The organism is Promicromonospora sp. AC04, from assembly GCF_003058225.1.
In the GTDB taxonomy this organism is placed as follows: Bacteria; Actinomycetota; Actinomycetes; order Actinomycetales; family Cellulomonadaceae; genus Promicromonospora.
The window spans coordinates 1-57671 of record NZ_QBUG01000010.1; the positions used below are offsets into that span (position 1 = coordinate 1).

Genomic DNA, 57671 nt, shown 5'->3' on the forward strand with positions numbered 1-57671 from the left:
ACCCCCGGACCATCGGCCCCCTCGCCCGCGCCGCCCTCGTCCTGATCCACCACACCACCGGACGCCAGGTCTAACCCACTACCGGGAAAGGCTCATTGTCTACGTGGAGCAACGCACCTCACCCGGATGTGCTGTGTGCCCGGCCGTTCCGGGCGGCAGGAGCTGGTCCCGCTCGACCTGCTCGGCCGGGTCAACAGCGTCTACCGCTTGCTCGGCTGGAGGCTCATCCCCCTCGGCACGCTCGCCGGAGGCCTCATCGCCCACGAGATCGACGTCCGAGCGGGTTATCCCGTCGCCGGTGCGCTCAGGGCGGCCGCGTTGGTGGTCAGCCTGCCGATCCTGATCCGGGTGCACCGCCAGGGGCCGCCGTCGGGCGGGGATTGATCCGCCGTTCGGCATTTTGCCGGCCTCTTGCGCCCGAAGTCGGCACCTTGCTGGGCCCTTCCGCTGAGGTCGGCACTTGGCATCGAGATCGGTCCAGGGCTGGACCGATCTTGATGCCAAGTGTCGATCTGGGCGAACGAGGTTCAGCAAGCTGCTGACCGTGCTCGTCAGCGCCCCTGCTTCTCCAGGGCCTTGCGGATCTGCTGGATCAGCGCGAACACCAGGAGCGCGGCGAAAGCGATCGAGGCGACGTTGTCGGGCAGCACCACCGACAGGCTGGCGCCGCCGAACGAGAAGACGGACGCCACCAGGCCGATGATTGCCGCCGTCTTGAGGTGGACCAGGCGGTTGCGGGCGTTGACCCAGGTCCCCGAGATGGCGGTGGGGATCATCGCGACCAGGGACGTGCCCTTGGCGAGCGCGGGCGCGAAGTCGAACAGGGCGGACAGGCCCGGCACGGCGATCTGGCCGCCGCCGATACCGAGCAGACCCGACGCGATCCCCATGACGAGGCCGAGCCCGACCATCCCCGCACCGTCGAGCAGGCTGGGGATGCCTTCGGCGGTGTCGACCGATGGCGGCTCGCCGAACCCGTCCAGCAGCGACCGCACGATGCCCGCGACGAGCACCCCGACGAACAGCCAGCGCAGCAGGGCCTCCGGGACGCGGGCGAGCAGCCGCGCGCCGTACGCCGCGCCGACCACCGAGCCCACAACCAGCAGCGCGGCGGAGATCAGGTCGACGGCGTCGTGGGTCAGGTACGGGATGGACCCGACGATCGCGGCCGGGAGGATCGCGGCGAGCGAGTAGGCGCTGGCGCGGCGCTGGGTGAGGCCGCCGAGGGAGGTCAGGAGCGGCACCATCACGATTCCGCCGCCGAGGCCGAACAGTCCGGAGAACGACCCGCCGACGATCCCGACGAGGACGGCGCGGGGAGGAGTCAGGGAGTCGTCAGTCTGCTCGGTCACCCCGTGATGATCTCAGGTGTGTGGCGATGGTCCGCGCACAGTCCATCGACGAGGTGTTCGTGGTGTCGACCTCCAGGTCGTAGGCGACGCCCTCGTGGACGACGTCGGCCTGCTTCGCGGCCATGCCCGCCACGCGGTCGCCGCGGGCGGCCTCACGCTCCTCGGCGACCGCGGCGTCGCAGCGCACGCCGACCCAGAGCGTCGGCACGTCGCCCAGTGCGTCGAGCCAGCGCCGCTGCGACCCGGCGCCCCCGAGAAACACGTCGTCGACCACTATGTGCGCGCCCGCGCGCGCCATCGCGACGAGCCCGGTGATCCAGGCGTCCTGCAGCACCATGAACTCGTGCCCGACGTCGACGCCGCCGTCGTCCGCGAAGCCGATCCCGTCGCCGCCGGACGTCAGGCGGGCGGGCATCGCGTCGACGAGCGTGTCGATGCTCAGCGAGAGCCAGGCGTCGGGGAGGGCGGACTGCAGGTCGCGCGCGATCCTGGACTTGCCGGAGCTGGACCCGCCGTTGAGAACGATGACCTGGGTGTTCATGCGGCAACGGTACGAGTGTCGGTGACGCGCGCTACAGTGGAATTCCAAGTTGAGCGGAGTAGACTCAACTTTGAGCTCGTTTCATCTTGTGCAACCTTCAGGACCCTTGGGAGGCCTCATGGACACCAAGTTCACGACCATGTCGCAGCAGGCGATCGGCGACGCGATCCAGTCGGCGTCGGCAGCAGGCAACCCGCAGCTCGAGCCCGTCCATCTGCTCGCGTCGCTGCTCCAGCAGGAGCGCGGCGTCGCCGTCGGGCTGCTCGACGCGGTCGGGGCGAACGCGCAGGCCATCGGCCGGCAGGTGCGCGCGGCCCTCGTTGCGCTGCCTCAGACCAGCGGGGCGAGCACGGCCCAGCCGAGCGCGAGCCGTGCGACGGCGACGGTCCTGGACCTGGCGTCGAAGGAGGCGCAGGGCCTGGGTGACGAGTACGTCTCCACGGAGCACCTGCTCGTCGCCATCGCGGCCGGCCAGTCGCCCGCGGCCCAGATCCTCAGCGACGCCGGGGCGACCGCCGACGCGCTGCGCGCCGCCCTGCCCGCCGTCCGGGGATCCGGCCGGGTCACCAGCCCCAACCCGGAGGGCACCTACAAGGCGCTCGAGCAGTACGGCACCGACCTGACGCAGCGCGCCCGGGACGGCAAGCTGGACCCGGTGATCGGCCGCGACGCGGAGATCCGCCGTGTGATCCAGGTCCTGAGCCGCCGCACCAAGAACAACCCGGTGCTCATCGGCGAGCCCGGTGTCGGCAAGACCGCCGTCGTCGAAGGGCTGGCCCAGCGGGTCGTCGCGGGTGACGTGCCCGAGTCGCTCAAGGGCAAGCGGCTGGTCGCTCTCGACCTGGCCTCGATGGTCGCCGGTGCGAAGTACCGCGGCGAGTTCGAGGAGCGCCTCAAGGCGGTGCTGGAAGAGATCACGGCGTCCGACGGCGAGGTGGTCACCTTCATCGACGAGCTGCACACAGTGGTCGGTGCGGGTGCCGGCGGTGACGGCGCGATGGACGCAGGCAACATGCTCAAGCCCATGCTCGCCCGCGGCGAGCTGCGCATGGTCGGCGCCACCACGCTCGACGAGTACCGCGAGCACATCGAGAAGGACCCCGCCCTGGAGCGCCGGTTCCAGCAGGTCTTCGTGGGCGAGCCTTCGGTCGAGGACACGGTGGCGATCCTGCGCGGGCTCAAGGAGCGTTACGAGGCGCACCACAAGGTGACGATCGCCGACTCCGCGCTCGTGGCGGCCGCGTCGCTCTCGGACCGGTACATCTCCGGCCGGCAGCTCCCCGACAAGGCGATCGACCTGGTCGACGAGGCCGCGTCCCGGCTGCGCATGGAGCTCGACTCCTCCCCGATCGAGATCGACGAGCTGCAACGCGCCGTCACGCGCCTCGAGATGGAAGAGGTGGTGCTGTCCGAGTCCGAGGACGCCGCGTCCAAGGACCGGCTGGAGCGCCTCCGGGCCGACCTGGCGGACCGCCGCGAGGCACTGGCGGCGCTCACCGCACGCTGGGAGTCCGAGAAGGCCGGGCACAATCGCGTCGGTGATCTCCGCGCTCACCTCGACGAGCTGCGCACCGACGCCGAGCGCAAGCTGCGCGAGGGCGACCTCGAGGGTGCCGCGCGCATCCAGTACGGCGAGATCCCGGTGGTCGAGAAGGAGCTCGTGGCGGCGGAGGAGGAAGAGGCCGGATCGGAGGACGAGCCGGACGGCCTCGGCCCCGAGAACACCGAGCCGCCGATGATCGCCGACAAGGTCGGCGCCGACGAGATCGCCGAGGTGGTCGCCGCATGGACCGGCATCCCGGCCGGGCGGCTGCTGCAGGGCGAGTCCGAGAAGCTCCTGCACATGGAGGAGGTCATCGGGGCCCGCCTCATCGGGCAGCAGACCGCCGTCGCCGCGGTGTCGGACGCCGTACGGCGCACCCGGGCCGGCGTCTCCGACCCCGACCGGCCCACCGGCTCGTTCCTGTTCCTCGGCCCCACGGGCGTGGGCAAGACCGAGCTCGCCAAGGCGCTGGCGGACTTCCTGTTCGACGATGAGCGCGCGATGGTGCGCATCGACATGTCCGAGTACGGGGAGAAGCACTCCGTGGCGCGGCTCGTCGGCGCGCCCCCGGGGTACGTCGGGTACGAGGAGGGTGGCCAGCTCACGGAGGCCGTCCGGCGTCGGCCCTATTCGGTGGTGCTGCTGGACGAGGTGGAGAAGGCGCACCCCGAGGTCTTCGACATCCTGCTCCAGGTGCTCGACGACGGCCGCCTCACCGACGGCCAGGGCCGCACCGTCGACTTCCGCAACACGATCCTGGTGCTGACCTCGAACCTCGGATCGCAGTTCCTCATGGAGCCGATGCTGTCGGACGAGGAGCGGCGCGAGTCGGTGATGACGGCCGTGCGGGCCGCGTTCAAGCCGGAGTTCCTGAACCGGCTCGACGACGTGGTGGTCTTCGACGCGCTGACGCTGGCAGAGCTCGGCAGCATCGTGGAGCTGCAGGTCGGGGCCTTCGCGAAGCGGCTCGAGGACCGTCGCATCACGCTCGACGTCACCGAGGCGGCGCGCGAGTGGCTCGCTCTGGAGGGATTCGACCCGGCGTACGGTGCCCGGCCGCTGCGCCGCCTGGTGCAGCGCGAGATCGGCGACCGCCTGGCGCGGCTCCTGCTCACGGGCGAGGTGACCGACGGCGACACGGTGCTGGTGGACCGCGCCGACGACGGGGAGGGCCTCACGCTGAAGCCGGCGATCCTGGCGGGCTGAACCGCTGGTCCCGGTGGCCCCCGCGCGCGGGCGGGCCACCGGGACCGGGCGAGGGCTGGTCAGCCCCTGCGCCAGAGCTGGGCGCCGGTGCCGTTGCACGCGTACATCGACAGGCGCGCGCCGTTGGCGGCGTTCCACTCGTAGTTGTCGAGGCACAGCCCCGAGGTCCGGTTCCGGAGCGAGAACCAGCCGTTCCCTCGGTCCTGGACCGACCAGTCCTGGTTGCTGCCGCCGTTGCAGGTCCACAGACCCACGTCGGAGTTGTTGGCCGTGGCACCGCCAAGGTTGTCGAGGCACTTGCCGGCGTAGAGGTTCTTGATCCGGTAGTAGCCGTTGACGTAGGTGAACTCCCACTTCTGAACGGAGTTCGAGCTGCACGTGTAGAGGCGCACGAGGGCGCCATCGGCCCTGTTCCACTCGTAGTCGTCGACACACTTGTCGCTGTACTGGCCGCGGATGCCCGGCTGGCGCGTGCCGTTCGCGATGGGCTGGCCGAAGAACGGGTCACCCGTGTCCGACCAGTAGAGCTGCTGGGCCCGCGTGTGCCGGTTGGGGTCCGTGAGAGCGTCCGGCGTCGGGGTGGCGTAGTCGCGCGCGTGAAAGATCAGCATGTCGGTCACGCCGTCCTCGGCGACGGTGAAGCTGCCGTGGCCCGGACCGTAGACGCCGTTGGCGGTCTGGAAGACGGGCGTCGACTTCTTGGTCCAGGAGGCGGGGTCCAGCAGGTTCGCCGACGCGGACGCCGAGAGGAGGCCCAGCTTGTACCGGGAGTCGGTCGCCGAAGCGGAGTACGCGATGAACACCTTCCCGTTCCTGACCAGCGGCGACGGGCCCTCGACCACGCCGGCGACGCCCTCCATCTCCCACGAGTACGTCGGCCGGGCGATCTCGATCGCCGACGCTGTGTCGATCGTCGTCGGCGACGTCATCCGCGCCAGGTACATGTGGCTGTTGTAGCTGGTGCTCGGGCTGTCCTGCGCCCACGTGAAGTACCGGGTGCCGTTCACCGTGAACGACGCCGGGTCGAGCTGGAACGACTCCCAGCCGGTCGTCACCCGCGCGGGTGCGGTCCACGTGCCGGTGGTGGGGTCCGCCGACGTGTTCCTCATCCAGTAGAGGCGCTGCGCGAACTGTGAGGTGCTCGGTGACGCCGAGAAGTAGAGGTACCACGCGCCGTCGACGTACTGGATGTCGGGCGCCCAGATCCAGCCGCTGAGGTTGCCGGTGGACGGCGCGGTCAACGCGGTGACGGGCGTCGCGGTGGCGAGGCCCTCAAGGGTCTGGGAACGGCGCACCTCGACCCGCTTGTAGTCGGGCACGGAGGCGGTCATGTAGTAGTAGCCGTCGGTGTGCTTGTAGATCGCCGTGTCGGCGCGCTGCTGCACCAGCGGGTTCGGTACGTCGATGAACTGGGCGGCCGCGGGCGCTGCGACCAGCGCGAGGACCGACGCGGCGACGGCGAGGGCGGCGACGGTACGCCGTCGGATACGGGCGAGGATGCTCAAGGCGACTCCTTTGTCATGTGAGCGCTAACATGGCGTACGGTGCCGCACCAGGATGCTCCGGTCAAGGCTGGGCGTGCAGCCCGGTGTCCGCCGACCGACGGACTGCCCGTTACGCCGATCGGCCGACGCGGCGCCCCGCCCGGGTCTGCGATCCTCGGGGGGTCGACCGACGACGTAGCGGTCGGGCGTCCGAGCCGACCGACGCCAGTATGTGATGGTGTTGTGCAGGTGGCTGCCCGCTCGTTCATAACCGGAAATCCCGTACGTCCCTCTGTGTGCGGGTGAATCTGTGTGCGGGCATGCCGTGCACAGGCTCAGCACGGTAAGGGCGCGCGGGGGGCGAGCCGATGGGAGCCATTGGGAGAGGCAGACGGTCAGGGAGGGCCCGGTGCTGCGGTTCCACTTCACTTCGGATGATCTTGCCCGGGTTCGGATCGCGCCGGGCCCGGACCCCATGTGGGAGACGCTGCTCAGCGCCCACGTGGTGAACCAGCGTTCGGGCTCGATCCTGTTCGGGCCCTGGCGCGGGCGAGTGTTGTCCGGCCTGCCGCCGGCGGCACGGATGCTGCTGCGCCTGACGCCGCCGCAGGGCTACTCGCCGGACTTCCTCACGCCCCTGACCGGCGCCGAAGACTTCGAGGTCGGGCTCGACGCGGTGTTGTCCACACCGCCGGCCCGGCTCCGCCACGACATCTCGCGGCTCGCGCGGGGCAAGAAGCCGCATCTCTGGATGCGTGACCTCGCCGACGGGTCCGCGCCGGCCCTGCGCGGGCTGGGCGTTGCTATGCGCACCTACTACGAGCAGGCGGTCGGGCCGTACTGGAGCGGGATCCGTGCGGCCGTCGACCTCGACCGGGCCGCGCGTACCCGCGCCTGGGTGGAGGGCGGCACCGAGCACGCGCTCCGGACCCTGCACCCCTCGATCCGGTGGGAGCATCCCGTGCTGTCGGTCTCGACGGCCGCGGAGCGGGACGTCCACCTGGCCGGTCGCGGCCTGCTGATCATCCCGTCGTACTTCTGCCATCGTGCCCCGATCTCGCTGGCCGACCCCGAGCTTCAGCCGCTGCTGCTCTACCCGATCGCCCACGAGCAGGTCTGGACGGACCGGAACTTCGAGAAACGGGCCGACGGCGGCCGTCAGCTCACCGCACTCCTCGGGCGCACGCGGGCCGCGGTGCTGCGCGCGCTCGACACCGGGGCGACGACCAGCGAGCTGGCGCAGCGGCTCGCGATCTCGCCGGCGTCGGCCTCGGAGCACGCCACGGTGCTGCGCAATGCCGGGCTCATCGCCAGCGAGCGTGAGCGCAACACCGTGATCCACGCGCTGACCCCGTTGGGCCGGACCTTGCTGGACGGCGGCGGGCGAGTCCCGACGCCGCTGACGGCTACTGCAGCAGATCCTCTGTGATCGGTTCCGCCGTGGTCGCCAGGCACAGGCCGACGCGGTCGCCGTCGCCCCACGACTCCTCGCTGGGCCCCCAGACCACGTAGCTCACCGAGTTCGTGACCGGGCTCGTGCGCGCCGTCGGACCGAGCTGCTTGGTGCCGCACACCTGCGCGATGCGCTTGTCGACCTCGTCCCGGCCCGGCCAGACGGCGGCGTCGGCGAAGTCGGTGCGGCCCACCACCTGCGCGGTGTGCGAGGCATCGCAGGGAACCGCGAGCACCTCGGAGATCTCCCCGTCCGCGGGAACGGTCTCCACGCACGAGCCGAGCACCAGCTGCAGCGGGTGAACCTCCTGGGGCTCCGCGATCATCGCGTCGATCGGCTCCCACTGCTGCCTGCTGACCACGTTCGCGATGATGGCGATCACCGCTACGACGGCCACCACGGCCAGCACCGCTCCGCCGATCAGCGCGAACCGACGCCGCTTCGCGGTCTCGTCGGCCGGCGTGGGCGGGCGCCAGCCGGCGTACGAGGCCTCGGGCGCGTAGTCGTGCACGGCCGGGAACGAGTGCGCCGAACCGCCGCGCGAAACGGGGAACGGCGACGGCGGCGTGGCGGAAGGCTGCGCCTGCGTCGGCGCGACCGGCTGATGCTGCGGCGGGGCGGTCTGCGTCGGGAACGGGCTCGGTGGCGCAGGCTCTGGCGGGGTGCGCGTCGCGGGCGGCGCGAAGAGTTCCGGCGTCTCGGCCGGAACTTTCTCCCCGGCGGACGGTTCCTCCGGGGGAGCTTCCTTGGCGGGAACTTCTTTGGTGGGGGCCTCGTCCGCGGGCGCGGCGGGGGGCCCATCCGCGGGCGCGCCTGCAGGAGAGGCCTCGTCCTCGGCCTTCTGCTCGTCGGCCTTCTGCCCCTCGGGCTTCTCGACCTCACTTGCGACGGTGCGCGGCCCCAGCGCCTTCTTGTGCGCTGCGGCGATCGCCGCGAAGGAGAGGGCCTTGAAGTCGAACGTCTCGTCGACGTCCGGGGCCGCCTCACTGCTCGACGGCGACTTGGCGCCGGCCTCGCCCTGATCGACGGCGGCGGGCGCGGCGGGTTTGCTGTCGGCGGCGCCGTTCGCCCGCAGCTCCACTGCTTCCCTCCGCTCCGTCGCGGGTTCGGGGCTCGGCGCCGCTGCTTCCGCGGGTTCGGGCGTCGACCGCGCGGTCGGCGGAACGACGGCGATCTCCTCGGTGGGCGCCTGGTTAGGCTGCGGACGGCTCGGGGATCTCGGCGCGGGCTTGGTCGGCGTGGCGGGCTCAGCAGGTTCGGCGGGCGCGGCGGGTTCCGCGGCCTGCGGTTCGGGCGTGGGCTCCGCCTCTGCGGCGGGCTCGGCCAGGGTCGGCTCGGCCTCCGGGGCGAGCTTCGCTTCACCCTTGGCTGCCGCCTCCACACTCTCTGCCTCAGGCTCCGACGCGGACGACGCCTCCGCCGTCGGCGCGGGCGAGGAATCCTCGTCGGTCTCCGAAGTCGTGGTCTCCGAAGTCGTGGTCTCCGAAGTCGTGGTTTCTGGAGCCGTGGTTTCTGGAGCCGCATTCTCGGCGGCCGCCGTCTTGGCGCCCGCGATCTTGGCGACCGGGGTCTCCACGGCCGCCGACTCTGCGGTCTCGTCGCCCTTGGTCGGCACCTCCGCGGTCGGCACCTCCGCGGTTGGCACCTCCGCGGTCGGCGCCGACTCAATGATCTTGTCCGCAGGCTCGGACGCCTCGCCATCGGCAGCCTCGGGAGCGTCGCCGGCCTGCCCTGACGTCTCCGCGCCGCTCGCGCCGTCGTCCTTGCCGGTGAGGGTGTCGGGCGCGGGATCGGGCTCCGACCCGACCGCGGACGCCTTCGCTACGGGATCCTTTGCAGCAACCTCGGCGACTTCGGTGGCGGCCGGGGACTGGTCGGGCTTCGACGTCATGCAGGTTAACTTACCGACATTCGGCAACGACCTTGCTACCAGGAGGGCACCCACTTTCGGTGCGCTCCATTTATGGACAACTTCACCCGCTGATTTCCCCATCGCGAGTGGAACCTGGGCGCATCGCGCCCGGAACTCGTGACAGATCAGTCCATAAGGTCGACGATCACGGGGACATGGTCGGAGGCGCCCTTGCCCTTGCGCTCGTCCCGGTCGATCACGGCACCCGACGCGCGGCCCGCGAGCGCGGGCGACGCCCAGCAGAAGTCGATCCGCAGCCCCTTGTTCCGCGGGAAGGCGAGCTGCTGGTAGTCCCAGTAGGTGTAGGTGTGCTCCTCCGGGAGGAACTTCCGCGTCAGCTCCGTGTAGCCGGCCCCGCCGAACGCCTCGAACGCCGCCCGTTCCGGCGGGGACACGTGTGTCTTGCCCGCGAAGTCCGCGGCGTTGTACACGTCGGTGTCCAGCGGGATCACGTTCCAGTCACCCGTGAGCGCGACGGCGTCACCGGCGTCGGCCCAGGTCCGTGCCGAGGCCCGCAGGGCCTCCAGCCAGGCCAGCTTGTAGGTGTAGTGCGGGTCGTCGAGCGCGCGGCCGTGCGGCACGTACAGACTCCACACACGGACGCCGCCGCAGGTCGCGCCGATCGCCCGAGCCTCGACCGGCGGTGCGACGTCGAGCAGCGCATCGGGGCCGTCGTCGAGCACCTTGGCGAAACCGGGCTGGCCCGGGAACTGGGTGGCGACGTCGTCCAGGCCGACGCGGGACGCGATCGCCACGCCGTTCCACTGCGACAGCCCGAAGTGCGCCACCTGGTACCCGGCGGCCTCGAAGGCCGCCGTCGGGAACTGGTCGTCCCGGCACTTGGTCTCCTGGATCGCCAGGACGTCGGTCTGCGACCGGTCGAGGAAGGCGAGCGCGCGGTCGAGACGCGTGCGGATGGAGTTGACGTTCCAGGTGACGAGGCGCACGTGGGCCAGCGTACTTGCGGTACTCCGATGGCTCCTCGACCCGACCGGCAAGTACGCCTACCGGCGTCAGGACGGCGTCGCTGTGATTCCCGCCGCACTTCTGGGACCCTGACAACCGAGCGGTTTCACCCCGACTACCCTGGTTTCGTGCAGATCCTCACCAGGCGTATCGCCGTCGGCGCCGCCGTCGCTCTCACCACCGCGGTGCTCGGGGCGTGCTCTGCCGGAAGCTCGTCCGGCGAGGCCTCGGGAGAGGGGCGCACGGACGTCGTCGTCGGGCTGACCGGGGAGCCGACCAACCTCGACTTCACGACCACGTCGGGCTCGGCCATCCCGCAGCTGCTGATGAACAACGTGTACGAGGGCCTGGTGACGATCGACCAGGAGGGCGAGGTACAGCCGCAGCTCGCCGAGTCGTGGGAGATCAACGGGGACCGCACCGTCTACACGTTCAAGCTGCACGAGGGCGTGACGTTCTCCGACGGCTCGCCCTTCACGGCGGACGACGTCGTCGCGTCGATCGACCGGGTCCAGGACGACTGGACGCTGAGCCTCAAGTCCAAGATGGACGTGGTGGAGAAGGCCGAGGCGATCAGCGACACCGAGGTCGCCGTGACCCTGCAGCACCCGAGCAACTCGTGGCTGTTCGACATGGGGACGTCCGTCGGCGCCATGTTCCCGGACGACCTGTCCGCAGACCTCGCGACCGAGGCGGTCGGCACCGGTCCCTACACGGTCGAGGACGTCGCCACCGGCGAGCACGTCACGCTCGCCGCCCGCGACGACTACTGGGGCGAGGCGCCCGCGATCACCGACGTCACCGTCCGCTACTTCGCCGACGCCAACGCCCAGGCCAACGCGGTCCGCGCCGGCGACATCGACATGGCGTACAACATGCAGGCCCCGGACCTGCTGTCCAGCCTCCAGCAGGACGAGAACCTGCAGGTCATCGACGGCACCTCGACGGGAGAGGTCCTGCTCGCGCTGAACAACGCCGCGCCGCCCTTCGACGACCTCAGGGTGCGCCAGGCGATCATGTACGCGATCGACCGGCAGGCGGTCCTCGACACCGCATGGGCCGGGCACGGGGAGCTCATCGGGTCGATGGTCCCGCCCACCGACCCGTACTACCAGGACCTGACGGACGCATACCCCTACGACCCGGACAAGGCGCGGGAGCTGCTCGCCGAGGCCGGCGCCGAGGACCTGAGCATCACGTTCGACGTCCCGACTCGCCCGTACGCCGAGGCGGTCGCCCAGGTAGTGGTGTCGCAGCTCAAGGACGTCGGGATCGACGCGAAGATCGTCCCGGCCGAGTTCCCCGCCGTCTGGCTGGACAAGGTGTTCACCGAGCACGACTACCAGATGTCAGTGATCCTCCACACCGAGGCCCGGGACATACTGACGATCTTCGGCGACCCCGACTACTACATCGGCTACGACAACCCGCAGCTCAGCCAGGTAGCCGAGGAGGCCGACGAGGGCAGCCCCGACCAGTACGTAGCGGGCATGCAGGAGGTCGCCCGGATGATCGTCGACGACGCCGCGAGCGACCCGCTGTTCCTCTTCCCCAACACCGTGGTGGCCGACGCCGGCCTGACGGGCATCGCCGCGAACGCGACGACGGAGTCGATGGACCTGACCGGCCTGCGCTGGTCCGACAGCTGACCCGGCCCGACGCCGGACAACCATCCGTGGTCAGACACCTCGCCTCGCATGTCGCGCAGCTCGCCGCCACGCTCCTCGTAGCGACGGCGGCGATCTTCGTGCTGCTGCGCGTGCTGCCCGGCGACCCCGCGATCGTCGCCCTCGGGATTGAGGCCTCCCCGGAGGCGCTCGCGGGCTGGCGCGCCGAGCACGGCACCGACGGACCGTTGCTCGCCCAATACCTGCAATGGGTGGGCGGGCTGCTCACGGGGGACCTCGGCACCAGCTACGTGACGTCGCAGGACCTGACGCCGCTGGTCGCGGACCGGGTGCAGGTGACGGGCATCCTCGTGCTGCTCGGCATGCTGATCGCCCTGGTGGTGGCGGTGCCGCTGGGCACGCTGGCCGCCGTCTGGCACCGGAACGCGGGTGGCGTGACCCTGTCCGCCGTGAGCCAGGTGGGCGTGGCCGTGCCGAACTTCCTGGTGGGCGTGCTGCTCATCTCGCTGTTCGCGGTGCGCCTGGGCTGGCTGCCGTCGGGCGGCTGGACCGTGCCCGTCGACGGGCTCACGGAGTTCTGGCGGCACGTGCTGTTGCCGGCGCTCGCGCTGGGCTCCGTACAGGCGGCGATCATCACACGGTACGTGCGCAGCGCCGTGCTGGAGATCATGCGCGAGGACTTTCTGCGCACGGCCCGCGCCAAGGGGCTCACCTTCACGGGCGCGCTCGTGAAGCACGGGCTGCGCAACGCCGGCGTGCCGATCGTGACGGTGGTGGGCGTGCAGATCGCGTCCATGCTGATCGGCGCCGTCGTGATCGAGCGGGTCTTCGCCGTGCCCGGCCTCGGCAGCCTCCTGCTGGACTCGGTGGGCAACCGCGACCTGCTCGCCGTGCAGTCGATAGTGGCGGTGCTCGTCGTGCTGGTGGTGCTGCTGAACTTCCTGGTCGACCTCGCGTACACGCTGCTGGACCCCCGGCTGAGGAGGGCGTCATGACCGGCCCGGCCACGGTCACCACCGGGTCCGCCGACGGCGCCGCGCAGCCGCTGCCCGACCTCGGGCCGGCCGGCGGAACCCGCCGACGCCCGGGCCCGCACCCCCAGCTTGTCATCGGTGCGGGGCTGGTGGGGCTGGTCGTGGTCACGGCCCTGGTGTCGCTCGTCTGGACCCCGTACGACCCGGAGCACGCCGGTGCCGAGCGCCTCCTGCCGCCGGGCGCCGAGCACTGGTTCGGCACCGACCGGTTCGGCCGCGACGTGTTCTCGCAGGTCATGGCCGGTGCGCAGATCACGTTGCTGGTGGGGCTGGTGGCGGTAGGGATAGCCGCGGTCGCGGGCGTGCCGCTCGGCGTGCTCGCGGGGATGCGCGGCGGCCGGCTCGGCGCGCTCCTCATGCGGGGCAGCGACATTCTGCTGGCGTTCCCCGGCCTGCTGCTGGCGATCGTGCTGGGCGCGGTCTACGGCGCGGGGACGGTGACGGCGATGGTTGCGCTCGGCATCGGCTCGATCCCGGCCTTCGCACGCGTGGCGCGAAGCGGGACCCTGCAGGTGATGCGGTCCGACTACGTGCTCGCCGCCCGCGCGGCGAACCGCGGGGAGCTTGCGATCGCGGCGCGGCACGTGCTGCCCAACATCGCCGGCACCGTGCTGGTGCAGTGCTCGGTGAACTTCGCGATCGCCGTGCTCGCCGAGGCCGGGCTGTCCTTCCTCGGCCTGGGCACGCCCCCGCCGACGCCGTCGTGGGGCCGCATGCTGCAGGAGTCGCAGCAGTTCCTCGGCACCGCCGACCACCTCGCGATCGTGCCGGGCGTCGCGGTCGCGGTGGCGGTGCTCGGGTTCAACCTGCTGGGCGACGGGTTGCGGGACGTCTTCGACCCGCGGCTCGCCGGCATCGGCCCGACGGCGGAGGCCGGGACGTCCCACTCCCTGTCGGTCGAGCCGTCCCCCTCGGTCGAGCCCGTCGACACCCCGGCCCTCGACCTGCGGGACCTCACCGTCCGCACCGCAGGCGGCCGCACCCTCCTGGACGACGTCTCCCTGAGCATCGCCGCGGGCGAGCGGGTGGGCCTGATCGGCGAGTCCGGCTCGGGCAAGACCATGACCGCCCTCGTCGCGCTCGGCCTGCTGCCCGACGGCGTCGCGGCCACCGGGCACGTCGGCCTCGCCGGGGCGGAGGGGAACCTCCTGGACCGGGGCGAGCGGGCCCTGGCCCGGCTGCGTGGCCGGGAGATCTCGATGGTGTTCCAGGAGCCGATGACGGCCCTGAACCCGCTGCTGCGCGTCGGCCGCCAGGTCGCGGAGACCATGACGGTGCACGGGGCCACACGCCGGGCGGCGACGCAGCGGGCCGCGGACCTGCTGGCCGAGGTCGGCCTGCCGGACGGCGCCGCCCGCCGGTACCCGCACGAGCTCTCGGGCGGGCAGCGGCAGCGGGTGGTGCTGGCGATGGCGCTGGCCAACGACCCGGCGGTGCTGGTGGCGGACGAGCCGACCACCGCCCTCGACGTCACCGTGCAGCGGCAGGTGCTGGACCTCATGGTGCGGCTGGTCCGCGATCGGGGCGCCGGCCTGCTGTTCATCACGCACGACCTCGCCGTGGTGTCCCAGGTCTGTGAGCGGGTCGTGGTGCTGCTCGACGGCGTGGTGGTCGAGGAGGGCCCGGTCGCCGACGTCTTCGCGAACCCGCGGCACGACTACACGAAGCGGCTGCTTGCTGCGTCGACCCTCGAACCCTTGGCGGGGCGCGCGGAGGCGACGGCGCAGCCCATGTTTGACCATGCGGTTGCTACGGGATCTGACGCCGGATCCCGTAGCAACCGCATGGTCAAACCTGTCATCCAGGTTGAGGATATGAGCCGCAGCTATCGCGGGCGGGGGTCGACGGTGCAGGCGCTGCGGGGGGTCTCACTGGAGGTTCAGGAGGGGCAGCGGTTCGGGATCGTCGGGGAGTCCGGGTCCGGCAAGTCGACGCTGCTGCGGATCGTGGCTGGGCTGGATCGCGCGACGTCGGGCCGGGTCACGAGTGCGGGCGTGGACCTGAGCGCGGCGTTCAGCGGCCCGCCGTCCGGCGCACGCGGTGCGGGCGGCGCACGAATTGCACGCGGCCCACGCCGTGCGGGCGGCGCACGCGGTGCGGGCGGCGCACGAGGCGCGAGTAGCGCGCGCGGTGCGGGCGGGCCGACGGCGTCGCCCGGGCTGGGCGACCTGCGCGCCGCCCTGCAGCTCGTGTTCCAGGACCCGTACGGCTCGCTCGATCCGAGGATGACCGTCGGCGACATCGTCGCGGAGCCGCTCCTGAACCCGGCGAACGTCCGTGACGGCGGCCCCCGGACGGCGTCCGCCCGGCGCGACGCGGTGCGCGAGATGCTGGACGCCGTCGGGCTGCCGCTCGACGCGACCGAGCGGTACCCGCACCAGTTCTCGGGCGGGCAGCGGCAGCGCATAGCGATCGCGCGGGCCCTGGTGTGCCGGCCGCGCATCCTCGTGGCGGACGAGCCGGTCAGCGCGCTCGACGTCTCCGTGCGGCGGCAGGTGCTGGACCTGCTCGCGCGGCTCGCGGACGAGCACGCCCTGACGCTGCTGCTCGTGTCGCACGACCTGGGCGTGGTGCGGCACGTCTGCGACCACGTCGCGGTGATGCGCGACGGCCTGATCGTGGAGCAGGGCCCGACCGCTCAGGTCTACGACGACCCGCAGCACGAGTACACGCGCCGTCTCCGCGAGGCGACCCCGCAGCTCGCGCGCTGACCTGGTCGGAGACCCAGACCCGCAGGTCACCCGGGTGACCTGCGGGTCCGACGCTTCCGCGCGCTGCCCAACCCCCTGCCCTCTTCGTTCGTCTGCCCTGCTGCGGGCGGCACACGCCGCCCATACCTCGCGAAGGAGACAGCAGATGCGTGCCAGAACAGGTGCAGCGGCGGTGCTCGCCGCGGTCTTGGTGGGCGGTGGGACGGCGGCCTCGGTCGCGGTCCCGGCGAGCCCGCCGGGGCTCTCGGCGTCCGCCGGGACTTCACAGTCCGCCGCGACCTCGGCGTCCGCCACGATGGGAGCTGGTCCCGCGACAGTCACGCTGATCACGGGCGACCGGGTGACGCTCACGCGGACCGCGGACGGCCACCCCCTGCTGACCGGCATCGAGCCCGGGGAGGGCCGCGAGGGGGTCGGCTTCCTCCAGCTGGTCGAGAACGATCGCCTGTACGTGATCCCCACGGACGTGGCCGACCTGGTCCCCGATCGCCTCGATCGGGCGCTGTTCGACGTCGCGGGCCTGGCCGAGGCCGGCTACGAGGAGTCCCATCAGGGCACCGTCCCCGTCATCGTCCAGACGATCACCGCCTCCGGCGCGAAGGCGCCGGCCAGGCGGGCGGCGTCGGCCGAGCCCGACTGGGCAGGCCTGGGTATCGAGCCGGAACGCAAGCTGGAGTCCGTCGACGCCGTGGCGGCGGACCTCGACCGCGACGCGGCGGCCGACCTGCTGGCGGCCCTCCACGAGCCGCGCGCTGACGCCCGGACGACGGCGGACACGCCGCCCGACCTCAAGGTCTGGCTGGACGCTCCGGTCCGGGCGCTCGACGCGGACTCGACGCCTCAGATCGGCGCGCCGGAGGCGTGGGCCGCCGGGTACACGGGTGAGGGCGTCACAGTGGCGGTCCTCGACACCGGCGTGGACACGACGCATCCGGACCTGGACGACGTGATGGTCGGGTCGCAGGACTTCACCGGTTCGGGGAGCACGTCGGACCGCGTCGGGCACGGCACGCACGTCGCCTCCATCGCGCTCGGCTCGGGCGACGCGTCCGACGGCGTGAACCGCGGGGTGGCTCCGGGCGCCGATCTTCTGGTCGGCAAGGTCCTGGACGACGACGGCTACGGCGAGACGTCCTGGGTGATCGACGGGATGGAGTGGGCCGCCGGCCAGGGGGCCGACATCGTCAACCTCAGCCTCGGCGAACGCGGGAACTACAGCGACGGTACGGACCCCGGATCGCTGGCCGTGAACGCGCTGAGCGCGGAGCACGGCACGCTGTTCGTCATCTCCGCGGGCAACGACGGGGAGTACGGGACGGTAAGTGCCCCCGGGGCCGCCGACGCGGCGCTGACCGTCGGTGCGGTGGATGACGCCGACGACGTCACCTGGTTCTCGAGCCGTGGCCCGCGCGGCGGGGACTACGCCCTCAAGCCGGACGTGACCGCCCCTGGTGACGAGATCGTCGCTGCCCGCGGGGCCGGGACGGAGCTGGGCACGGTCGTGGACGACTACCACGTCGCCGTTTCTGGCACCTCGATGGCGGCGCCGCACGTTGCGGGTGCCGCGGCCGTGCTCAAGCAGGCCCGGCCGGAGCTCACTGGCCAGGAGCTCAAGTCGATCCTCATGGGCTCGGCCCAGCACACCTCCGGGACGGTCTGGGACGAGGGCGCCGGGCGCATCTACCTGCCGGCCGCGCTGGACCAGCAGGTCGCGGCCTCGCCGTCGTCGCTCTCTTTCGGCGTGCTCGCGTACCCGCAGACGGGCTCCGAGACGCGCACCCTCACCTACGAGAACCCGACAGACGCTGATGTCACGCTCGACCTCGCGGTCGACGCCACCGACCCGGACGGCGAACCGCTGCCGGCCGATGCGGCCGCGCTCTCGGCGGCGACCGTGACCGTGCCCGCGCACGGCACTGCCGCCGTGGACGTCACGGTGGACACCACATCGGGCACTCCGGGACGCGCCTCCGGCGCCGTGATCGCGACCACCGCCGACGGCGGCGTGGTCCGCACGACCCTCGGCTGGTACAAGGAGTCGGAGCGCTACGACCTGACGGTCGAGGGCATCGGGCGGGACGGCGCGCGGCATGACGGCGGAGCCCTGGTGAACGTGACGAACGTCGACGACGGCACGCTGTTCAGCGAGTTCGGCGAGCTCGAGAACGGGACGTGGACCGGACGCGTCCCGGCAGGCACCTACTCGGTGACGGGCAAGCTGTGGGACGGGGACGCCGAGGGCGCGATCACCGAGCTTACGGAGGTGATGGAGCCGCAGATCGAGGTCACGAGCGACACCACGGTGGTTCTCGACGCGACCGCGGGCGAGCCGGTCTCGGTGACCACCGAGCGGCCGGCGGACCGGGATCAGGTCTATCTCGACGTCTTTCGGCAGGACGAGCCCCAGACGTGGATCAGCGGATTCGGCGCCACCATCCCCGGCGACGCCGACGTGTACGCGACGCCGACCGAGCCGGTCACCGAGGGCAGCTTCGGCTTCGGCGCGGCGTTCGCGCTGGCGGCGCCCACCGCCGCCGACGAGGCGCCCGCGTACACGTACGACCTCATGCACTTCCAGGAGGAGGCCGTGGAGACGCTCGCGTTCGCGGCGACGTCCGAGAACACGACGGCGGTCACCGTCGGCTACGCCGACCTTGGTCCCGGTGTCGACATGTCGAGTGCCCGGTTCGGCGTGCTGGCCGACAAGGAGTGGATCTTCTGGCCCGGGTACTCGCGGCCGGTCGAACCCGGTGCTACCCGCACCGAATACGTCACCGCGAACGACGTGAACTGGATCAACAGCGCGTCGCTCAGCGTCCGTGACGGCTCGGAAGACATGTCCATCAACGGCGACTTCCGTGCCTATCCGCTGGGTGAAGCGGCCGCCGACACGCTGGGTGGGGCGGTGCTCAATACCCAGCTCACGGAGCACAACACCTTCGATGTCCAGGGCGACCGGCTCGTCGTGAACATCGGGGCGTGGACCGACGCCGACCGGCATGGAATCACGTCGTCCGGAGACTTTGAGAACCTGCGGGTGTGGCAGGACGGCACCGAGGTGGACGCCGACGACATCTGGCTGGGCGTCCCCATCCCCGCCCAGGGCGCCGACTACCGCGTCGTCCTGGACGGGGTACGGGACGCCCCCTGGTGGAACCGGTCCACGCGGGTGAGCACGGAGTGGACGGTCCACGCCGAGCCCGGGGGCTCCGAGGACGAGTCGGTCGAGCTGCCGGTGCTCGACGTCGCCTTCGACGTCGACGGCATGGACCTGGCCAACGAGGCCCCGAAGCGGACCACCGCCACGGTGATCGTCGGCCATCAGGCCGGCACCACGGGCAGCAAGATCGTCGACGCTCGCTTCTGGTGGTCGCCCGACGACGGCGCCACCTGGCGCAAGGCGACGCTGCGCCGGACCGGCACCGGCGCGTACACCGCCGACCTGCGCGTTCCGGCGGGTACGGAGCACGTCTCGCTCCGCGTCGAGGCGAAGGACAAGGCGGGCGCCACGATCAAGCAGACAGTGATCCGCGCCTACGGCGTCCGCTGAGCCCCATCTGCTGAGCCTGGTCCGCTGAGCAACGTGTCAGACCCGCAGGTCACCCGGGTGACCTGCGGGCCTGACACGTCCGGGAGTTTCTGACGGGCGTTAAGTGCAACGACCTCGCCCTCCCCGTGCGTCTCTACTGCGGACGGCACATGCCGCCCATTCCTCGCGAAGGAGACAGTAGATGCGTGCCAGAGCAGGTGCAGCAGCGGTGCTCGCCGCAGTCCTGGTGGGCGGAGGGACGGCGGCTTCGGCCGCCGGGCCCGGGAGCCCGCCCCCGGCCTCGACGTCCGCGGCCCCGACATCCGCCACGACCGGGTCCACCTCCGCAACAGTCACCCTGATCACGGGCGACCGGGTCACCTTCACGCGGTCCGCGGACGGCCCGAGGGGCGTCACCATCGAGCGCGGGGCGGGTCGCGAGGGCGTCGGCTTCCTCCAGCAGACCGTGAACGACCGGCTCTACGTCATCCCGACGGACGTCGCCGACCTGGTCCCGGACCGCCTCGACCGGGCGCTGTTCGACGTCACGCGCCTGGTGGACGCCGGCTACCACGAGTCCCATCAGGGCACCGTCCCCGTCATCGTCCAGGCGAATGCCGCCTCCGGCGAGGCGACGAAGGGCACGCGGGCGGCGTCGGCCGAACCCGACTGGGCCGACCTGGGTATCGAACCCGAACGCAAGCTGGAGTCCGTCGACGCCGTCGCCGCGGACCTCGACCGCGCCGCGGCAGGCGACCTGCTGGCGGCCCTCCAGGCCCCGGCACCGGACGCGCGCGCGGCGACCGCCGCGGCGTCCGGCGTCAAGGTCTGGCTCGACGCGCCCGTCCAGGCGCTCGACGCGGACTCGACGCCCCAGATCGGCGCGCCCGAAGCCTGGGCCGCCGGTTACACCGGCGAGGGCGTCACGGTGGCGGTCCTGGACACGGGCGTGGACACCACGCACCCCGACCTCGACGACGTGACGGTCGGGTCGCGGGACTTCACCGGTACCGGGAACACGGCCGACGGCTTCGGCCACGGCACGCACGTCGCCTCCATCGCGCTCGGCTCGGGTGATGCGTCCGACGGCGTGAACCGCGGGGTGGCTCCGGGCGCCGATCTTCTGGTCGGCAAGGTCCTGGACAACGACGGCTACGGCGAGATGTCGTGGGTGATCGACGGGATGGAGTGGGCCGCGGGTGAGGGCGCCGACGTCGTCAACCTGAGCCTCGGCGAGTCCGGGAACTACAGCGACGGCACGGACCCCGCGTCCCTGGCCGTGAACACGCTGAGCGCCCAGTACGACACGCTCTTCGTCATCTCCGCCGGAAACGACGGGGAGCTCGGCAACGGGACCGTGACCTCCCCGGGATCCGCCGACGCCGCGCTGACCGTTGGCGCCGTGGACGACGCCGACGAGGTCACCTGGTTCTCGAGCCGCGGACCGCGCGGCGGGGACAACGCCCTCAAGCCGGACGTGACCGCTCCCGGCGACGCCATCGTCGCGGCCCGAGCGGCAGGGACGGCGATGGACACGGTCGTCGACGAGTATCACGTCGCCGCCTCGGGGACGTCGATGGCGGCCCCGCACGTCGCGGGCGCAGCGGCCGTGCTCAAGCAGGCCCGGCCTGAGCTCACCGGTCAGGAGCTCAAGTCGATCCTCATGGGCTCGGCCCAGCACACCTCCGGGTCGGTGTGGGAGGAGGGCGCCGGCCGCGTCTACCTGCCGACAGCCCTGGAGCAGCGGGTCGAGGCCTCGCCGTCGTCGCTCTCCTTCGGCACCTTCGAGTACCCGCAGTCGGGCTCGGAGACGCGGACCCTCACGTACGAGAACCCGACGGACGCGGACGTCACGCTCGACCTCGCGCTCGACGCGACCGGCCCCGACGGCGAACCGCTGCCGGCCGGTGCGGCAGCGCTCTCGGCGGCCTCGGTGACCGTGCCCGCGCAGGGCACCGCCACCGTGGACCTCACCGTGGACACCGCGGCGGGCGCTGCCGGCCGGGTGTCCGGCGCCGTCGTCGCGACGACCCCTGGCGGCGGCGAGATCCGCACGACCCTCGGCTGGGACAAGGAGCCGGAGCTCTACGACCTGACTGTCGAGGTCCTCGGCCGGGACGGCGCGACGTACGACGGCGAGGCGTCGGTCGGCGTGATGAACGTCGACGACGGCACGCGCTTCAACGAGTTCGTCCAGCTCGAGGGCGGCACGCAGACCGTGCGTGTCCCGGTCGGGACCTACTCGGTGGCCGGCAAGCTGTGGGACGAGGACGCCGAAGGCGCGATCACCGAGCTGACGGCGGCCGTCGAACCCGAGGTCGAGGTCACCGCGGACACCACAGCGGTCCTCGACGCCGGCGACGGCGAACCGGTAACGGTCACCACTCAGCGGCCGGCGGACCTGCAGCAGATCTCCCTCGGCGTCGACCGGACCGACGAGCCCTACGAGCAGCTCAACGGGTTCGGCGCCATAGTTCCCGGGACGGCCGAGGTGTACGCGACGCCGACCGCCCCGGTCACCGAGGGCGGCCTGGACTTCAGCACCGGGTTTGCGCTGGCGGCGCCCACCACCGGCGACGAGGCCCCCGCGTACACGTACGACCTCCTGTACGCACAGGACGGCGTCGAGACCGTCGACTTCGCGGCGACCTCGGAGAACACCGCGGCGGTCCGGGCCGGCTACGCCGATCTCGGCGACGGCGCCGTCGTGCAGAGCGGCTGGTTCGGGGAGCTGGAGGACAAGTGGTGGATCTACAAGCCGGGGTATCCCCGCCCGGCCACCACGGGCAGCGTCCGCACCGAGTACCTCAGCGCGGACGTGAGCTGGAGAAGCTTCCTCGACATCGAACCGGCCGACGGCTCGGACACCGTGCTGTTCAACAGTGAGAACCGCATCTACACGGGGGGTGAGGAAGACGCGGAGACATACGGAGGGGCAGTGCTCAACACCCAGGTCCGCGCGGACCGTGTGTTCGAGACCCAGGGTGACCTGCTCGCCCTGAACATCGCGGGGTGGACAGACGCCGAGGGGCACCAGTCCTCGGCATACGGGGTGTCCGAGCACCTGCGGGTGTGGCAGGACGGCACCCAGGTGGCGGACGTCGAGGACTTCTGGGCGGACGTCCCCGTCCCTGCAGAGGGCGCCGACTACCGCGTCGCCCTGGACGCGGTACGGGACACCTCCTGGTGGAACCGGTCCACGAGGGTGAGCACGGAGTGGACCTTCCACGCCAAGCCCGGTGGTTCCGCGGAGGAGCCGGTCGACCTGCCCGTGCTCGACGTCGGCTTCGCCGTCGCCGGCATGGACCTGGCCAACAAGGCACCGGCGCGTACCAAGGCCACCCTGACCGTCCGCCACCAGCCCGGCACCACCGGCAGCAAGATCGTCGAGACCCGCCTCTGGTGGTCGCCTGACGACGGCGCCACCTGGCGCAAGGCGACGCTGAACCGGACGGGCGACGGCGTCTACACCGCCGACCTGCGCGTCCCGGCGGGCACGGAGCAGGTCTCGCTCCGCGTCGAGGCGAAGGACAAGGCGGGCGCCACGATCAAGCAGACGGTGATCGACGCCTACGGCGTCCGCTGAGCCCCATCTGCTGAGCCCAGTCCGCCGAGCCATGTGTCAGACCCTCAGGTCGCCCGAGCGACCTGAGGGTCTGACCCTGCGGGCGGCGCGTCCGACGTCAGCCCCCCGTGCCACTTCGCTGACCAGCCAGAATGCCGAGCGAGTCCGCCGTTCTGCCCAACCTTCTCGAGAGTCCGAGCGTCAGTCCCCGTGAGGCGGCACCATGCCGCCGGCTTCCTCACGAAGGAGACAGCAGATGCGCGCCAGAGCAGGTGCGGCAGCAGCCGCGATCGCCGTGGCGATCGCGCTGGGTGCGGGCATACCAGCGTGGTCACTCGGGTCCGACGCGGCGGGCCGGGACGACGGCGATGCCGCCCCGGGGGCGGTGGCTGCCGAGCTCTCGGGCACCTCGACCGTCACCCTGATCACGGGCGACCAGGTCTCGCTCACGCAGTACGCCGACGGGCGCAGGTCCGTCACGGTCGAGCCCGGTGCGGGCCGGGAGGGGATCGGGTTCCAGCGGCTCACCGAGGGCGACCGCCTGCACGTGATCCCGGCCGACGTCGCCGGGCTCGTCCCTGATCGCCTGGACCAGGCACTGTTCGACGTCACGGGCCTGGTCGCCGCCGGGTACGGCGATCCTCGCCGGGGCACGGTGCCGGTCATCGTCCAGGAGACAGCGGCCGGAGCGGCCCGGTCTGCAACCTCCACCTCGGACTGGGCGGCGCTGGGTCTGGAGCCTGAGCGGACGCTCGAGTCGGCCGGGGCGATCTCAGCGGACCTGGACCGGGACGGGGCCGCCGCACTGCTCGGGGCCCTGCGGGCGCCGCAGGCCTCGGCCCGCTCTGCCTCGGGCACGGTGCCGGACGTGAAGGTCTGGCTGGACGCCCCCGTCCGGGCGCTCGACGCGGACTCGATGCCGCAGATCGGCGCTCCGGCCGCCTGGGAGTCGGGATACACCGGCGACGGCGTGACCGTCGCCGTGCTCGACTCGGGTGTCGACTCGACCCACCCGGACCTGGACGACGCGGTGGTCGGTGCCCGGGACTTCACCGGCAGCGGGAACACCGAGGACCACTACGGCCACGGCACGCACGTGGCGTCGATCGTCCTGGGTTCGGGCGACGCGTCGGGCGGGACCAACCGCGGCGTGGCACCAGGTGCCGACCTGCTGGTCGGCAAGGTGCTCGACGAGTCCGGCGGCGGCGAGATGTCGTCGATCATCGACGGCATGGAGTGGGCCGCCGAGCAGGGCGCCGACGTCGTGAACATGAGCCTCGGCGAGGCGGAGCACTACACCGACGGCACCGACCCGGCCTCGGTGGCGCTCGACACGCTGAGCGCCCGGTACGGGACGCTGTTCGTCGTCGCGGCGGGCAACGCGGGCGAGTACGGGACGGTCTCCACCCCCGGGTCCGCGAGCTCCGGCCTGACCGTCGGTGCCGTGGACGACGCCGACGAGGTCGCGGCCTTCTCCAGCCGCGGGCCCCGCGGCGGCGACTACGCGATCAAGCCCGACGTCACCGCGCCGGGCGTCGAGATCGTCGCGGCGCGCGCCGCCGGCACGAACGAGGGCTCCGGCGAGGGGGAGTACGTCTCCTGGAGCGGCACCTCGATGGCCGCCCCGCACGTCGCCGGGGCCGCCGCGGTCCTCAAGCAGGCCCGTCCCGAGCTGACCGGGCGGCAGCTCAAGGCGATCCTGATGGGCTCGGCCCAGCACACCAGCGGGAGCGTGTTCGACGAGGGCGCGGGGCGCGTCTACCTGCCCGCCGCCCTGGAGCTCCCGGTCACGCCGGTGCCCGCCTCGCTGTCCTTCGGCGCGCTGGAGTACCCGCAGCAGGGAACCGCGACCCGGACCCTTACCTACAAGAACGCCACCGACGCCGCGGTCACCCTCGATCTCGCCGTCGAGGCGACCGGCCAGGGCGGCAGGCCCCTGCCGGACGGCGCCGTCCGGCTCGGCTCGACCACGCTGACCGTCCCGGCCCATGGCGCCGCGAAGGTCAAGGTCACTGTCGACCGGACCGTCGGTGACATCGAGCGCCGCTACTCCGGCGCGGTCACGGCCACCGACCCCGACGGCCGGGAGGTCCGTACCGCGCTCGGCTACTACAAGGAGCCGGACCTCGCTGATCTGAACCTCCGGGCGGTCGGTCGCGACGGGAAGCCGCACACGGGCGTGTCCAGCGTCCGTGTGGTGAACGTCGACGACCCGACGCTGTTCAGCGAGCACCTGGAGGTCGGCGCGGACGGACGGGACCTGCGGGTGCCGCCGGGCAGGTACTCGGTCACCGGGTTCCTCTGGACGACGGACGAGGCGTTTGTCGTCTCCGAGGCCACGGCGGTGCTTCGCCCGGAGATCGAGGTGGCGGACGACACCACGGTGGTGCTCGACGCCCGCAAGGCACGGGAGCTGTCCGTGACCACTCAGCGCCCCGCGGACCTGCAGTGGCTCGCGCTGGACGACACCCGGACCGCGGGGGACGGTGAGCCGTACGGCTTCGGCCTCGTGGTCACCGGTGACGCTGACGTCTACGCGACGCCGACGGCAGCCCCCGTGGCGGTCGGCACGCACGACCTGCAGGCCCACTTCATCCTGGCGGGACCAGCCACGGGCGGCCGGGCGCCGTCGTACACGTACGACCTCCTGTACACGCAGGACGTGATGAAGACCTTCGCGTTCCGCGCGACGGCCCGGAACACGGCGGCGATCAGGACCGGCTATGCCGCTCTGGGGCCCGATCACCTGGCGGAGAGCTCGCGGGTCGGTTTCGCCCCCGGCGACCTCTGGGGTTCGGCCGTCGCGGGCCCGGTCGCGGCGCCCGGCCAGCGCACGGAGTACGTGAGCGCGAACGGCGTCGCCTGGGGCCACGAGGTGTACTCGGGCTCGACCGAGGAGCCGCAGCAGGGCTTCTTCCGTGGCGAGCCCCGCACCTACGCCCCGGGTGAGCAGGCCCGGACGACCGTGGGCGGGGCAGTGCTGGGCACGCGGCTCGGCGCCGGCGCGATGACCACGGCCAGGAACAGGCTCACCCTCGATCTTGTGCCCTGGAGCGACTCCGACCGGCATCCGTTCGCGTCCTTCGGCTCCGACAGCACCCGCCTGCGCGTCTGGCAGGACGGCGCCCTCGTCGCCGACAGGAAGTCGTCGAACGCCCGGGTCACCCTGCCCGACGGCGGCGCGGACCATCGCGTAGTGCTCGACGCCGCGCGAGAGGCGTCCTGGTGGAACCGGTCCACCAGCGTGCGCACGGAGTGGACGTTCCACGCCGAGCCCGGCGGCACGCCGGGCGAGCCCGTCGTCGTGCCCGCGCTCGACGTCGCCTATCGCGTAGGGGGCGTCGACCTGACGAACTCCGCGCCGCGGAGCACCAGGGTCACGCTGTCCGCGGGACACCAGGCCGGCGCCGAGTCCGGCAAGGTCACGTCCGCTCGCCTGTGGTGGTCTGCGGACGACGGCGCCACCTGGCACCGCACGCCCCTGACCACCGGGCCCGACGGGACGTTCGCAGGGGACGTCCGCGCCCCCGCGGGTACGGAGCACGTCTCGCTCCGCGTCGAGGCGAAGGACAGGGCGGGCGCCACGATCAAGCAGACGGTGATCGACGCCTACGGCGTCCGCTGAGCCAGGTCTGCTGAGCCACGTGTAAGACCCTCGGGTCGCCCGAGCGACCTGAGGGTCTGACAGGTCCGAGCGTTCCTGACCCGTGCGCCGGTGTAGCCTCCTGCGCGACATGAGCGAGCACACGACCAGCGGCAACAGCGACCTCCCGGCGCCCGACGGCGGTGCCTCAAGCGTCACGGGAGCCACCGGTGTTCCGGCCGCGACGGGATCCGGCGGTGTTCCGGCCGCGACGGGAGCCGGCGGTGTTCCGGCCGCGACGGGATCCGGCGGTGTTCCAGTCGCCACGGGAGCCGATGGCGTCCCGGGCGCCGCGGGAACGCGCACCGGGAAGCCGCCGATCCGCGTGATTTTCGTACCCGGGCTCGGCGATCGGATACCGCCCGTGGTGCACCTCCAGCGGGAGGCGCTGCGCACGTGGCGCGCCCTCGGGGTGCGCACCACCATGTTCCGCGTCCGCTGGTCGTCGGACGCGTCCTTCCAGGATCGGCTGGACCGGCTCGACGCGATGGTCGAGCGGTTCGAGCAGCGGGGCGAACGGGTGGCGCTCATGGGCGCGTCCGCAGGCGCGGGCGCGGTGCTCGCGGAGTACGCGCGACGCCGCTCGATCGTCGCCGTCGTGATCATCGCCGGGAAGTTCCTCGAGCCCGAGGACATCATCAAGCCCGTGCTCGACCGCAACGCGCCGTTCGCACAGTCGATGTCGGCGGTGCCGAAGCTGCTGGAGGGCCTGGGCCCGGAGGACCGGGCCAAGATCCTGAGCCTGCGCTCGGCCCGGGACGGCGTGATCGACGACGAGGACACGCTGCTCGAAGGCGCCGTGAACGAGACGATGCGCGTCGTGGGCCACGTGATCGCGATCGGCTACGCGCTGATGTTCCGTGCACGAAGGGTCGTGCGGTTCCTGCGCGAGGTCGTGACGGACTGACCGGTGTGCCGGACTGACCGGTGCCGAGCTGACCGGTGCCGAGCTGACCGGTGCCGAGCTGACCGGTGTGCCGAGCTGACCGGGACCCGGCCTGTGCTGCTCCCGTTCGGGATGCTAACGTGTCTCACATCGTGAGCACCTTCCTCTGTACCTGCTGTCGCCGCTGAGCGGTCGCCGACAAGGCGACCCCCTTGGCGCGGTTCCTCGCGCCGCCGACAGCAGCCCCCGCTCACATCGCATCCCTGTGCACGCGTCGGCCTCCCTCGCACGCCCTTTCCTGGCGGCCGGGAGTGCCGGGCGGAGCTCATCGACGGATGCCAGGGCCGCCGCCGTCGGCGTACCCACCCGGCACCCATCGAAAGGACCCTTCTCATGCCCGGCATCCCCGTACTGGACCTCTCGCTGCTCGACGGCGACCCCGACGACCAGGCGCGTTTCCGCGACGAGCTGCGGCGCGCCACGCACGAGGTCGGCTTCTTCTCGCTGGTCGGCCACGGCGTCCCGCGCGACCTGATCGACCGCGCCTACGCCACGGCCCGGGAGTTCTTCGCGCTCCCCGAGGAGCAGAAGCGCGCGATCGAGAACGTCAACAGCCCGCACTTCCGCGGCTGGACGCGCATGGGTGGCGAGCGCACGCTCGGCCGCGTCGACCAGCGCGAACAGATCGACATCGGGGCCGAGCGGCCGGCGGTACCGATCGAGCCCGGCACCCCCGACCACTGGATCCTGGAGGGCCCGAACCTGTGGCCCGAGTCCCTCCCCGCGCTCCGTGAGGTGGCCGAGGAGTGGCTGGAGCGGCTCGACGGCGTCGCCACGCGCCTGCTGCGGGCGTGGGCGGAGGCGCTCGGGGCGCCGTCGGACACGTTCGACGCCGTGTTCGAGCGGCCCTCGCCGCACCTGAAGATCGCCCGCTACCCGGGCGTCGCGGCGGCCACGCCCGCGCAGGGCGTCGGCGCGCACAAGGACCTGGGCGTGCTCACGCTGCTCTCGGTCGAGGACGGCAAGGCGGGCCTGCAGGTCGAGAAGGACGGCGAGTGGCTCGACGTCGTCCCGCCCGCCGGCGCGTTCGTCGTGAACATCGGCGAGCTGCTCGAGATCGCGACCGACGGCTACCTCAAGGCGACCCTGCACCGTGTGGTCTCCCCGGCGCCGGGCACCGAGCGCATCTCGATCCCGTACTTCCACGGGCCCGCGCTCGACGCGACGATCCCGACGATCGACCTGCCGCCCGCGCTCGCCGCCGACGCGCCCGGCGTGACCCGGGACCCGGCCAACCCGCTGCACGCGGTGTTCGGCGACAACTGGCTCAAGAGCCGGCTGCGCGCGCACCCGAACGTGGTGGAGGCGCAGCACCCCCGGCTGCTGCAGACCGTGTGACGGCCCGCCCGGCGGCGTAACGCGCCGGGCTGTAGTTCCGGGCGTCGGTCCGACCCGGGGGAAAACAGGTACTCCTGGGGCTGTGTTGCCGAGAGTAGACGTTGTCTACTGTCGGCAACACAGCCCGAGTGTGTGGACTCTCCCAGGCGCTCGGAGTAGCGCGCCTTACGGACACTTCAGAAACAGTGCGCGTCCGGACCCTTGTCCCGGCGCGCGTGGCGTCCGCAGAATCTGGCCATGACGACCTCCCTGGACACCTCCGCCGCCGTCGCGCACTTCGCCGGGCGGCTCGCCTTCGAGACCGACGTCAGCGACGTCCACGCCGCGCTCGCCGCGGGCAGCCCGTTCACCCTGGTCGACGTCCGGTCGCCGGACTGCTGGGACCAGGGCCACATCCCCGGCGCGGTGCACCTGCCCGGCGGCAAGGTGCGCCTGCGCGCTGAGCAGACGATCGACCGGGAGCGGCCCGTCGTCGTGTACTGCTGGGGCCCGGCCTGCAACGGGGCGACCAAGGCGGCCCTCGAGTTCGCGAAGCTCGGCTACGACGTCAAGGAGATGATCGGCGGCTTCGAGTACTGGGTCCGGGAGGGCTTCTCCTACGAGACGGCGACGGGCCCGATCCACCCCACCCCGGACCCCCTCACCGCCCCGGTCTGACGTGCGGGTGGCTCGCGGAGGCTCGCGCGAGGTCCGCTTCGATCAAGCACTTGCGCATGCTTTTAGCGCCGGATGCCTGCGTAAGTGCTTGATCGAAGCGGACTTCGCGACCGGCCGGCGGCTCACGCCGGGCGGTAGCGGTTCTCCGGGCGGCCCGTTGCTCCGTATCGTGGCGTGACCTGCGCGTATCCCTCGGTCACCAGGTGCTCCAGGTACCGGCGGGCGCTGACCCGCGACATCCCGACCGCTTCGGCGACCTCGGCCGCCGAGGCGTCCCGGACTGCCGCCCCACCTGCACCCGCCGCACCACCTGCACCCGCCGCCCCACCCGCGCCCGCCGATCCACCCGCGCCCGGCTCGCCGAGGACGCCCGACCCGGTGTCCAGCCCGCACAGGCGGGCCAGCGCCTCCCGGACCAGGTCACGGCTCCGGCCGGAGAGCCCCTTGGGCAGCCGGTCCGTGGCGGAGCGTGGCCCGGCGAGGAGCTGGTCCACCTCCTCCTGGTCGAGCGTGTCCTGGGCCCGGCGCAGGTCCTCGCGCCGCTGCCACACCTCGTCGAGCCGCTCGCGCAGGGCGGCGGAGGTGAACGGCTTGACCAGGTAGGCGAGCACGCCCCCGGCCATTGCCTGCCGCACGCTGTCGAGCTCCCGTGCTGCGGTCGTGGCGACGACGTCGACGGGCGGGCCGGGCAGCAGGCGGAGCCGTTGGAGCACGTCGAGCCCGCCGATGTCCGGCAGGTGCAGGTCCAGCAGCACCAGGTCGGGCCGCAGGGCGGACGCGAGGCGCAGCGCGTCCGCGCCGTTCCGCGCCTCGCCCACCACGACGAACCGGGGATGGCTCTCCACGAAGCCGCGGTGCACCACGGCGACGGCCGGATCGTCCTCGACGATCAGCGTCCGCGCCCGGTTGTCGGCCCCGCCCGTCCCGTGCCCGACGGCGGAACTCGCCCTCGCGATCACGGCCCCGTCTCCCTGGGTCCGGCAACCGCCCGCGTCACCGCGGTCACACCCGTCCCGGCGGCCTCCCGGGGCGCGCCGGCGGCGTGTGTGCCCGCGCCGGCCGCGTGGTTGCCCGCGCCGGCGGCGTGTGTGCCCGCGCCGGCCGCGTGGTTGCCCGCCTCGGCTGCGCGAGCGCCCGCAACGGCCACGCGTTCCCCCGCGCCGGCCCGCGATCGGCTCGCCGAGGCGGATGCCGGTACGGGCAGGTCGACGGTCACCCGCGCCCCGCCGAGGTCGCCGGTCCCGATGACGACCTCGCCGTCGCGCCGGTCCACCACGCGCCGGACCAGGGCCAGGCCGATGCCTCGGCTGTGCTCCCGGTCGCCCGGCACCTTCGTGGAGAACCCGGCCTTGAACACCTGGTGGTGCAGGTTGGCGGGCACGCCGGGGCCGTCGTCGTCCACCTGCAGGCGCAGGTGCGCCCCGTCCGAACGGAGCAGCACGCGGACTCGCCCGTCCGGGCCGGTCGCGTCGACCGCGTTGTCGATCAGGTTCCCGAGCACGACGAGGGCGTCCGTGTGCAGCGACGAGGCGTCCGGGGTGGTCGGCGCGTCGAGCTCGGAGGCGTCGTCGACGTCGAGCGTCGCGCCGCGTTCGCGTGCCGTGATCGCCTTGACCAGGAGCAGCGCCGCGAGCTCGGGTGAGCGCACGCCCGGGGCGACCGCGGACGCGGTGAGCAGCCCGCCGTACCCCGACCGCTCGATGAAGGCGACGGCCTCCTCGGTGCGGCCCAGCTCCAGCAGCCCCGAGATGACGTGCACGGTGTTGGCGAACTCGTGCGACTGGGAGCGCAGGGCGTCGGTGAGGCCCTGGGTCTCCAGCAGGGTCGCGATGTCCTCGGGCTCGAGCAGGTAGATGCGGCGGCGGACCAGGCGGGTCACCCACGCTGCACACAGCACGCCGACGACCGTCGCGGCGGCGAGCGCGCCGAGCAGCCAGCCCCGGTCGTCGGTCAGGTCTGCGCGCAGCTCGGACTCCAGGATCCCGACGCTGGCGGTGCCGATGACGGGGGCGGGCGAGGCGTCGTCGGCGGCGTCGCCGAAGACGGGCACCTTGACGCGCCACGACGTGCCGAGCGTGCCGGTCTGCGTGCCCGTCCACACCCGGCCGGACAGCGGCACCGACGGATCGGTCGACACCTGCTGCCCGATCTGCTCGGGGTCGGGGTGGGAGTAGCGGACGCCGTGCTCGTCCGTGACCACCACGTAAGTAACGGCCGACGCCTCACGGATCACCTCCGCGATCGGCTGGATCGTGGCGGACGGGTCCTCGTCGTCGAACGCGTCGTGGATGGCGGGCAGGCGCGCGACCGACTGTGCCACCCCGGTCATCCGGTCGACGTAGGCGTCGCGGAGCTGGCGCTCCTGCAGGTTGAAGGCCACGAGCCCGGTCGTGCACACGAGTACGAGCACGATGACGACCTGCAGCACCAATAGCTGCGCCCGGAGCGTCATTGCCCTTCTCACGGACGCCAGTGTGCACCGGGTGACGGCCGGTGCGGTAGCCGCGCGGCGCGACCTAAACGACCACAACCTTCGTTGCGACCAGAACCCGGCTCCGGCGCGCGGCGCTTCCTAGACTCCCGCCGCAGGTGAACCCGAGTGTCGGCGACGTAGCGGGCCGGGTACACGCATCCGCTCAAGGAGGAGACATGCGCATCATCCGGACCGGGGTTGCCCCCGTCGGAATCGTCCTGGCACTGGCCCTGGCGGGCTGTTCGAGCCTGGAGCCGAGCGGCGGTGGCGGTGGCGACGCCGCCATCGACGAGCTCAGCATCGTGGTCCCAGCGGGCCCGGGCGGTGGCTGGGACCAGACCGGCCGCGCGATGCAGGCCGACCTGCAGGACGAGGGCCTGGTCGGCACCGCCACGGTCACCAACGTCGACGGCGCCGGCGGCACCGTCGGCCTGGCGAACATCGCCAACGCCTCCGACCCGAACACCCTGCTGGTGATGGGCCTGGTCATGGTGGGCGCCGTCGAGACCAACCAGTCCCAGGCCCGCATCGAGGACACCACCCCGATCGCGCGCCTCACCGAGGAGCAGGAGGTCATAGTGGTCCCGGCGGAGTCGCCGTACGAGACCATCGACGACCTCGTCGCCGACATCGAGGAGAACGGCAAGGACGTCGCCATCACCGGCGGGTCCGCCGGCGGCACCGACCACATCCTCGCCGGCATGCTGCTCAAGGCCGCGGGTATGCCCGCGGAGGACATCGCGAGCAGCCTCAACTACGTCGCCTACTCCGGCGGCGGCGAGTCCCTCGCTGCCCTGCTCGGCAACAACGTCGACGCGGGCATCTCCGGCATCAGCGAGTACGCCGAGCAGGTAGAGGCGGGCGAGCTGCGGGCGCTCGCGGTCTCCGGCGACGAGCGCGTCGACGCCCTCCCGGACGCGCCGACCCTCACCGAGGCCGGCTACGACGTCGTCCTGACCAACTGGCGCGGCGTGGTCGCCCCAGGCTCGATCGACGACGCCGAGAAGGAGGCGCTGACCACCGCCGTCACCGAGCTCGCGGAGTCCGAGGCGTGGCAGGCCACGCTCGAGGAGAAGGGCTGGGACGACGCCTTCCTCGCCGGCGACGAGTTCGACTCCTACCTCGAGGGCAACATCGCCGAGATCCAGGTGGTGCTCCAGGACATCGGGCTCGTCGAGTGAGCACCGAAGGCGTGGCGCCCGAGGCGCCCACCCAACCGGGTGAGCCGACGGCGGAGGCCGGCCCTCCGCCGTCGGACGCCCTGGAACCGGCCGCGGCCGAACCGACGCGCCGGAAGTGGGGCGAGCTCGTGCTGGCCCTGGCCACGGCCGCCCTCGGCGGCTACGTGCTGGTGGCCGCCGGGAGCATCACCGTGCCGGGCTCGACGAATACGCTCGGCCCGCGGGCCTTCCCCTACCTGGTGGGCGGCCTGCTGGTCGCGGCGGGGGTCGCGCTCGTCGTCCTGGTCCTGAGCGGCCGGGCCGGGGAGGAGGAGGGCGGCGAGGACGTCGACCCCACCGTTCGGACCGACTGGCTGACGGTGGTACTGCTCGTGGTCACCCTGGTGGTGCACGTGTTCGCGATCAACGTCGTCGGCTGGCCGCTCGCCGCCGCGGTCCTGTTCGCGGGCGCCGCGGTCGTCCTGGGTGCCCGCCCGTGGTGGCGCGCCGCCCTGGTCGGGCTCGTGCTGGGCCTGGTCGTCCAAGTGATCTTCGGCGGGCTGCTGGGGCTGTCGCTCCCGGCCGGCCCGCTGCTGGAAGGGGTGCCGTTCCTCCGTGGATAACTTCTCCGCCCTGCTCGAAGGGTTCGCCACCGTCCTGCACCCCGTCTACCTGCTGTGGGCGCTGTTCGGCGTGTTCATCGGGACGGCGGTCGGCGTGCTGCCGGGCATCGGCCCGGCCATGACCATCGCCCTCCTCCTGCCGCTGACCTACTCGCTGGAGCCGACGGCGGCGATCATCGTCTTCGCCGGCATCTACTACGGCGGCATGTACGGCGGTTCGACGACGTCGATCCTGCTCAACACACCCGGCGAGTCCTCATCGATAGTCACGGCGATCGAGGGCAACAAGATGGCCCGCGCCGGGCGCGGGGCCGCGGCGCTCGCCACCGCCGCCATCGGCTCCTTCGTGGCGGGCACGCTCGCCACGGTGGCGCTCACGTTCATGGCGCCGGTGATCGCCGACCTCGCCGTCCAGCTCGGTGAGCCCGACTACTTCGCCCTGATGGTGGTCGCGTTCATCACCGTGGGCGCCCTGCTCGGGTCCTCCGTCTCGCGCGGTATCGCGTCGCTCGCCCTCGGCCTGTTCCTCGGCCTGGTCGGCACGGACACCCTGACCGGCCAGCAGCGGTTCACGTTCGGCGTGCCCAACCTGGCGGACGGGATCGACGTCGTGGTGGTCGCCGTCGGGCTGTTCGCCGTCGGCGAGGCCCTGTACGTGGGCTCGCGGATGCGGCACGGCCCGATCAGGATCATCCCCTTCGAGAAGGGCTGGCGCTCCTGGATGAAGCGCGACGACTGGCGTCGCTCCTGGAGGCCGTGGCTACGCGGCGCCGCGATCGGGTTCCCGGTGGGCACCATCCCGGCGGGCGGGGCCGACGTCGCGACGTTCCTCTCCTACGCCTCCGAGAAGCGCCTCGCCGGGAAGGAACGGCGCAAGGAGTTCGGCAAGGGCGCCATCGAGGGCGTGGCCGGCCCGGAGGCCGCGAACAACGCGGCGGCCGCCGGCGTGCTGGTCCCGCTGCTCACCCTGGGCCTGCCCACTACCGCCACGGCGGCGATCATGATCGTCGCGTTCCAGTCCTACGGCATCCAGCCCGGCCCGCTGCTGATGCAGAGCGAGTCCGCGCTGGTGTGGGCGCTGGTCGCGAGCCTGTACCTCGGCAACCTCATGCTGGTGGTGCTGAACCTGCCGCTGGTGGGCATGTGGGTGAAGGTGCTGCGCATCCCCCGGCACTACCTGTACGCGGGCATCATCCTGTTCGGCGCGCTGGGCTCGTACGCGCTGAACTTCTCGCCCGTTGACGTGCTGCTCCTGGTGCTCATCGGCCTGGCCGGGTTCTTCATGCGGCGGTACGGGTACCCCGTGGCGCCCCTGGTGGTCGGCATGATCCTCGGCCCGATGGCGGAGGACCGGCTGCGCCGCTCCCTCGCGATCAGCCAGGGCGACCTGAGCTACCTGGTGACCAGCCCGTTCGCCGCGATCGCGTACGCCGCGATAGTGGTGCTGCTGGCCGTGGGCATCTGGCTGAAGCGCCGGGAGCGGGCCGCGGCCTAGGCTGGTCGGATGAGCACAGCACTGATCACCGGCGGGTCCGCGGGCCTGGGCCGCGAGTTCGCGCGGCAGCTCGCCGCCGACCAGCACGACCTGGTGCTGGTGGCGCGCGACGAGGACCGGCTGAACGAGGTCGCCGAGGAGCTCCGCTCCGCCACCGGTGTGGCGGTCGAGGTGCTCCCGGCGGACCTCTCGGTGCCCGACGACGTCGCGCGGGTCGCGCGGCGCCTCGCGATCGTCGGCGGCCGGCCCGGGGAGGGCGACCTGCGGCCCGTCGGACTGCTCGTCAACAACGCCGGCTTCGCCACCTCCGCGAGCTTCACGAAGGGCCGGGTCACCACCGAGCGGCGGGGGATCGACGTCATGGTGAAGGCGGTGGTGGAGCTGACGCACGCCGCCGTCGGGCAGATGCTCGAACGCGACCGCGGCGCGATCCTCAACGTCGGCTCGGTCGCGGCCCTCACCGCCGGCGGCACGTACGCCGCCGCGAAGGCGTACGTCCGGACGTTCACCGAGTCGCTCGCGGCCGAGCTCAAGGGCACCGGCGTCACCGCGACCGTGGTGGCCCCCGGGCTCACGCACACGGAGTTCCACGCGCGGGCGGGCATCCCCGACTCGTCGATAGTCCCGGAGTGGGGCTGGCTCGACGCCGAGGACGTGGTCCGGGTGGCGCTCGCCGACGCGCGCCGCGGCGTCGTCCTGTCCACGCCTTCGGTGCGCTACAAGGTGGCCACGGCCCTGCTGCGGGTCGCGCCGCGCTGGGCGGTGCGCGCCGTCGGCCGCTACCGCTGACGAGCCGGGCGGGCTTCGCGGGCCTGGCAGGCCCGGCGGACGGCGGGCCTGCCGGACGTCAGAGCCAGCCGACCCTCTTGAAGATCCAGTAGAAGATCCCGCCCAGGCCGACCATCCCAGCGAGCGCGAGCGGGTACCCCAGGGTCCAGTGCAGCTCAGGCATGTGGTCGAAGTTCATGCCGTAGATGGTGCCGATCAGGGTGGGGGCGAAGAGGATGGCCGCCCAGGCGGAGATCTTCTTGGTGTGCTCGCTCTGCTGGAGGTTCGTCTCCGACATGCGGCGCATCTCCTCGTTCTGCTCCTGCGTCACGAGGGTGGAGTGCACGTTCAGGGCGTTCGTCAGCAGCGACCGGAACGTGTCAGAGGTCTCCGCGTGCTTGATGGCGTGGTCCAGCACGTTGCGCAGGTTGCGCTGCAGCTCGACGTAGCGGTGGTCCTGCGCCGGATCCGAGCCGGACCGCCCTTCGACGTCGTCGTGCAGCGTGTGCAGGATGTCGACCAGCGGGCCCGTGGCCCGCTGCAGCCCGATCGCCTCGCGCGTTGCCTCGTAGATTCGCAGGGACACGTCGGGGTCGCGGGAGAAGAGCTGGTCCTCCACCCGGTCGATGTCGCGGCGGAGCCGCGCGACCACCGGCCGGTAGGTGTCGACCACCCTGTCCAGCAGCGTCGCGAGGATCGCGACGGGCCCGAGGCGCAGCAGGTCCGGGTCCTCCTCCAGCCGGTCGCGCATCGCCTCCAGGTCGGGTGTGACGGACCGCCGGATCGTGACGACGAAGTCAGGGCCCACCCACGCGTGCACCTCACCGAACTCGACCCGGTCGACGTGTCCGTCGCCGTCGTCGTCGACGCTGCGCGCGGGGTGCAGCACCAGGAACAGCACGTCGTCGTAGTGCTCGATCTTGGGGCGCTGGTGCGCGTGGATGGCGTCCTCGACCGCGAGCGGGTGCAGGGAGAACTCCTCGGCGACCGCCTCGATCTCGGCGGACGTGGGCCAGGCCATGTCCACCCAGGCGGTCCCGCCGCGTTCCCTGGTGGTCTCGCAGGTCTCCTCGATGCTGGCCGGGTTGGCCGTGCGCTTGCCGTCCACGTACACCGCGTTGTCCATGATGCTCACAGCACAACCCTCCCAGACGTCGGCGGCAACCCGCGCCGTCGTCCGGCAACCCGGCCGTCGTCCGGAACCGCTGTCGTCCGGAACCGCCGTCGTCCGGAACCGCCTCCTGCCGCTGGCCGAACTGCCGATGCGGCGCGCGTCGTAACCTTGCACCGTGAACGCTGACTTCTCCCCGACCCCGCGCGAGCAGCTCGCCGAGCTCATCAAGGAGCTCGCCGTGGTGCACGGCAAGGTGACCCTGTCCTCCGGCAAGGAGGCCGACTACTACGTCGACCTGCGCCGCATCACGCTGCACCACCGGGCCGCCCCGCTCGTGGGGCACGTGCTCCTGGACCACCTCGAGGAGGTCGGGCTCGGCACGGCCGAGATCGACGCCGTCGGCGGGCTCACCCTCGGCGCCGACCCGATCGCGGACGCGCTGCTGCACGCCGCCGCCTCGCGCGGGCAGGACCTGGACGCGTTCGTGGTGCGCAAGGCGGCGAAGGCGCACGGCATGCAGCGGCAGATCGAGGGGCCGGACATCGCGGGCCGCAAGGTGGTCGTCGTGGAGGACACCACCACCACTGGCGGCTCGCCGATCGCGGCGATCGAGGCCGCCCGAGCCGCCGGCGCGGAGGTGCTGGGAGTGGCGACGATCGTCGACCGGGCCACCGGCGCGGGCGAGAAGATCGAGGCCCTCGGCGTGCCGTACCACTACCTGTTCGGCCTGCAGGATCTCGATCTCGCCTGAATCCGCCCATACCGGCGTCTGGGAGTCTCAATATCGCTCTCACGTGCAGACTTTTCCCTAGCACTACGGTATCTTTAATGTCATGGGCACATTTGTCGCTTTAGTCCTGCTTGTCGTCGGCGTCGTGGTATTTACCGTTGCCGCGGCGCGGGTGATGAAGCGCGGGCGCTCGCAGGACGTCGCCCAGTGGGCTGAGGCGAACGGCTGGGAGTACATCGGCCTGGACCCGGCGCTCGCCCAGCGCTGGAGCGGCAGACCGTTCGGCATCGGCCTGGACCGCGAGGCCCGCGACGTGTTGCGCGGGCGCGTCGACGGCTACGAGGTCGTCTCGTTCACCTACACGTGGCGCGCGGGCTCGCCCGGCGCCGACACTCGCCGTCCCGGTCTGCGTCGCACGGCGCACGTCGTCGCGCTCGATGCGCTGCCGGGCGAGCCCGTCGTCGACCTGTCCCCCGAGGGGCTTCGCGAGAAGTGGCAGAAGCTCTTCGGCGCCCAGGACGTCCAGATCGACAACCCGGCGTTCGACGGGCAGTGGCTGGTGCGTACCTCCGACGAGGTGTTCGCGCGCCGCGCCCTCGACGCGCGCCTCGCGAACATCGTGATGCTGCCCGACTTCCACGGCTCCCGGCTGCGGATCGAGGGCCCGTCGGTGCTGCTGTGGCGCCCGGGCCGCACTGACGTGACGACCCTGACCGAGCGGGCCAAGCGGGTCGCGGACGTCGCGCGGATCGTGCTGCCGCTCGAGAAGGGCCCGCGGTTCGAGACCGGCGGCAAGATCGACGGCTTCGGGATCCCGGGCCTGACCTGACGCTGCCCGGCCGGAGCGCGGCGGTCCGCTGCGACCAAGCCGTTGGGCCAGCCTGATCGCTCGATGCAGGCGGACTTCTCGGACCGCGTAGGGCACTTCCGCGGCCTATAGGCTGACGCCCATGATCGAGCGGACCACCGAAGCCTGGCTCACGGACATGGACGGCGTGCTGGTGCACGAGGGCACCGCCCTCCCCGGCGGCCCCGAGTTCATCAAGGCGCTGCGGGAGAAGGACCTGCCGTTCCTCGTCCTGACGAACAACTCGATCTTCACGCCACGCGACCTGCGCGCCCGCCTGGTGTACAGCGGGATCGACGTACCTGAGCAGAACATCTGGACGTCGGCCCTGGCCACTGCCCAGTTCGTCTCGGACCAGATCCCGAACGGCAGCGCGTACGCGATCGGCGAGGCGGGCCTGACGACGGCGCTGCACCAGGCGGGCTACACGCTCACCGAGTCCGACCCGGACTACGTGGTGCTGGGCGAGACCCGCACCTACTCGTTCGAGGCCATCACCAAGGCCATCCGGCTCATCGTGGACGGCGCCCGGTTCATCTGCACCAACCCGGACGTGACGGGCCCGTCGCAGGAGGGGCTGCTGCCCGCAGCCGGGTCCGTGGCCGCGATGATCACGGCGGCGACCGGCCGGCAGCCCTACTACGTGGGCAAGCCCAACCCGGTGCTGTTCCGGTCGGCGCTCAACCTGATCGGCGCGCACTCGGAGTCCACGACTATGGTGGGCGACCGCATGGACACCGACATCCTGGGCGGCATGGAGGCCGGCCTGGAGACGTTCCTGGTGCTCACGGGGTCGACGTCGGCCGAGGAGGTGGAGAAGTACCCCTTCCGCCCCAGCCAGGTCGTGAGCTCGATAGCGGACATCGTCGACCTGGTCTGACGCAGGCGGGTCACACCCCGCGAACCCAGGAGGAACCATGCCCGTCCAGGTCGCCGTCTGCGGGCCCCGCCACTGCACCGAGCAGGACGCCACCAACGCGTACGACGTCGACCGTCGTCAGCGGCCTGACGGGCCGACCGGGGTCTCCTCGTCGGTGGGCTCGGCCTCGTTCTGTGCCGAGCTCTTCGCCGCCTTCTCGGCGCGCCTCGCCCGCCAGATCTCGACGATCATCGGGATCACGGAGACGAGCACGATGAGGATGAGCAGCGCCTCGATGTTCTCCTTGACGAACGTGAAGTTGCCGAGCACGTAGCCCAGCAGCGTCACGCCGACGGCCCACAGCAGCGCGCCGATCGCGTTGTAGGTGGCGAAGTGCCGGTACGCCATCTTGCCGACGCCGGCCGCGACCGGGGCGTAGGTGCGCACGATCGGCACGAACCGCGCGACGATGATGGTGCGGCCGCCGTACTTGTCGAAGTAGGCGTTGGTCTGGTCGATGTAGGACCGCTTGAAGAGCTTCGAGTCCGGCTTGTCGAAGATCTTGGGGCCGGCCTTGCGGCCGATGAGGTAACCCGTCTGGTCACCGAGGAACGCGGCGGCGAACAGCATCAGGCACAGCACCACGATGTTGATCTGCAGCGTGCCCTGGGCCACGAGCGCACCCGCCGTGAACAGCAGCGAGTCGCCGGGCAGGATCGGGAACAGCAGGCCCGTCTCGACGAAGATGACGAGCGCGATTCCCACCAGCGCCGCATCGCCGAACCGCTCGATGAGGTAGTTCGGGTCCATCCAGTCGATGCCCAGCAGCTGCGGCATCGGGGCGGCGTGTACGGGGGCGGCGGCCAGCCCGGACAAGACCTCCGGGAGTGCGGTCGTCAACATGGCGCGAGCCTACCGGGGGCACAATGACGGGCATGACCAGCGCGTCCGCTTCCCCGGGAACCGTCACAGCACTCGCACACGGGTCCGACAGGGTGCACCTTGTCTGAACATCCGGCCGCGCCCGAGTCCCCGCTCGAGTCCCCGCTCGAGACCGCGCCCGAGTCCGCGCCCGAGACCGAGGTCGGCGTCGGCCCCTGGCCGGGCCCCCTGCCCGACGACCCCCGCTACGACCCCGAGCTCCTGGCCGACGGCGATCGCCGGAACGTGGCTGACCAGTACCGATACTGGTCCGTGGAGGCGATAGTCGCCGACCTGGACACGCGGCGGCACCCGTTCCACGTGGCGATCGAGAACTGGGCGCACGACCTCAACATCGGTTCGGTGGTCCGCACCGCCAACGCGTTCAACGCGGCGGGCGTACACATCGTGGGCCGACGCCGGTGGAACCGCCGCGGCGCGATGGTCACCGACCGGTACCTGCACGTGACGCACCACGCGGACGCCGACGCGCTGGCCGAGTGGGCGGCGTCGGCCGGGTCGGGGGCCGACGAACGCCTGCCGATCGTCGGCATCGACAACGTGCCCGGCTCCGTGCCGATCGAGGGCCACCCGCTCCCGCGCGAGTGCGTGCTGCTGTTCGGCCAGGAGTCGACCGGCCTGACGGCGGAGGCCCAGGCGGCGTGCGACGTCGTCCTGCACATCACGCAGTACGGCTCGACCCGTTCGATCAATGCGGGTGCCGCGGCCGCCATCGCGATGCACGCCTGGGTGACGCAGCACGTGCCGTAGGCCGTCGAACAGGACGGGAGCGAAAGTCGTGGCGGTCGCGACTCCACATCTGGCCGGCGGGCGGCGTCTTAAGAGGGCAAGCACGTTCCGCTCACCTGGAGGTCCCCGTGACCAGCTCCGCCCGCACCCTCCGCTCCAAGACCATCCGCCTCACCGCGATCGGCGTCGCGGCCACGACCCTGTGCGTCGGCGGCGCCGGCCTGGCCGCCGCGGCCAACCCGAGCTCGAGCTTCGGCCAGGCGGTCGGCACCGCGGCACACGCCGCCGGCGTCGACTGGTCCGACATGCCCGAGGGCTACACCCAGGCGCAGTACGAGGCGTTCTGGGGCGCCGGGTACAGCCCCGAGGACCAGGCGGAGCTGGAGGAGCTCTGGTCGCTCGAGCCCACCGAGGCCAAGTCCCGCGCCGGCCAGATGATCCTCGACGGCGAGCAGCTCCCGTTCGCGCCCGGCACCCACACCACGCCGGAGCTGCCGGCGGACGAGCAGGCGGCGATCGCCGCCTTCTTCGACGCCGGGTACACGGCCGACGACGTCGAGGCCCTGAACGACCTGTGGGACACCGAGCACGTCGAGACCAAGGCGCGTGCCGGCCAGATGATCCTCGACGGCGAGGAGCTGCCCATCGGCCCCGCCGGCGCAGCCACCTCGGCCGCCAGCTGATCCTGTGCGCCTGGCACCGCTGACGACTCGCCAGGAGGCGACCATCAACACCCTCACGCTGCGCATCGGCTTCGAGATCGAGCTGCTCGCGCCAGCCGGCTCCGACCGGCAGGTGCTGGCGGACGCTCTTGCCGCCCGCCGCGCCGGCCGGGTGCTCCGGTCGTTCCACACCGACAGCGAGCCGTCAGCGGTGCCAGGCGTCGGGGTGTTCCGGCACCTGTCCCCCGCGTTCGACGTGGTCGACGGCGCCGGTGCCCCGGTGGTGCGGCTCGTGGACGACATCACCATCGTGTCCGACCTGGCCGGCACGACCACCCGGCCCGGGCACCGGGGGTGGTACCGGGTGCTGTGCGACGAGCCTCGCCTGCTACGTCTGATCGAGGGGCACATCAACCCGGGCGCGGCCCTGCCCGACGTCCTGGCCCCCGTGGCCGAGCTGTTCGGCACCCGGGTCGAGCTGAGGGGCGGCGCGGCGCGGGTGAACGACGCCGCGGGTGCCACTGTCGCCGTCGTCATGCCGCTGCCCGCCGGGCGCGAGCGGCCCTGCGAGGTGATCACCCCGCCGATCGCCGCGGACCACTGCCGGGTGCTCGACGAGCTGCTCACCCCCGCGCGGGACCTCGGGTTCACCGTGCCCGCCGAGGCCGCGGTCCACCTGCACCTGGACGGCGCGCCCTTCCGGCGGTCTGCGGCGTTCGCCAACCTGGTCCGGCTGTTCGGACACTGGCGGGAACCGCTGTGGGAGGCGCTGGGCACGAACGACGCGTGCCGGCGCCTGGCGCCGCTGCCCGCCGAGCTGCTCCAGCTCGTGGAACGAGATGACCTGTCGTGGCCCGAGCTGGGCGAGGCCGCACGCGGGATCGGCCTGACGAAGTACGCCGACGTGAACCTCACCCAGCTCGTCGCTCCGCGTCCGGCCCGCGACACCGTCGAGGTGCGGATCCTGCCCGGCGCGCTGGACGCCTCGGACGTCGTCCGCGGGGCCGCGCTCGTCGAGCGCCTCGTGCGGCGCTGCCTCGACGACACCCCGATACCGCGGCCCGACGGCGGCGCGGCGCACGACCCAGCAGGGGCACTCCTGGCCCTGGCGACGGCAGGTGCCGGCCGATGACGACCTGGCTGAAGGCCACCGGCCCGGACAGCACGCCCACGCGGTGGGTGGTGGAGGCACCGGCGCCCGCTCCTGACGCCCCTGACGCCGACGACGTCGACCCGGCCCGAACGCTCGACGACCTGGTGCGCACGCACCTGCCCGGGCTGATCCGGTACGCGACCGTGCTCGTCGGGGACCAGCACACCGCCGCCGACCTGGTTCAGGAGGTGCTGCTGCGTGCTCACCAGCGGTGGCACCGGATCACTCTGACCGAGCGTCCCGACCTGTACCTGCGGCGCATGGTCACCAACGAGCACCTGTCGTGGCGCCGCCGCTGGCACGTGCGCATGGTCCGGCCCACCGCCGACGACGCACTCGTCGGCCACGCAGGCACCGCGGGCGACCACGCGGAGGACCTCGCCCAGGAGGACGCCATGTGGCATCGCCTCGCACAGCTTCCGGCCCGCCAGCGTACGGTGCTCGTCCTGCGGTACTACGAGGGGCTGGCCGACGCCGAGATCGCGACCGTGCTCGGCACCTCGCCGGCCACCGTCCGCTCCCACGCCTCGCGCGCCCTGACCACCCTCCGGGACACCGACACGACCTTCACGGAGACGCCATGACCCAGGACCGTCCCACCGGCACGCCGGTGCCAGAGCCCCGGCCGGGGGGCAACGCCCGCCAGGACGACCTCGCCGAGCGCGTCACAGCGGCCCTGCGCTCGCGCGAGCCCGACGCCGCCGGCACCGCGGCCACCGCGCGGCGGATCGCTGCCCGTCTCGAAGCGGCCGACGGCCGGAGCGAAGTCGTGACACCGTTCGCCCGGCGCGCGGGCACGATCGCGGTCACCGGCGTGGTCGTGTCGGCCCTGGGCGTGGTCGGTGCGGGTGCCGCAGCCGCGGCCAATCCCTACACGGAGTTCGCGGCAGCGGTCGACGGCGTCGCGCACGCCGTCGGCGTCGACTGGTCCTCGATGCCCGACGGCTACACACGCGAGCAGTACGACGCGTTCTGGGGCGCCGAGTACACGGCGGCGGACCTGGAGGAGCTCCGCGACCTGTGGAACGTCGACTCGCTGGAGGCCAAGGCGCGCGCCGGTCAGATGATCCTCGACGGCGAGACCCCCCCGGTGGCACCGGACCCGACCAAGGAGGTGCCCTTCCTCGATCCGGCGGATCAGGAGGTCTTCCGGGAGGCCGGGTACACGATCGAGGACGCCCAGCAGCTCGCCGAGCTGTGGCAGATCGACATCTACGAGGCGAAGGCGCGCGCCGCGGACATGCTGCTCGACGGCGAGACGCCCCCGGTGCCCTGACCCCGCGGCGCGGCGGTAAACCGTTGCTTCCGGTTGGCGGCTCGGACAGGATCAACGGGTGAGTCCCCGATCCCTGACGCGAGACCGGAACTTCGTCGTCTTCTGGGGCACCCAGACGTTCTCGGTGCTGGGGGACTCGTTCTCGATGATCGCGTTCCCGCTGCTGATGCTGGAGGCGACCGGGTCGCTGGTGCAGATGGGCCTGCTGACGAGCGTCATGGCGGCGGGGTCGCTCTCGATGGGGCTGATCGGCGGGGCGATCGTCGACCGGTTCGACCGGCGTCGGCTCCTGATCGCCTGCGACGTGGCGCGCCTGCTCCTCTTCGCGGCTGTCCCCGTCTGCTGGGCGATCGACCCGCAGGTGTGGTTGCTCTTTGTCGTCGCGGGCGTGGCGTCGGTGTTCGGGCAGCTCTTCCAGATCACCTACATCACGGCCGTGCCGAACATCGTCGGCAGGGAGCGGGTGGCCGAGGCAAACAGCAAGCTCCAGGCGACGGCCTCGCTGGCCAGCATCGGCGGGCCCGCGCTCGCCGGGCTGGTCGCGGCGGCGTTCGGGGTCACCGCGGCGATCGCCATCGACGCGGCGACCTTCGGCATCTCGGCGCTCGGGCTGCTCGCCGTCCGCCTGTCGCGAGTGGCTCCCGCCGCGCCGCCGGACCGGGCGGGCCTCGGGCGTGACCTCCGGACGGGCTTTGTCACGGGCGCCCGGTTCCTGTGGGGACACCCGGTGCTCCGGGTGCTCACCATCTTCCTGACGATCACCACCTTCGTCACGTACGGCATGACCGACGTGATCATCTACCAGGTGCGCAACGGGCTGGGGCAGAGCGAGAACGTCGTCGGGCTCGTGATGGCGGCGGCCGGCGTGGGCACGTGCGTGTCGGCGGTGATGTCCGCCTGGCTGCGCAGGAAGCTCGGGTTCGGCGCATGCTGGCTCGGGGCCATGACCCTGTGCGGGGTGGCCGCCGCGGTCCTGGCCCTGAACCGCGACGTCGTCGTGATGGGCGCCGCCGTCTTCGTGTTCTGGTTCGGGCTGATGCTGGCGGCGGTCTGCTCCATGTCGCTGCGTCAGCTGGTCACGCCCGATGCCCTGCTCGGCCGCGTCACCGCTGCGTTCTGGACCATCCACTACAGCCTGGCGCCCCTCGGCGCCGCCGCGCTCACCGCGTCGGCCGACCGCCTCGGGGCGTCCGGGCCGCTGCTCGCCGTCGCGGTCATCTACGTGACGGTGGTCGGCGTCGCCGCCTTCACCCCGATCCGCAGCCGGAACCCGGAGGACGGGGCGGTCGGCTGACCGCCCGGCCTGTCGGGGCGGCCCAAGCGTCCGGGGCCGTCCGGGATCATCGAACGCCATCCGAGGCGGTCCCGGGTGGTACGGGGCCGCGCGGCGCCGTCGGAAAGACGAAAACCACAGTGTTTCAGCCGTTCGATTGGCGAACGGCCGCACACAGCCGCCTGTGGATCGTGGCAAGATCGAAGGTGCATACCCGGGCGGCCTTGGGAACTCTTGCGACCGCCCACCTCACCAGTCGTTTGGAGTTTTGCAGATGCCCATCGCAACCCCTGAGGTCTACGCCGAGATGATCGACCGGGCGAAGGCCGGCAAGTTCGCCTACCCCGCGGTCAACATCACCTCGTCGCAGACCGTCACTGCCGCACTTCAGGGCTTTGCCGAGGCGGAGTCGGACGGCATCATCCAGGTTTCCGTGGGTGGCGCCGAGTACGCGTCGGGCTCGACGGTGAAGGACCGCGTCTCGGGCTCCCTCGCGCTGGCGGCCTACGCCACCGAGGTAGCCAAGGGCTACGGCGTCAACATCGCCATCCACACGGACCACTGCACGGCCGACAAGCTCGACTCCTGGGTCAAGCCCCTGCTGGCCATCGAGGCGGAGCAGGTCAAGAACGGCGGCCTGCCGACGTTCCAGTCGCACATGTTCGACGGCTCCACCGTGCCGATCGAGGAGAACCTCGTGATCGCCGCCGAGCTGCTCGAGCTGTCGCAGGCCGCGCGCACGATCCTCGAGATCGAGATCGGCGTCGTGGGTGGCGAGGAGGACGGCCACACCGCCGAGATCAACGACAAGCTGTACACGACGCCCGAGGACGGCCTGGCCACCATCAAGGCGCTCGGTTCCGGCGAGAAGGGCCGCTACCTGACGGCCCTCACCTTCGGCAACGTGCACGGCGTGTACAAGCCGGGTGCGGTGAAGCTCCGCCCGGAGATCCTGCTCGACATCCAGAAGGCGGTCGGCGCGGAGATCGGCAAGGAGATGCCGTTCGACCTCGTGTTCCACGGCGGCTCGGGCTCGACGGCGGAGGAGATCTCCGCGGCGGTCGACAACGGCGTCATCAAGATGAACATCGACACCGACACCCAGTACGCGTTCTCGCGTCCGGTGGCCGACCACTTCTTCAAGAACTACGACGGCGTCCTGAAGGTGGACGGCGAGGTCGGCAACAAGAAGGCCTACGACCCGCGCGCCTGGGGCAAGACGGCGGAGAAGGGCATGGCCGCGCGCATCGTCGAGGCCTGCCAGCAGCTCCGCTCGGCCGGCCACAAGATGTGAGCAGACTGCTCGGGTAATCGGAAAAAGGTCAGGTGATCGGTAGTTGGAGCTACCGATCACCTGACCTTTTACCGTCGACTTGCTTCAGGAAGCGGACGGGCCGCCCACACCAGCGGGGGTCGGGGCGCCGCCGGACGGCGGGCCGTCGTCGTCCAGCTCGAAGCCCGGGTCCTCGTCCACGATGTCGAGGAGATCGCCGATCCGGGTGACCTCAAGCAGGAAACGCACGGTCGGCGGTGCGCGCAGCACGCGCACGCGGTGCGGGCTGCGGCTCGCGAGACGCGCGAGGAACGCGACGCCGGACGAGTCCATGAAGGTCACGTGGTGCGCGTCGATCTCGACCGGGAGGCGGGACTCCTCGGCCGCGGCCGTCGCCTCGTGCAGGTCACCGCCGATGTCGGCGTCGATCTCTCCGGAGAGCACGATCCTGGCGCGCGAGCGGCCCACGATGACGTGGATACTCGCAGGATCGCCGATCTCGGTGTTCTGATGGCCGGGGTCCTGGGGGCTCCCGCCCTGCGGACCGCGCGGCGGGTCGTAAGTTCCGTCCTGCACGGTTCTCCTTCCGGGAGCATTGGTCGTAGCGTTGTAACGGTCCGATGATAGAGGTTGAGGTTCAGATCTCGGACCGTCCCAATCTACGGTTGAATGTCCTGCTGGAACAGCACCTCGAGCAATAGAGACCGTAGGGAGGGCATTATGACCGATTCATCCGGTCTGACACCGTCCTCTCCTCCGCCGCGGCGCCCCGGCCTTCCAGTTTTCGGCATTGCTCCGGCCCAGGACGGGATATCGAACGGCGCAACGAGCGCCCAGCCGAACGGGACGTCCAACGGGGCGTCGAACGGAAACGGTCTCGACGCCGGTCGGCACACGCCACCCGCCGCGAGCGTGCCCCCGAGCATCCCGCCGAGCACGCCTTCGGGCGGCACCTACCGGGTGCCGGGCACCGAGCCGCGCCCGCACTCGCCCGGGTCGGGGATCCCGCGCACCCTTCCGCCGTCGATCGGCGACGTGGTGCTGCGCGCCGCGGTGACCGTTGGCCTCCCCGTGTTCCTGACCGGTCCCACCGAGGACGGCATGCCCATGCTGTGGGCCAACCAGGCGTTCGAGAACTACGCGGGCGTGCGGTTCAGCGACTTCGCCGGGTACACGGTGCGCAGGCTCGGCGAGATGCTCGTGGAGCCGCAGGACCTGGAGCGCATGACCGAGCTGGTGAACGCGGGCCAGGAGGTGCACGCGACCGTGCGGTCCCACCTGCGCGGTGGGAAGAACGGCTGGGCCCAGCTCACGCTCACCCCGGCCCGTGCGGGCCACAACGACCGCATCACGCACTGGGTCGGGTTCAGCGTGGACGTCTCCGAGCACGTCGACCGGCACAATGCCCAGGTGGCGAGCCTGGAGATCGAGCGGCAGCAGCGTGAGGACCTCGACCTCATCGCGCAGACCACCGAGATCCTGACGGATCTCGAGTACCCGTACGCCCTGCGCGACATCGCGGAGCTGCTCCAGTCCATGGTGCGCTGGGCCGGCTTCTACGTGAACGACGACGGCCTCAAGCACGCCGCAGGCATCGACGTCGCGGCGCCGCCGAGCGGCCGCGGACGCCGTCATGCGCGGTACATCGAGGGCGACAACATCGCGGACAAGACCCAGCGCCGTCGGCCGCAGACCGATGCCCTCGGCGACTCCGTGACGACGGGCACAGGCCCCATGCCGATCCTCGAGGTGGTGGACTCGGTGCAGGACGTGCTCGACGGCGTGCTCGACGGCCCCGTCACGCTGCACCTCGACATCCCGCACGCGCCGCACTCGGCGTCGGGCTGGCTGCAGCGCGACCTGGCGCTGCGCCTCGCGGACGAGCTGGGCAAGGCGCCCGACTCGGTGGTCGTGCACCCGGTCGCCGGGCGGCGGGACGTGCTCGGCCTCGTGGTGATCGTCCCGGACGAGGACGTGGCCGGTGACTACGTCGAGGCCGAGGAGCCCGACACGCTGCGCACGGTGGTCGAGGTGGTGGCCCGCCGCGCGGGCAGCGCCATCGACAACGCGCGCATGTACGCACGCGAGCACCGCCTCGCCGAGACCCTGCAGCGCGCCATGCTCCCCGAGCAGGCCGACGTCGCGGGCCTCGACGTGTGGACCTACTACGCCCCGAACGCCGAGCACGCCCAGGTGGGCGGCGACTGGTACGACGTGCTGCAGATCTCGCCGGAGCTCGTGGGCCTGGTGATCGGCGACGTCGTGGGGCACGACGTCGAGGCCGCCGCGACCATGGGCCAGCTGCGTTCCGTTGTGCGCTCGTACGCGTTCGAGCTGTCGACGCCGAGCCGCGTGCTCGAACGCGTGGACCAGCTCGTCGCGGGCATGGGCATCCCGCGCTCGGCGAGCATGGTGTATGCCTCCCTGAAGCGCGAGGAGGAGCCGGACGTCTGGACCATCGGCTACTCGCGCGCGGGCCACCTGCCGCCCCTCCTGCTGCGCTCCGGCGAGGTGATCAAGCTGGACGACGGCGGCGGCGCACTCGTCGGCTTCGGCTCACGGGAACGGACAACGGGCGAGGCCCGCCTCCAGCCCGGCGACACGCTCCTGTTCTACACGGACGGCCTCATCGAGCGGCGCGACCGGTCCCTGCGGCTGGGTCTTGAGGCGCTGCTGGAGACGGCGTCGGCCATCACGGCGCGCGACGCCGCGGGCGTGGGCGAGGAGCTGCTCTCCCGCCTGGCCGACGCGCCCGAGGACGACGTCGCGATAGTCGTGGTGCGGATCCCCGACCCGACCGGCGACGCCGGGGAGACCGCCCTGTCGCCGCGCTGGCGGCGCTGGATGCTGCCGAGCGAGCCGTCCTCGATCGGCCGGGCCCGGCACGCGGTGCTGCGCACCTGCCAGGCGTGGGGCATCGAGGAGTCGGCGCAGGCCGAGCTGGTGGTCTCCGAGCTGGTGGCGAACGGCGTGCTGCACGGCTGGGGGCACATCGCGCTGCGCCTGTACGACACGGGCGACGGGCTGCGCATCGAGGTCGAGGACAACAACCCCGCGCCGCCGGTCGCTACCGACGGGCACCCGAACCGCCTGGGCGGGTTCGGCATGCAGATCGTGGACCGGCTGGCCGAGTGGGGCTGGCGCCCGTCGGGCTCGGGAAAGCTGGTCTGGGCGAAGCTGCGCCGCCAGCCCACCCCGCCGAAGTAGTCGTCGTGGGCGCGATCGTCGCGCGCAGGACGGGCAGATGTTCGCAACGGTCGCGCCCGCAACGAAGTATTTTCGTGCGTGGGGCCGGAATGGATAACGTTTTACGCGGTGGACACGTCGCGGTGCGATAACGGCGAGGTGTCGTCGTCACGGGACGTCATCACCGCGAAACCCGAGTCGGGAGCCGCCGGCTCGCACGAGTGCTCGTCGTCCACCCGGAAGAGCTCCATCGCGCCGCACACCTCGAGCACGAACAGGTCGCGCTCGTCGGCCCCGCGGATGACTGTGGCCCCGCCGCGCTTGCGGCCCGCGTCGGCCAGCGAGATGAGGAACGCGGCCCCGGTGGAATCCATGAAGGTGACCCGGCACATGTCGATGACGAGCAGCTGTCGGCGCAGGCCGACCACGCGCGCTGCGATCTCCGGGAACTGGTCTCGTTCGGCGAGGTCGAGGTCGCCGGCGATCACGAGCGTCGTCGTCGTGGGAGACGTCGCGATCTCGATCATGTGTCGAGCGTAACGACAGTTGCTCGATCGCACCGGATGAAAGGCAAAATTCACCGTTGGGCAGGCCGGGTCGGCAATCCCGCGTGATCCCCTTTGCCCCCCGGTGTCCCGGAAGTGTGAGAATTCGAGCATGAGCACCCACGAGAATCTGCTGCAGGGTCCGGCCCCGACGCTGCTGCCGGACGACTTCCCGGCCGCCCGCGAGCGCCTGACCAGCGGCGACGACCCGGTCGAGGTTGCGGCGTCGGCGCCGGCGTCGTCCCTCGTGTGGGCTGTTCTCGCGGAGGGTGCGCTCGCGGCGGGCGGCGGTGCGGGGAACGTCGAGGCCTACGCCTACGCGCGTACCGGCTACCACCGCGGGCTGGATGTGCTGCGTCGGGCGGGCTGGCGGGGGCAGGGCCCGATCCCGGTGAGCCACGAGCCCAACCAGGGCTTTCTCCGGGCGCTCCTCGCGCTCTCCCGGGCGGCGCACCTCATCGGCGAGGAGGACGAGGCCGAGCGCTGCGCGAAGTTCCTCGTCGACTCGGGCACGTCTGTGGACGAGGTTCGCGCCCTGGTGCCCACCACGAAGTAGACTCGGGCGCGGCCTGCGGGCGCCATGGGGCGCACTCCGCGGAGCAAATCAAGTTATTCGAGAAGGTGGAGATCCATGCCAGGCGTCGTGCTCGTCGGGGCCCAGTGGGGCGATGAGGGCAAGGGAAAGGCGACGGACCTCCTGGGCTCCCGCGTCGATTACGTGGTCAAGTTCAACGGTGGGAACAACGCGGGGCACACGGTCGTCATCGATGACGAGAAGTACGCGCTGCACCTGCTGCCGTCGGGCATCCTGTCGCCCGGCGTGGTGCCGGTCATCGCCAACGGCGTGGTGGTCGACATCGAGGTCCTGTTCGAGGAGCTCGACGCGCTGATCGCGCGGGGCGTGGACGTGTCCCGCCTGCTCGTCTCGGGCAGCGCGCACATCATCGCGCCGTACCACCGCACCATCGACAAGGTGACGGAGCGGTTCCTCGGCAAGCGTCGGATCGGCACCACGGGCCGGGGGATCGGGCCGGCGTACGCCGACAAGATCAACCGGGTCGGCATCCGCATGTGGGACCTGTTCGACGAGAAGATCCTGCGCGCCAAGATCGAGGGCGCCCTGGACCAGAAGAACCACCTGCTCGTGAAGATCTACAACCGCCGCGCCATCACGGTGGACGAGACGCTCGACGAGCTGCTCCAGTACGCAGACCGGCTCCGGCCCATGGTCACGGACACCGCCGTCGAGCTGAACAAGGCGCTCGACGCGGGCAAGAACGTCCTGTTCGAGGCAGGTCAGGCGACGATGCTCGACATCGACCACGGCACCTACCCGTTCGTGACGTCGTCCAGCGCGACGGCGGGCGGCGCGGTGACCGGGTCCGGCGTCGGGCCCACCCGGATCGACTCCGTGATCGGCGTCATCAAGGCGTACACGACGCGTGTGGGCGAGGGGCCGTTCCCCACGGAGCTGTTCGACGACAAGGGCGAGTTCCTCCGCAAGACGGGCGGCGAGTACGGCGTCACCACGGGCCGCGCGCGCCGCACCGGGTGGTACGACGCCGTCATCGCGCGCTACGCGACGCGGATCAACGGGCTCACCGACATCGTGCTCACCAAGCTCGACGTGCTCACCGGCATGGAGAAGGTCCCGGTCTGCGTGGCGTACGACGTCGACGGCGTCCGCTACGACGAGATGCCCACCGACCAGACGGCGTTCCACCACGCGAAGCCGATCTACGAGGAGCTCGACGGGTGGTGGGAGGACATCTCCAAGGCCCGCGCGTTCGAGGACCTGCCGCCGGCCGCCCAGGCCTACGTGCGGGCGCTCGAAGAGATGTCGGGCACCCGGATCTCCGCGATCGGCGTGGGCCCCAAGCGCGACGAGATCATCCCCGTCCACGACCTCATCCACAGCCGCTGAGTCCATATCCACCAAGAGAGCCCTCCGCCACAGTGAAGATCCTCGTCATCGGGACCGGTGCCCGCGAGCACGCCATCGTCCACTCGCTCGACCGGGAGACCGCGACCGACGTCGCCGTCCACGAGCTGCACGCCGCGCCCGGCAACCCGGGCATCGCCGCGGCGGCCGCGCTGCACGAGGTCGACCCCCTCGACGGGGCGTCCGTGGCGGCGCTGGCCGAGCGGCTCGGCGTCGAGCTGGTCGTCGTCGGCCCGGAGGCGCCGCTGGTCGCGGGCGTCGCGGACGCCGTGCGGGCAGCGGGCATCCCGGTGTTCGGGCCGTCCGGCGAGGCGGCCCGGCTCGAGGGCTCCAAGTCGTTCGCCAAGGAGGTCATGGCAGCCGCGGGCGTGCCGACCGCGATGGCGCACGTGTGCACCGACGCCACCGAGCTCGCCGCCGCGCTGGACGCGTTCGGCGCCCCGTACGTGGTCAAGGACGACGGCCTCGCGGCCGGCAAGGGCGTGGTCGTCACCGACGACCGCGCGGCCGCGCTCGCGCACGGCGAGGCGTGCCTGGCCAACGAGAACGGCCGGGTGGTGGTCGAGGAATACCTCGACGGCCCCGAGGTCTCCCTCTTCTGCGTGTGCGACGGCGTGACGGTGGTCCCCCTGGTCCCCGCGCAGGACTTCAAGCGCATCGGGGACGACGACGAGGGCCCCAACACGGGCGGCATGGGCGCCTACACCCCGCTGGGCTGGGCGCCGCCGGGCCTCGTCGACGAGGTGGTGACCCGGATCGCCCAGCCGACCGTCGACGAGATGGCCCGCCGCGGCACGCCGTTCTCCGGGGTCCTGTACGTCGGGATCGCGCTGACCAGCCGGGGCACCCGCGTTGTGGAGTTCAACGCGCGCTTCGGCGACCCGGAGGTGCAGTCCGTGCTGGCCCGGCTCGCGACGCCGCTGTCCGCGATCCTGCTCGCGGCGGCGCGCGGCAGGCTCGCCGAGCTGGAGCCGCTGCGCTGGCGCCCCGAGGCGTCGGTGACGGTGGTCGTCGCGTCCGAGGGCTACCCGGCGTCGGCCCGGTCGGGCGACCCGATCACGGGCATCGAGGACGCGGAGGCGCTCCCCGGCGTGCACGTGCTGCACGCGGGCACCGGCCTCTCCGAGACCGGCGAGCTGGTCAGCGCGGGCGGCCGCGTGCTGTCCGTCGTGGCGCTGGGCACCGACCTGGCGGACGCCCGCCGTCGGGCCTACGAGGGCGTCGCGAGGATCGACCTCAAGGGCTCGCACCACCGCACGGACATCGCGCTGAAGGCGGAGCGCGGCGAGGTCACCGTCCCGTAGGACGGCGGCCCGCGGACGGCCCGGAGAAACAGGTAACCCGCGGGGTGCGTTGCGCTGCGTAGACAAGTACTACGCAGCGCAACACGCTCCGCCCGCGCTATCCCTCCACGTCATCAGCGCGCCACGCCCCGCCGTTCCCGCGCCGGCATGCCAGTGACGTCCATGAGCACGCCGATCATGCGCGCGCGGATGCCTGCGTCGTCGGTCACGGTGGTGGCGCGGCAGCGCACCCACATCTCGCGGCCGTCCGCCGCGAGCAGTCGGTGCTCCAGGTCGAGCGGGTCCGCGTCGCCCGCGAGCTGCCGGGCTATCGCTATCTGCACGGTCCGCACGTCCTCGGGGTGCACGCGCCCGGTCCACTCCTCGATGCCGGTGCACGGGGCGTCGTCGGGCAGGCCGACCAGCGCACGCCAGGTGCGCGAGTAGAAGACCTGCCCGGTCGCGATGTCCCAGTCCCAGGTGCCCTCCAGGGCAACGTCCTGGACCAGCGCGTTGCGCTCGACCTCGGTGCGCAGGTCGAGCACGAGCGCCCGCTCCCGGTCCGCGGCCTCCGCGAGCGCGGCCTGCTGTCGCTGCAGCGAGGTGAGGCGGTCCTCCCGGTCGAGCGCGACGGCGACCATGGCCGCCCAGTGGTCGTACTTGTCGCGGGAGCTCGTGGCGTGCGTGTCCACGCCGCCGCCGATCGCGAGCATGCCCCAGTCGCTCTGCCCGAACGTCACCGGCACCACGAACACGACACCCTCGCCGGCCAGCGCGCGCGGCGGGAACTTCCCTACCGGCATGTGCGTGCCCACCAGGGCCGTCGCCTGCCGGGACGCCGCAGTGGTGCCAACGATCTCCAGCGTCCGTGCCCCGTCCATCGGGGCGGCCGCCGGATTCGTGCCCGGCCCGTGCGTCCCTTCGGTGTCGGTCCACAGGGCGAGCGTGGCCGGGCCGCGGTGCCCGCGCGGGAGCCACGTCAGCGTGCGGATCGCGCGGCCGTCCGCGTGCAGCAGGTCGAGGTCGAGCTCGTACTGGTCGGTGATCGTGCGTTCCAGCCGCCCGGACCGGGCCAGCAGGGTCTGGGTGCACCCGGCACTGAGGGCGACGAGCACGTCGGTCGCCGTCCGGGTGACGGCGCGGGCGCGGGCCGCCCGGCTCGGGGGACGGGACGCCTTCTGCTCACGCTTGACCTGTCCCCGGAACTCCTCCTCGACTGACCGCAGCGCCGGGATGAGCTGTTCGAGCGCCTCGGGGTGCGGCCGCAGCGCGCGCGTGCTCTCCGCGAGGCTCGTGAGCGTCGCCTGGGTGGGCGGTTGGCCCAGCACCGCCGCGCTCCGGAAGACGCGCTGCACGCCCCGCATCCAGGACTCGAGGTCGGCGCCCGGCCCGAGGCGCGCCTCCGCGCCGTCGAACGTCGCGCGCGCCACCTCGCCGAGCCGCCGCCACGCCGTCGACCCCTCCTGCGCGGGCAGTCCCTCGAGGAGGGTGTCGGCCCGCGCGTCGAGACAGCCGCACGACTCGCGGGTCACCAGCGTCGAGCGGGACAGGTGCTGGCCCGCCACCTGTTCGCCGCGGATCCGGGCGAGCAGCAGCGACACGGCGAGCTCCCCGACCTGGTCGTGGTGCGGGTCCACCGACGCGAGCCGGGGTCGCACGCGGGAACCCGCCTCGGAGTGGTCGAACCCGACGATCGCCTGATCGCCCGGCAGGGCCAGCCCGTGGGCCTGCAGCACGCGGGAGAACCCGATCGCGTTGCGGTCGGTAGCTGCGACGGTCGCCGTCGTCGAGAGCCCAGGGCCGCCCAGGAGGGCCTGCGCGACGGTCGCCGCGCTCGCCTCCTGGTTGTCGGCAGTGCGGTAGAGCCACTCGGGCCGGGGCGTGATGCCGTGCGCGACGAGCGTCGCGAGGTAGGCCTCGTGGCGTTCGACGATGTCGGCCTGCCGCAGGCTGCCCAGGAACCCGATCTCCCGGTGCCCGTGCGCGATGAGGTGCTCCACCGCCGCGCGGGTGCCGCCCTCGTTGTCGGGGGTCACCACCGGGGCGTCGATGCTGGTCGCGCGCTGGCTGACCAGCACGACCGGCGTGCCGTCGTCCTCGATCCGGAGCAGTGTCGCCTCGTTCACGGCCGAGGTGATGACGATGACGCCGTCGAGCTGGCCGAGGCTCACGGCCGCGGTGCCCGGCGGACGGTCCGGGAACTGTTCACGCTCCAGGTCCGCCGGGTAGGTCTGCACCGCGACGACGCGGTGCCCGTCCGGGCGGACGGTACGCGCGATGCCGGCGAGCACGCGTCCGAAGTAGTAGCCACCGACCACCGGGGACAGCACCCCGATGACATACCTGCGCTTTCCAATAAGCATGCAAATACACCCGTCTTCGTTGACGTTGTGCAAAATTCACCCGAGGGTGCATGCTACGTGGTTATGGTCCCAACGTCGCGACCGAACGATCACGAAGTGTCCGATTATTCGACCCATGCGCGACGGCCGACGATTGTTGACGTTGCCAGGGCTGCGGGGGTGTCCACCGCCGTCGTCTCCTACACGCTCAACGGGCGTCGGGGGGTCTCCGCCACGACCCGCGAGCGGGTGCTCCGCGTGGCGGACGAGCTGGGCTGGCGGCCCGCCACCGCCGCGCGCTCGCTGCGCAGCGGGCCTGCGGCCGCGGCCCTGGTCGTCGTGCACGACCAGCCGTTTGGCACCCGGGCCGCGTTCCCGCTCGACCTCGTGACCGGCGCGCTCCAGACCATCGGCCCGGACACGCTCACGCTGGCCGTGCACGTCGCGGCCTCCCCGGCCGACGCCGCGCAGCTCATGGACCGGTGGTGGACCGAGCGCCGCTACGCGGCGTTTGTCGTCACGGGCGTCCGGGTCGACGACGCGCGCCTCGCCGCACTGCGCTCCCTCCCCGCGCCCGCGGTGGTCGTGGGCGCGGCAGAGGCCGGCGCGCCGGCCACCTGGCAGCACGTTGTGCTCGACGACGGCGACGCGTTTGCGCAGGTGGGAGCATTCCTCGCCGACCTGGGGCACCGGCGGATCGCGATGGTCGCCGGGTCGGAGCGTCTCGTCTCGCCGGTGCGCCGGGCTGCCGCCCTGGAGTCCGCGCTGGTGCGGTACGGCATCGAGCTGCGCACGGTGGCGGGCGACGGCCCCGAGCGTGCGCTGGCGGTGCTGCGCCCGCTGCTCTCCGCCGTCGACCGCCCTACGGCGATAGTGACCGACGACGACGCCACCGCCGGACTGGTGCTCGACGTCGCCCGGCGGCTCGGCCTCGGCGTGCCGTGGGACCTGTCGGTGGTCGCCGGGACCGACTCGCCGGCGTGCTACCTGACGACGCCGTCGCTCACCGCCGTGCCGTACCCCGTCGAGGAGCTCGGGAGGGCCACCGGCTGGGCGCTGCGCACCGCGCTCGGCACCGTCGCGTCCCGGCGTGCGGCCGGGGCGGACCCGCTGGGAGGCGAGGCGCCGCCGTCGGGCACCGTGCCTGTCGGCCGGCTCGTGGTGCGGGGCTCGACGGCGCCTCCGGCCGGAGGTTAAACGTTTAGGACGGTTCTGCCGGAGCCAAACGGTAGGCAAAGTTACGACATGCCACGGCGGAACGAGCCGCCGCGGCGCGTGTGCCGCCGTCCGGCCCCGGGCCGGCGCGGTACGCGCTCGGTTCGGCCAACGGAGGTCACCGTGTTCACAGCACCACGCCGCACACGCGGCACGTCCCCACGCAGGTCACGCACAGTGGCGGCTGCAGCAGTGGGCGCTCTCCTCGCGGCTCCGGCGCTTGTCGCCGTCTCGAGTGCGCCCGCTGTCGCGCTCGAGGACAACCCCTTTGTC

At 72.0% G+C, this 57671-nt stretch carries 45 protein-coding genes (1 of these 45 running past the window's edge); 33 read left to right on the forward strand and 12 right to left on the reverse strand.

Features of this window, described 5'->3' with window-relative positions:
- Window positions 1-135 precede the first annotated feature (135 nt).
- A complete protein-coding gene (locus C8K30_RS23085) occupies window positions 136-384 on the forward strand; it encodes a hypothetical protein (RefSeq protein ID WP_108495260.1) in 249 nt (82 codons plus the stop codon).
- 167 nt (window positions 385-551) lie between these two features.
- Here C8K30_RS23085 and C8K30_RS23090 read toward each other — a convergent pair whose 3' ends face one another.
- Both C8K30_RS23090 and cpt read right to left on the reverse strand, forming a co-directional pair.
- Window positions 552-1352 (reverse strand): sulfite exporter TauE/SafE family protein, encoded by an 801-nt coding sequence (locus C8K30_RS23090; protein ID WP_108495261.1) that lies wholly within the window; start codon window positions 1350-1352, stop codon window positions 552-554.
- On the reverse strand, window positions 1336-1893 hold the full coding sequence (cpt, locus tag C8K30_RS23095; protein ID WP_108495262.1) for a chloramphenicol phosphotransferase CPT: 558 nt from the start codon (window positions 1891-1893) through the stop codon (window positions 1336-1338). Before cpt ends, C8K30_RS23090 begins: the two co-directional genes overlap by 17 nt.
- 118 nt (window positions 1894-2011) lie before the next feature.
- Here cpt and clpB point away from each other — a divergent pair, with 118 nt between their 5' ends.
- On the forward strand, window positions 2012-4642 hold the full coding sequence (gene clpB / locus C8K30_RS23100) for an ATP-dependent chaperone ClpB (protein ID WP_108495263.1): 2631 nt from the start codon (window positions 2012-2014) through the stop codon (window positions 4640-4642).
- Window positions 4643-4701: 59 nt separating this feature from the next.
- On the opposite strand, the gene C8K30_RS23105 is transcribed toward clpB, so the two are convergent.
- Window positions 4702-6147 (reverse strand): family 43 glycosylhydrolase, encoded by a 1446-nt coding sequence (locus C8K30_RS23105; protein WP_199230660.1) that lies wholly within the window; start codon window positions 6145-6147, stop codon window positions 4702-4704.
- Window positions 6148-6535: 388 nt separating this feature from the next.
- Between C8K30_RS23105 and C8K30_RS23110 the strand changes: the two genes are divergently transcribed.
- The gene (locus C8K30_RS23110) at window positions 6536-7555 is read left to right on the forward strand and encodes a winged helix-turn-helix domain-containing protein (protein ID WP_108495264.1); all 1020 of its coding nucleotides are present in this window, start codon (window positions 6536-6538) and stop codon (window positions 7553-7555) included.
- On the opposite strand, the gene C8K30_RS23115 is transcribed toward C8K30_RS23110, so the two are convergent.
- Together C8K30_RS23115 and C8K30_RS23120 are read right to left on the reverse strand one after the other, a co-directional pair.
- Window positions 7533-9470 carry a septum formation family protein gene (locus C8K30_RS23115; protein WP_108495265.1) on the reverse strand — a complete coding sequence of 646 codons (1938 nt, stop codon included), beginning with the start codon at window positions 9468-9470 and terminating at the stop codon, window positions 7533-7535. The genes C8K30_RS23110 and C8K30_RS23115 overlap by 23 nt on opposite strands.
- 146 nt (window positions 9471-9616) lie before the next feature.
- Window positions 9617-10438, reverse strand: a complete 822-nt coding sequence (locus tag C8K30_RS23120; RefSeq protein ID WP_108495266.1) for an exodeoxyribonuclease III — start codon at window positions 10436-10438, stop codon at window positions 9617-9619.
- 147 nt (window positions 10439-10585) lie between these two features.
- Between C8K30_RS23120 and C8K30_RS23125 the strand changes: the two genes are divergently transcribed.
- The 10 genes from C8K30_RS23125 to C8K30_RS23175 all read left to right on the forward strand — a co-directional run bounded on the left by C8K30_RS23125 (window position 10586) and on the right by C8K30_RS23175 (window position 29508).
- Window positions 10586-12106, forward strand: a complete 1521-nt coding sequence (locus C8K30_RS23125) for an ABC transporter substrate-binding protein (RefSeq protein ID WP_108495267.1) — start codon at window positions 10586-10588, stop codon at window positions 12104-12106.
- A gap of 26 nt (window positions 12107-12132) precedes the next feature.
- Window positions 12133-13080 (forward strand): ABC transporter permease, encoded by a 948-nt coding sequence (locus tag C8K30_RS23130; protein WP_108495268.1) that lies wholly within the window; start codon window positions 12133-12135, stop codon window positions 13078-13080.
- Window positions 13077-15830, forward strand: coding sequence for a dipeptide ABC transporter ATP-binding protein (locus C8K30_RS31840; protein WP_369940951.1), 2754 nt, complete (start codon window positions 13077-13079; stop codon window positions 15828-15830). The genes C8K30_RS23130 and C8K30_RS31840 overlap by 4 nt, the downstream gene beginning before the upstream one ends.
- Before the next feature lie 145 nt (window positions 15831-15975).
- Window positions 15976-19380, forward strand: a complete 3405-nt coding sequence (locus tag C8K30_RS23145; RefSeq protein WP_146197574.1) for a S8 family serine peptidase — start codon at window positions 15976-15978, stop codon at window positions 19378-19380.
- 181 nt (window positions 19381-19561) lie between these two features.
- Window positions 19562-22945 carry a S8 family serine peptidase gene (locus tag C8K30_RS23150; protein ID WP_146197576.1) on the forward strand — a complete coding sequence of 1128 codons (3384 nt, stop codon included), beginning with the start codon at window positions 19562-19564 and terminating at the stop codon, window positions 22943-22945.
- A gap of 235 nt (window positions 22946-23180) precedes the next feature.
- The gene (locus C8K30_RS23155; RefSeq protein ID WP_158281107.1) at window positions 23181-26549 is read left to right on the forward strand and encodes a S8 family serine peptidase; all 3369 of its coding nucleotides are present in this window, start codon (window positions 23181-23183) and stop codon (window positions 26547-26549) included.
- 109 nt (window positions 26550-26658) lie between these two features.
- Window positions 26659-27474, forward strand: coding sequence for a hypothetical protein (locus tag C8K30_RS23160; protein WP_146197577.1), 816 nt, complete (start codon window positions 26659-26661; stop codon window positions 27472-27474).
- A gap of 13 nt (window positions 27475-27487) precedes the next feature.
- Window positions 27488-27553, forward strand: coding sequence for a pentapeptide repeat-containing protein (locus C8K30_RS31845; protein ID WP_108495480.1), 66 nt, complete (start codon window positions 27488-27490; stop codon window positions 27551-27553).
- A 293-nt stretch (window positions 27554-27846) separates the two neighbouring features.
- Window positions 27847-28851: an isopenicillin N synthase family oxygenase gene (locus C8K30_RS23170; protein ID WP_108495273.1), complete on the forward strand. Its 1005-nt coding sequence runs from the start codon at window positions 27847-27849 to the stop codon at window positions 28849-28851.
- A gap of 237 nt (window positions 28852-29088) precedes the next feature.
- Window positions 29089-29508, forward strand: coding sequence for a rhodanese-like domain-containing protein (locus C8K30_RS23175; RefSeq protein WP_108495274.1), 420 nt, complete (start codon window positions 29089-29091; stop codon window positions 29506-29508).
- A 122-nt stretch (window positions 29509-29630) separates the two neighbouring features.
- Here the strand turns inward: C8K30_RS23175 and C8K30_RS23180 are convergent, their stop codons facing one another.
- Window positions 29631-30467 carry a response regulator gene (locus C8K30_RS23180; RefSeq protein WP_233257387.1) on the reverse strand — a complete coding sequence of 279 codons (837 nt, stop codon included), beginning with the start codon at window positions 30465-30467 and terminating at the stop codon, window positions 29631-29633.
- Window positions 30464-31972, reverse strand: a complete 1509-nt coding sequence (locus C8K30_RS23185) for an ATP-binding protein (RefSeq protein WP_233257388.1) — start codon at window positions 31970-31972, stop codon at window positions 30464-30466. The genes C8K30_RS23180 and C8K30_RS23185 overlap by 4 nt, the downstream gene beginning before the upstream one ends.
- A 185-nt stretch (window positions 31973-32157) precedes the next feature.
- On the opposite strand from C8K30_RS23185, the gene C8K30_RS23190 reads away from it, so the two are divergent.
- Genes C8K30_RS23190 through C8K30_RS23205 form a run of 4 tightly spaced genes read left to right on the forward strand, consistent with a single transcriptional unit; the run spans window position 32158 to window position 36048 of the window.
- On the forward strand, window positions 32158-33162 hold the full coding sequence (locus tag C8K30_RS23190; RefSeq protein ID WP_108495275.1) for a tripartite tricarboxylate transporter substrate binding protein: 1005 nt from the start codon (window positions 32158-32160) through the stop codon (window positions 33160-33162).
- Complete coding sequence (locus C8K30_RS23195) at window positions 33159-33764, forward strand: tripartite tricarboxylate transporter TctB family protein (protein ID WP_108495276.1); 606 nt, start codon at window positions 33159-33161, stop codon at window positions 33762-33764. The genes C8K30_RS23190 and C8K30_RS23195 overlap by 4 nt, the downstream gene beginning before the upstream one ends.
- A complete protein-coding gene (locus C8K30_RS23200; protein WP_108495277.1) occupies window positions 33757-35259 on the forward strand; it encodes a tripartite tricarboxylate transporter permease in 1503 nt (500 codons plus the stop codon). Before C8K30_RS23195 ends, C8K30_RS23200 begins: the two co-directional genes overlap by 8 nt.
- A 9-nt stretch (window positions 35260-35268) precedes the next feature.
- The gene (locus tag C8K30_RS23205; protein WP_108495278.1) at window positions 35269-36048 is read left to right on the forward strand and encodes an SDR family oxidoreductase; all 780 of its coding nucleotides are present in this window, start codon (window positions 35269-35271) and stop codon (window positions 36046-36048) included.
- Window positions 36049-36106: 58 nt separating this feature from the next.
- Here the strand turns inward: C8K30_RS23205 and C8K30_RS23210 are convergent, their stop codons facing one another.
- Window positions 36107-37162 carry a magnesium and cobalt transport protein CorA gene (locus C8K30_RS23210; RefSeq protein ID WP_108495279.1) on the reverse strand — a complete coding sequence of 352 codons (1056 nt, stop codon included), beginning with the start codon at window positions 37160-37162 and terminating at the stop codon, window positions 36107-36109.
- A 154-nt stretch (window positions 37163-37316) separates the two neighbouring features.
- Between C8K30_RS23210 and pyrE the strand changes: the two genes are divergently transcribed.
- From pyrE to C8K30_RS23225, 3 genes are all read left to right on the forward strand, one after another.
- Window positions 37317-37892, forward strand: coding sequence for an orotate phosphoribosyltransferase (gene pyrE, locus C8K30_RS23215; protein ID WP_108495280.1), 576 nt, complete (start codon window positions 37317-37319; stop codon window positions 37890-37892).
- A gap of 82 nt (window positions 37893-37974) precedes the next feature.
- Window positions 37975-38700: a hypothetical protein gene (locus tag C8K30_RS23220; RefSeq protein WP_132232931.1), complete on the forward strand. Its 726-nt coding sequence runs from the start codon at window positions 37975-37977 to the stop codon at window positions 38698-38700.
- A gap of 121 nt (window positions 38701-38821) precedes the next feature.
- Entirely contained in the window at window positions 38822-39598 is a 777-nt protein-coding gene (locus C8K30_RS23225) for an HAD-IIA family hydrolase (RefSeq protein WP_108495282.1), read from the forward strand.
- A gap of 117 nt (window positions 39599-39715) precedes the next feature.
- Here C8K30_RS23225 and C8K30_RS23230 read toward each other — a convergent pair whose 3' ends face one another.
- Window positions 39716-40480 carry a VTT domain-containing protein gene (locus C8K30_RS23230; RefSeq protein WP_108495283.1) on the reverse strand — a complete coding sequence of 255 codons (765 nt, stop codon included), beginning with the start codon at window positions 40478-40480 and terminating at the stop codon, window positions 39716-39718.
- 99 nt (window positions 40481-40579) lie between these two features.
- On the opposite strand from C8K30_RS23230, the gene C8K30_RS23235 reads away from it, so the two are divergent.
- The 7 genes from C8K30_RS23235 (at window position 40580) to fbaA (ending at window position 46906) form a co-directional block, all read left to right on the forward strand.
- Window positions 40580-41269 (forward strand): RNA methyltransferase, encoded by a 690-nt coding sequence (locus C8K30_RS23235; protein ID WP_108495284.1) that lies wholly within the window; start codon window positions 40580-40582, stop codon window positions 41267-41269.
- 107 nt (window positions 41270-41376) lie between these two features.
- Complete coding sequence (locus C8K30_RS23240; protein WP_108495285.1) at window positions 41377-41931, forward strand: hypothetical protein; 555 nt, start codon at window positions 41377-41379, stop codon at window positions 41929-41931.
- 4 nt (window positions 41932-41935) lie between these two features.
- Window positions 41936-43042, forward strand: coding sequence for an amidoligase family protein (locus C8K30_RS23245; RefSeq protein ID WP_108495286.1), 1107 nt, complete (start codon window positions 41936-41938; stop codon window positions 43040-43042).
- Window positions 43039-43647 carry an RNA polymerase sigma factor gene (locus C8K30_RS23250; RefSeq protein ID WP_108495287.1) on the forward strand — a complete coding sequence of 203 codons (609 nt, stop codon included), beginning with the start codon at window positions 43039-43041 and terminating at the stop codon, window positions 43645-43647. Before C8K30_RS23245 ends, C8K30_RS23250 begins: the two co-directional genes overlap by 4 nt.
- Window positions 43644-44339, forward strand: coding sequence for a hypothetical protein (locus C8K30_RS23255; protein WP_108495288.1), 696 nt, complete (start codon window positions 43644-43646; stop codon window positions 44337-44339). The genes C8K30_RS23250 and C8K30_RS23255 overlap by 4 nt, the downstream gene beginning before the upstream one ends.
- A gap of 58 nt (window positions 44340-44397) precedes the next feature.
- Window positions 44398-45633, forward strand: coding sequence for an MFS transporter (locus C8K30_RS23260; RefSeq protein WP_108495289.1), 1236 nt, complete (start codon window positions 44398-44400; stop codon window positions 45631-45633).
- A gap of 247 nt (window positions 45634-45880) precedes the next feature.
- Window positions 45881-46906, forward strand: a complete 1026-nt coding sequence (gene fbaA, locus C8K30_RS23265) for a class II fructose-bisphosphate aldolase (RefSeq protein ID WP_255415782.1) — start codon at window positions 45881-45883, stop codon at window positions 46904-46906.
- A gap of 84 nt (window positions 46907-46990) precedes the next feature.
- Here the strand turns inward: fbaA and C8K30_RS23270 are convergent, their stop codons facing one another.
- Window positions 46991-47383 (reverse strand): STAS domain-containing protein, encoded by a 393-nt coding sequence (locus C8K30_RS23270; protein WP_233257415.1) that lies wholly within the window; start codon window positions 47381-47383, stop codon window positions 46991-46993.
- Window positions 47384-47797: 414 nt separating this feature from the next.
- Between C8K30_RS23270 and C8K30_RS23275 the strand changes: the two genes are divergently transcribed.
- Entirely contained in the window at window positions 47798-50092 is a 2295-nt protein-coding gene (locus C8K30_RS23275) for a SpoIIE family protein phosphatase (RefSeq protein WP_108495291.1), read from the forward strand.
- Between the two features lie 101 nt (window positions 50093-50193).
- Here the strand turns inward: C8K30_RS23275 and C8K30_RS23280 are convergent, their stop codons facing one another.
- Entirely contained in the window at window positions 50194-50598 is a 405-nt protein-coding gene (locus C8K30_RS23280; protein WP_108495292.1) for an STAS domain-containing protein, read from the reverse strand.
- 130 nt (window positions 50599-50728) lie between these two features.
- On the opposite strand from C8K30_RS23280, the gene C8K30_RS23285 reads away from it, so the two are divergent.
- The 3 genes from C8K30_RS23285 to purD all read left to right on the forward strand — a co-directional run bounded on the left by C8K30_RS23285 (window position 50729) and on the right by purD (window position 53862).
- Window positions 50729-51172: a DUF3151 domain-containing protein gene (locus C8K30_RS23285; RefSeq protein ID WP_108495293.1), complete on the forward strand. Its 444-nt coding sequence runs from the start codon at window positions 50729-50731 to the stop codon at window positions 51170-51172.
- Window positions 51173-51247: 75 nt separating this feature from the next.
- The gene (locus C8K30_RS23290) at window positions 51248-52540 is read left to right on the forward strand and encodes an adenylosuccinate synthase (RefSeq protein WP_108495294.1); all 1293 of its coding nucleotides are present in this window, start codon (window positions 51248-51250) and stop codon (window positions 52538-52540) included.
- Window positions 52541-52572: 32 nt separating this feature from the next.
- A complete protein-coding gene (purD, locus tag C8K30_RS23295; protein WP_108495295.1) occupies window positions 52573-53862 on the forward strand; it encodes a phosphoribosylamine--glycine ligase in 1290 nt (429 codons plus the stop codon).
- Window positions 53863-53975: 113 nt separating this feature from the next.
- Here the strand turns inward: purD and C8K30_RS23300 are convergent, their stop codons facing one another.
- Entirely contained in the window at window positions 53976-56204 is a 2229-nt protein-coding gene (locus tag C8K30_RS23300) for a substrate-binding domain-containing protein (RefSeq protein WP_108495296.1), read from the reverse strand.
- A 63-nt stretch (window positions 56205-56267) separates the two neighbouring features.
- Between C8K30_RS23300 and C8K30_RS23305 the strand changes: the two genes are divergently transcribed.
- Both C8K30_RS23305 and C8K30_RS23310 read left to right on the forward strand, forming a co-directional pair.
- Window positions 56268-57380 (forward strand): LacI family DNA-binding transcriptional regulator, encoded by a 1113-nt coding sequence (locus C8K30_RS23305; protein WP_108495297.1) that lies wholly within the window; start codon window positions 56268-56270, stop codon window positions 57378-57380.
- A 195-nt stretch (window positions 57381-57575) separates the two neighbouring features.
- Window positions 57576-57671 carry the 5' portion of a glycoside hydrolase family 6 protein gene (locus C8K30_RS23310; RefSeq protein ID WP_233257390.1) on the forward strand. Its footprint extends 1257 nt past the window's final position, so only the first 96 of its 1353 coding nucleotides appear in the window; its start codon is at window positions 57576-57578; its stop codon lies beyond the right edge, outside the window.

What these genes read in the sequence shown, in the direction of transcription:
- C8K30_RS23175 (WP_108495274.1), top strand. Translation starts at nt 29,089, where the DNA reads ATGACGACCTCCCTGGACACCTCCGCCGCCGTCGCGCACTTCGCCGGG.
- clpB (WP_108495263.1), top strand. Translation starts at nt 2,012, where the DNA reads ATGGACACCAAGTTCACGACCATGTCGCAGCAGGCGATCGGCGACGCG.
- C8K30_RS23305 (WP_108495297.1), top strand. Translation starts at nt 56,268, where the DNA reads ATGGTCCCAACGTCGCGACCGAACGATCACGAAGTGTCCGATTATTCG.
- C8K30_RS23170 (WP_108495273.1), top strand. Translation starts at nt 27,847, where the DNA reads ATGCCCGGCATCCCCGTACTGGACCTCTCGCTGCTCGACGGCGACCCC.
- C8K30_RS23115 (WP_108495265.1), bottom strand. Translation starts at nt 9,470, where the DNA reads ATGACGTCGAAGCCCGACCAGTCCCCGGCCGCCACCGAAGTCGCCGAG.
- cpt (WP_108495262.1), bottom strand. Translation starts at nt 1,893, where the DNA reads ATGAACACCCAGGTCATCGTTCTCAACGGCGGGTCCAGCTCCGGCAAG.
- C8K30_RS23155 (WP_158281107.1), top strand. Translation starts at nt 23,181, where the DNA reads ATGCGCGCCAGAGCAGGTGCGGCAGCAGCCGCGATCGCCGTGGCGATC.
- C8K30_RS23145 (WP_146197574.1), top strand. Translation starts at nt 15,976, where the DNA reads ATGCGTGCCAGAACAGGTGCAGCGGCGGTGCTCGCCGCGGTCTTGGTG.
- C8K30_RS23230 (WP_108495283.1), bottom strand. Translation starts at nt 40,480, where the DNA reads ATGTTGACGACCGCACTCCCGGAGGTCTTGTCCGGGCTGGCCGCCGCC.
- C8K30_RS23300 (WP_108495296.1), bottom strand. Translation starts at nt 56,204, where the DNA reads ATGCTTATTGGAAAGCGCAGGTATGTCATCGGGGTGCTGTCCCCGGTG.
- C8K30_RS31840 (WP_369940951.1), top strand. Translation starts at nt 13,077, where the DNA reads ATGACCGGCCCGGCCACGGTCACCACCGGGTCCGCCGACGGCGCCGCG.
- C8K30_RS23160 (WP_146197577.1), top strand. Translation starts at nt 26,659, where the DNA reads ATGAGCGAGCACACGACCAGCGGCAACAGCGACCTCCCGGCGCCCGAC.
- C8K30_RS23285 (WP_108495293.1), top strand. Translation starts at nt 50,729, where the DNA reads ATGAGCACCCACGAGAATCTGCTGCAGGGTCCGGCCCCGACGCTGCTG.
- C8K30_RS23205 (WP_108495278.1), top strand. Translation starts at nt 35,269, where the DNA reads ATGAGCACAGCACTGATCACCGGCGGGTCCGCGGGCCTGGGCCGCGAG.
- C8K30_RS23225 (WP_108495282.1), top strand. Translation starts at nt 38,822, where the DNA reads ATGATCGAGCGGACCACCGAAGCCTGGCTCACGGACATGGACGGCGTG.
- C8K30_RS23220 (WP_132232931.1), top strand. Translation starts at nt 37,975, where the DNA reads ATGGGCACATTTGTCGCTTTAGTCCTGCTTGTCGTCGGCGTCGTGGTA.
- C8K30_RS23255 (WP_108495288.1), top strand. Translation starts at nt 43,644, where the DNA reads ATGACCCAGGACCGTCCCACCGGCACGCCGGTGCCAGAGCCCCGGCCG.
- C8K30_RS23150 (WP_146197576.1), top strand. Translation starts at nt 19,562, where the DNA reads ATGCGTGCCAGAGCAGGTGCAGCAGCGGTGCTCGCCGCAGTCCTGGTG.
- C8K30_RS23190 (WP_108495275.1), top strand. Translation starts at nt 32,158, where the DNA reads ATGCGCATCATCCGGACCGGGGTTGCCCCCGTCGGAATCGTCCTGGCA.
- C8K30_RS23290 (WP_108495294.1), top strand. Translation starts at nt 51,248, where the DNA reads ATGCCAGGCGTCGTGCTCGTCGGGGCCCAGTGGGGCGATGAGGGCAAG.
- C8K30_RS23280 (WP_108495292.1), bottom strand. Translation starts at nt 50,598, where the DNA reads ATGATCGAGATCGCGACGTCTCCCACGACGACGACGCTCGTGATCGCC.
- C8K30_RS23250 (WP_108495287.1), top strand. Translation starts at nt 43,039, where the DNA reads ATGACGACCTGGCTGAAGGCCACCGGCCCGGACAGCACGCCCACGCGG.